The sequence below is a fragment of the Aeromonas aquatilis genome, from assembly GCF_054052405.1.
Genome location: NZ_JBSTYP010000011.1, coordinates 57672 through 103015, shown reverse-complemented (window position 1 = coordinate 103015; position 45344 = coordinate 57672). Strand labels below are relative to the sequence as shown.

Annotated in this window: 46 protein-coding genes, 5 tRNA genes, 2 other RNA genes and 1 pseudogene (1 of these 54 only partly in view); 24 read left to right on the top strand and 30 right to left on the bottom strand. The window is 56.2% G+C overall.

What is annotated here, in order from left to right; genetic code table 11:
* Window positions 1–892: 892 nt before the first annotated feature.
* Window positions 893–1171 (bottom strand): YcgL domain-containing protein, encoded by a 279-nt coding sequence (locus ACW5W8_RS06170; RefSeq protein WP_498626930.1) that lies wholly within the window; start codon window positions 1169–1171, stop codon window positions 893–895.
* 107 nt (window positions 1172–1278) lie between these two features.
* Between ACW5W8_RS06170 and minC the strand changes: the two genes are divergently transcribed.
* From minC to mtgA, 5 genes are all read left to right on the top strand, one after another.
* On the top strand, window positions 1279–1998 hold the full coding sequence (gene minC, locus ACW5W8_RS06165; protein WP_498626929.1) for a septum site-determining protein MinC: 720 nt from the start codon (window positions 1279–1281) through the stop codon (window positions 1996–1998).
* Between the two features lie 18 nt (window positions 1999–2016).
* A complete protein-coding gene (gene minD / locus ACW5W8_RS06160; RefSeq protein WP_005336847.1) occupies window positions 2017–2829 on the top strand; it encodes a septum site-determining protein MinD in 813 nt (270 codons plus the stop codon).
* A gap of 2 nt (window positions 2830–2831) precedes the next feature.
* Window positions 2832–3098, top strand: coding sequence for a cell division topological specificity factor MinE (gene minE / locus ACW5W8_RS06155; RefSeq protein WP_005336848.1), 267 nt, complete (start codon window positions 2832–2834; stop codon window positions 3096–3098).
* 197 nt (window positions 3099–3295) lie between these two features.
* Window positions 3296–3622 (top strand): HI1450 family dsDNA-mimic protein, encoded by a 327-nt coding sequence (locus ACW5W8_RS06150; RefSeq protein WP_005352317.1) that lies wholly within the window; start codon window positions 3296–3298, stop codon window positions 3620–3622.
* Entirely contained in the window at window positions 3607–4398 is a 792-nt protein-coding gene (mtgA, locus tag ACW5W8_RS06145) for a monofunctional biosynthetic peptidoglycan transglycosylase (RefSeq protein WP_162517549.1), read from the top strand. Before ACW5W8_RS06150 ends, mtgA begins: the two co-directional genes overlap by 16 nt.
* A 3-nt stretch (window positions 4399–4401) precedes the next feature.
* On the opposite strand, the gene ACW5W8_RS06140 is transcribed toward mtgA, so the two are convergent.
* On the bottom strand, window positions 4402–4530 hold the full coding sequence (locus tag ACW5W8_RS06140; RefSeq protein WP_019445852.1) for a hypothetical protein: 129 nt from the start codon (window positions 4528–4530) through the stop codon (window positions 4402–4404).
* Window positions 4531–4677: 147 nt separating this feature from the next.
* Between ACW5W8_RS06140 and ACW5W8_RS06135 the strand changes: the two genes are divergently transcribed.
* Window positions 4678–5001: an HI1450 family dsDNA-mimic protein gene (locus ACW5W8_RS06135; protein ID WP_498626928.1), complete on the top strand. Its 324-nt coding sequence runs from the start codon at window positions 4678–4680 to the stop codon at window positions 4999–5001.
* A gap of 55 nt (window positions 5002–5056) precedes the next feature.
* Here ACW5W8_RS06135 and ACW5W8_RS06130 read toward each other — a convergent pair whose 3' ends face one another.
* Both ACW5W8_RS06130 and ACW5W8_RS06125 read right to left on the bottom strand, forming a co-directional pair.
* Complete coding sequence (locus ACW5W8_RS06130) at window positions 5057–5368, bottom strand: DUF1289 domain-containing protein (protein WP_498626927.1); 312 nt, start codon at window positions 5366–5368, stop codon at window positions 5057–5059.
* Entirely contained in the window at window positions 5369–6232 is an 864-nt protein-coding gene (locus tag ACW5W8_RS06125) for a CvfB family protein (RefSeq protein ID WP_498626926.1), read from the bottom strand. It lies immediately after the preceding gene.
* 231 nt (window positions 6233–6463) lie between these two features.
* Here ACW5W8_RS06125 and ACW5W8_RS06120 point away from each other — a divergent pair, with 231 nt between their 5' ends.
* The 4 genes and pseudogenes from ACW5W8_RS06120 (at window position 6464) to ACW5W8_RS06105 (ending at window position 8848) form a co-directional block, all read left to right on the top strand.
* On the top strand, window positions 6464–7678 hold the full coding sequence (locus ACW5W8_RS06120; RefSeq protein WP_498626925.1) for a UPF0149 family protein: 1215 nt from the start codon (window positions 6464–6466) through the stop codon (window positions 7676–7678).
* A gap of 170 nt (window positions 7679–7848) precedes the next feature.
* A complete protein-coding gene (locus ACW5W8_RS06115; RefSeq protein ID WP_005336856.1) occupies window positions 7849–8313 on the top strand; it encodes a MarR family winged helix-turn-helix transcriptional regulator in 465 nt (154 codons plus the stop codon).
* Between the two features lie 2 nt (window positions 8314–8315).
* Window positions 8316–8505: pseudogene (locus tag ACW5W8_RS06110) on the top strand (DUF4250 domain-containing protein).
* Between the two features lie 163 nt (window positions 8506–8668).
* Window positions 8669–8848, top strand: a complete 180-nt coding sequence (locus tag ACW5W8_RS06105) for a hypothetical protein (RefSeq protein WP_005336860.1) — start codon at window positions 8669–8671, stop codon at window positions 8846–8848.
* Window positions 8849–9062: 214 nt separating this feature from the next.
* Here ACW5W8_RS06105 and ACW5W8_RS06100 read toward each other — a convergent pair whose 3' ends face one another.
* Complete coding sequence (locus ACW5W8_RS06100) at window positions 9063–9650, bottom strand: FMN-dependent NADH-azoreductase (protein WP_498626923.1); 588 nt, start codon at window positions 9648–9650, stop codon at window positions 9063–9065.
* A 274-nt stretch (window positions 9651–9924) separates the two neighbouring features.
* On the opposite strand from ACW5W8_RS06100, the gene ACW5W8_RS06095 reads away from it, so the two are divergent.
* The 4 genes from ACW5W8_RS06095 (at window position 9925) to ACW5W8_RS06080 (ending at window position 13422) form a co-directional block, all read left to right on the top strand.
* Window positions 9925–10767 (top strand): DMT family transporter, encoded by an 843-nt coding sequence (locus ACW5W8_RS06095; RefSeq protein WP_498626936.1) that lies wholly within the window; start codon window positions 9925–9927, stop codon window positions 10765–10767.
* Window positions 10768–10852: 85 nt separating this feature from the next.
* A complete protein-coding gene (purT, locus tag ACW5W8_RS06090) occupies window positions 10853–12031 on the top strand; it encodes a formate-dependent phosphoribosylglycinamide formyltransferase (protein ID WP_498626922.1) in 1179 nt (392 codons plus the stop codon).
* Window positions 12032–12157: 126 nt separating this feature from the next.
* The gene (gene hxpB, locus ACW5W8_RS06085; RefSeq protein ID WP_108614015.1) at window positions 12158–12817 is read left to right on the top strand and encodes a hexitol phosphatase HxpB; all 660 of its coding nucleotides are present in this window, start codon (window positions 12158–12160) and stop codon (window positions 12815–12817) included.
* Between the two features lie 401 nt (window positions 12818–13218).
* Window positions 13219–13422 (top strand): CPXCG motif-containing cysteine-rich protein, encoded by a 204-nt coding sequence (locus ACW5W8_RS06080; RefSeq protein ID WP_498626921.1) that lies wholly within the window; start codon window positions 13219–13221, stop codon window positions 13420–13422.
* A gap of 140 nt (window positions 13423–13562) precedes the next feature.
* Here the strand turns inward: ACW5W8_RS06080 and ACW5W8_RS06075 are convergent, their stop codons facing one another.
* Window positions 13563–14180: a riboflavin synthase subunit alpha gene (locus ACW5W8_RS06075; protein ID WP_498626920.1), complete on the bottom strand. Its 618-nt coding sequence runs from the start codon at window positions 14178–14180 to the stop codon at window positions 13563–13565.
* 132 nt (window positions 14181–14312) lie between these two features.
* On the opposite strand from ACW5W8_RS06075, the gene ACW5W8_RS06070 reads away from it, so the two are divergent.
* The 7 genes from ACW5W8_RS06070 (at window position 14313) to ACW5W8_RS06040 (ending at window position 16698) form a co-directional block, all read left to right on the top strand.
* Window positions 14313–14519 (top strand): YaeP family protein, encoded by a 207-nt coding sequence (locus ACW5W8_RS06070; protein ID WP_498626918.1) that lies wholly within the window; start codon window positions 14313–14315, stop codon window positions 14517–14519.
* 149 nt (window positions 14520–14668) lie between these two features.
* On the top strand, window positions 14669–16048 hold the full coding sequence (locus tag ACW5W8_RS06065; protein ID WP_498626917.1) for an MATE family efflux transporter: 1380 nt from the start codon (window positions 14669–14671) through the stop codon (window positions 16046–16048).
* Between the two features lie 159 nt (window positions 16049–16207).
* Window positions 16208–16284 (top strand) — tRNA-Val (locus ACW5W8_RS06060).
* A gap of 13 nt (window positions 16285–16297) precedes the next feature.
* A tRNA-Val gene (locus ACW5W8_RS06055) sits at window positions 16298–16374 on the top strand.
* 18 nt (window positions 16375–16392) lie between these two features.
* A tRNA-Val gene (locus ACW5W8_RS06050) sits at window positions 16393–16469 on the top strand.
* Between the two features lie 34 nt (window positions 16470–16503).
* Window positions 16504–16580: transfer RNA gene (locus tag ACW5W8_RS06045), tRNA-Val, on the top strand.
* Between the two features lie 41 nt (window positions 16581–16621).
* A tRNA-Val gene (locus ACW5W8_RS06040) sits at window positions 16622–16698 on the top strand.
* A gap of 135 nt (window positions 16699–16833) precedes the next feature.
* Here the strand turns inward: ACW5W8_RS06040 and ACW5W8_RS06035 are convergent.
* The 4 genes from ACW5W8_RS06035 to ffs (ACW5W8_RS06020) all read right to left on the bottom strand — a co-directional run bounded on the left by ACW5W8_RS06035 (window position 16834) and on the right by ffs (ACW5W8_RS06020) (window position 19625).
* Entirely contained in the window at window positions 16834–18669 is a 1836-nt protein-coding gene (locus tag ACW5W8_RS06035; protein WP_498626916.1) for a sigma 54-interacting transcriptional regulator, read from the bottom strand.
* Between the two features lie 254 nt (window positions 18670–18923).
* On the bottom strand, window positions 18924–19193 hold the full coding sequence (locus ACW5W8_RS06030) for a hypothetical protein (protein ID WP_498626914.1): 270 nt from the start codon (window positions 19191–19193) through the stop codon (window positions 18924–18926).
* Window positions 19190–19447: a hypothetical protein gene (locus ACW5W8_RS06025; protein ID WP_498626913.1), complete on the bottom strand. Its 258-nt coding sequence runs from the start codon at window positions 19445–19447 to the stop codon at window positions 19190–19192. Before ACW5W8_RS06025 ends, ACW5W8_RS06030 begins: the two co-directional genes overlap by 4 nt.
* A gap of 84 nt (window positions 19448–19531) precedes the next feature.
* An RNA gene (ffs, locus tag ACW5W8_RS06020) (signal recognition particle sRNA small type) lies at window positions 19532–19625 on the bottom strand.
* A 269-nt stretch (window positions 19626–19894) separates the two neighbouring features.
* On the opposite strand from ffs (ACW5W8_RS06020), the gene ACW5W8_RS06015 reads away from it, so the two are divergent.
* Entirely contained in the window at window positions 19895–20077 is a 183-nt protein-coding gene (locus tag ACW5W8_RS06015) for a hypothetical protein (protein WP_021230269.1), read from the top strand.
* A 278-nt stretch (window positions 20078–20355) separates the two neighbouring features.
* On the opposite strand, the gene ACW5W8_RS06010 is transcribed toward ACW5W8_RS06015, so the two are convergent.
* The 6 genes from ACW5W8_RS06010 to radC all read right to left on the bottom strand — a co-directional run bounded on the left by ACW5W8_RS06010 (window position 20356) and on the right by radC (window position 23504).
* A complete protein-coding gene (locus ACW5W8_RS06010; protein ID WP_068979289.1) occupies window positions 20356–21162 on the bottom strand; it encodes a hypothetical protein in 807 nt (268 codons plus the stop codon).
* A gap of 26 nt (window positions 21163–21188) precedes the next feature.
* On the bottom strand, window positions 21189–21740 hold the full coding sequence (locus ACW5W8_RS06005) for a recombinase family protein (RefSeq protein WP_498626912.1): 552 nt from the start codon (window positions 21738–21740) through the stop codon (window positions 21189–21191).
* Between the two features lie 651 nt (window positions 21741–22391).
* Window positions 22392–22529 carry a hypothetical protein gene (locus ACW5W8_RS06000; protein ID WP_201968995.1) on the bottom strand — a complete coding sequence of 46 codons (138 nt, stop codon included), beginning with the start codon at window positions 22527–22529 and terminating at the stop codon, window positions 22392–22394.
* Window positions 22526–22666 carry a hypothetical protein gene (locus ACW5W8_RS05995; protein WP_164470740.1) on the bottom strand — a complete coding sequence of 47 codons (141 nt, stop codon included), beginning with the start codon at window positions 22664–22666 and terminating at the stop codon, window positions 22526–22528. Before ACW5W8_RS05995 ends, ACW5W8_RS06000 begins: the two co-directional genes overlap by 4 nt.
* 5 nt (window positions 22667–22671) lie before the next feature.
* Window positions 22672–23040, bottom strand: coding sequence for a DUF2787 family protein (locus ACW5W8_RS05990; RefSeq protein ID WP_408828724.1), 369 nt, complete (start codon window positions 23038–23040; stop codon window positions 22672–22674).
* Complete coding sequence (gene radC, locus ACW5W8_RS05985; RefSeq protein WP_044800094.1) at window positions 23037–23504, bottom strand: RadC family protein; 468 nt, start codon at window positions 23502–23504, stop codon at window positions 23037–23039. The genes ACW5W8_RS05990 and radC overlap by 4 nt, the downstream gene beginning before the upstream one ends.
* Before the next feature lie 272 nt (window positions 23505–23776).
* Between radC and ACW5W8_RS05980 the strand changes: the two genes are divergently transcribed.
* A complete protein-coding gene (locus ACW5W8_RS05980) occupies window positions 23777–24118 on the top strand; it encodes a hypothetical protein (RefSeq protein WP_144406140.1) in 342 nt (113 codons plus the stop codon).
* 256 nt (window positions 24119–24374) lie between these two features.
* On the opposite strand, the gene ACW5W8_RS05975 is transcribed toward ACW5W8_RS05980, so the two are convergent.
* The 4 genes from ACW5W8_RS05975 to ACW5W8_RS05960 are packed head-to-tail and all read right to left on the bottom strand — an operon-like array spanning window position 24375 to window position 32192.
* Window positions 24375–27548 carry a type I restriction endonuclease subunit R gene (locus ACW5W8_RS05975; RefSeq protein WP_498626911.1) on the bottom strand — a complete coding sequence of 1058 codons (3174 nt, stop codon included), beginning with the start codon at window positions 27546–27548 and terminating at the stop codon, window positions 24375–24377.
* Window positions 27549–27565: 17 nt separating this feature from the next.
* Window positions 27566–28828 (bottom strand): PDDEXK-like family protein, encoded by a 1263-nt coding sequence (locus ACW5W8_RS05970; RefSeq protein WP_498626910.1) that lies wholly within the window; start codon window positions 28826–28828, stop codon window positions 27566–27568.
* Window positions 28825–30219 (bottom strand): restriction endonuclease subunit S, encoded by a 1395-nt coding sequence (locus tag ACW5W8_RS05965; RefSeq protein WP_498626909.1) that lies wholly within the window; start codon window positions 30217–30219, stop codon window positions 28825–28827. Before ACW5W8_RS05965 ends, ACW5W8_RS05970 begins: the two co-directional genes overlap by 4 nt.
* Complete coding sequence (locus tag ACW5W8_RS05960; protein ID WP_498626908.1) at window positions 30216–32192, bottom strand: type I restriction-modification system subunit M; 1977 nt, start codon at window positions 32190–32192, stop codon at window positions 30216–30218. Before ACW5W8_RS05960 ends, ACW5W8_RS05965 begins: the two co-directional genes overlap by 4 nt.
* 815 nt (window positions 32193–33007) lie before the next feature.
* Between ACW5W8_RS05960 and ACW5W8_RS05955 the strand changes: the two genes are divergently transcribed.
* Complete coding sequence (locus ACW5W8_RS05955) at window positions 33008–35623, top strand: phage/plasmid primase, P4 family (protein ID WP_182969091.1); 2616 nt, start codon at window positions 33008–33010, stop codon at window positions 35621–35623.
* Window positions 35624–35782: 159 nt separating this feature from the next.
* Here ACW5W8_RS05955 and ACW5W8_RS05950 read toward each other — a convergent pair whose 3' ends face one another.
* From ACW5W8_RS05950 to ACW5W8_RS05905, 10 genes are all read right to left on the bottom strand, one after another.
* The gene (locus ACW5W8_RS05950; protein WP_429075332.1) at window positions 35783–36625 is read right to left on the bottom strand and encodes an OST-HTH/LOTUS domain-containing protein; all 843 of its coding nucleotides are present in this window, start codon (window positions 36623–36625) and stop codon (window positions 35783–35785) included.
* Between the two features lie 88 nt (window positions 36626–36713).
* Window positions 36714–37832 carry a tyrosine-type recombinase/integrase gene (locus ACW5W8_RS05945; protein WP_498626906.1) on the bottom strand — a complete coding sequence of 373 codons (1119 nt, stop codon included), beginning with the start codon at window positions 37830–37832 and terminating at the stop codon, window positions 36714–36716.
* A gap of 84 nt (window positions 37833–37916) precedes the next feature.
* Window positions 37917–38013, bottom strand: an RNA gene (ffs, locus tag ACW5W8_RS05940) — signal recognition particle sRNA small type.
* 102 nt (window positions 38014–38115) lie between these two features.
* Window positions 38116–38904, bottom strand: coding sequence for a sulfite exporter TauE/SafE family protein (locus ACW5W8_RS05935; protein ID WP_498626905.1), 789 nt, complete (start codon window positions 38902–38904; stop codon window positions 38116–38118).
* Between the two features lie 105 nt (window positions 38905–39009).
* Window positions 39010–40446 carry an arginine-ornithine antiporter gene (gene arcD, locus ACW5W8_RS05930; RefSeq protein ID WP_498626904.1) on the bottom strand — a complete coding sequence of 479 codons (1437 nt, stop codon included), beginning with the start codon at window positions 40444–40446 and terminating at the stop codon, window positions 39010–39012.
* Window positions 40447–40804: 358 nt separating this feature from the next.
* A complete protein-coding gene (locus ACW5W8_RS05925) occupies window positions 40805–41584 on the bottom strand; it encodes an SDR family NAD(P)-dependent oxidoreductase (RefSeq protein ID WP_498626903.1) in 780 nt (259 codons plus the stop codon).
* Window positions 41585–41636: 52 nt separating this feature from the next.
* On the bottom strand, window positions 41637–42557 hold the full coding sequence (gene mmsB, locus ACW5W8_RS05920; RefSeq protein WP_498626901.1) for a 3-hydroxyisobutyrate dehydrogenase: 921 nt from the start codon (window positions 42555–42557) through the stop codon (window positions 41637–41639).
* Window positions 42558–42607: 50 nt separating this feature from the next.
* On the bottom strand, window positions 42608–43720 hold the full coding sequence (locus ACW5W8_RS05915; RefSeq protein ID WP_498626900.1) for an enoyl-CoA hydratase/isomerase family protein: 1113 nt from the start codon (window positions 43718–43720) through the stop codon (window positions 42608–42610).
* Between the two features lie 18 nt (window positions 43721–43738).
* The gene (locus ACW5W8_RS05910; RefSeq protein WP_498626899.1) at window positions 43739–44521 is read right to left on the bottom strand and encodes an enoyl-CoA hydratase; all 783 of its coding nucleotides are present in this window, start codon (window positions 44519–44521) and stop codon (window positions 43739–43741) included.
* Window positions 44522–44661: 140 nt separating this feature from the next.
* A protein-coding gene (locus ACW5W8_RS05905) for an acyl-CoA dehydrogenase family protein (RefSeq protein WP_498626898.1) crosses the window boundary here: on the bottom strand, window positions 44662–45344 show its 3' portion. Its footprint extends 475 nt past the window's final position; 683 of the gene's 1158 nt are visible here — the last part of the coding sequence; the start codon falls outside the window, past its right edge; it ends in the stop codon at window positions 44662–44664.

Here is a 45344-nt window from a genome sequence, read left to right as displayed (position 1 = left end):
GTTGAAAGGCTGGGGTATCCATGATGGTAGACCTCAAGGTGATGGCCTACTTCAAGCTTAGCCTTTCAACACGTAATTGGGACATAGCCTTTTTTATTGCCCGAATGGAATGCTGGGCACTTATACCGGCATACCGACCATTTCACTGTAGGGCGTCGCGGATATACACCAGCTACGCCACTGCGATGCTCATTGCCTTGTCTAAATGCCTCTCTAATTACATACCTTGATTAACTCTTCTCAATGCATTGAAAGGGACATTACACCCCTACATGCAACCTTTTACCCGCTATCTTGCCCCGTCACGGCTTCACAACTAATCGATATCGAGATGGTCCCTCAGCTCAATATCTCCCCCTTTGGTCATACACTTGTTTGGCAAGACGCGGTTACCGCTCACCCTTGCGAAGTACATGCTGATAGCCATCTGTGTGGCACTTTCGAGATCAGGGCAAACAATCAAGTACACAAACAGGGGATTAGCTCATCATTTCGGCCACAGATCATCGCGTAAGCTGAGTTCAGCACAGCTATCACCGCCCTCTCTACATCCCATTTGATGGACAACTCATCGCGCAGTGGAAGCCAAAAAAGCGCCCAAAGAAGAGGCTGATAATAATCGATGAATGAGCCAATAGCCGTTGAAATGGCGGATATGAGCATGCGCCGCTCGCTATTTTTGTGAGCGCCAGCAAAGGTTGAGGATATGGTGTTGGGAGCAGATTGACTTTCTATTTAAACAGCGAAAAGTGAATATCACCAAAGGGAGTGTTTAATTTGGCCAGATCCTGTCACGGGATTATCACACACTACCTCACCAGGGCCGGAATGCGTCATGCAGAGTCACAAAGAATTAGCCCCGTTCTGTAGAGCACACAACGGGGCTGGATATTCAGGATGTTTTTTTCAGGCTGACCTTGTGCTGCTCCAGCAAATTCTCGGGGGGCGGCGGCACCTGCAGGTAGAACCCCTGGTTGGTCAACGCGGCCATCACCTTGCCGACATCAGCCAGCCCCAAGGGCTTGGCCGGGTCCAGCTTGGTCATCAGCACCAGCTCGGGACGCCCGAATGCGCTCAGCAGTGGCGCGGGAACACGGGAGAAATCCTCTCTTTTTTCAACAAAAAGGTAGGTCTCGGCTTTTTTGCGACTTTTATAGACTGCACACAACATGGAAATTGATATAATCCGACGAGTTTATTGCCTCTGATGGGGGCAAACTATAACATCAGGAATTGAATAACAATAACGGATTAGCATCTCTGCCTCGGGGAAGATTCATGGTTGAGCGCGATAACGAATTGAAAGGGACCACCTTCACTATTTCTGTGTTGCATATCAGCGATGGCGAGCCTGAGCGGGTACGTCAGTTGTTGGCCGAAAAAGTGGCCCAGGCACCCTACTTTTTTAATTGTGCGCCGCTGGTGATCAATGTTTCCCGACTGGAACATATTCCCGATTTCGAACAGCTCAAGGAGCTGGTGGAGTCCGAAGAGTTTGTGCTGGTCGGCATCACGGGGGCGCGCAGTGAAGAGATGAAGACAGCCGCCAAGGCGGTGGGACTGGCCGTGATGGTCTCGGGCAAGAGTCGCAAGAGCGAACCGGAACCCGAGCCTGCCCCCGCGCCAGCCGCCCCTGAGGTGGTTCCCGAGCCCGAACCCGCCCCCTTGATCCCGAGCAAGGTACATGTGGGACCGGTTCGTTCCGGCCAGCAGATTTATGCCGCCGGCACCTCGCTGGTGGTGCTGGGGTCCGTCAGTCCGGGAGCCGAAGTGCTCGCCGACGACAGCATTCATATTTATGGCACCCTGCGTGGCAGAGCCATTGCCGGTGCCCGGGGCAACACCCTGGCCCGGATCTATTGCCAGCAATTACAGGCCGAGCTGCTCTCCATCGCGGGCACATTCCAGCTGAGCGATGCATTGCCAGCAGGCCTGATCCAGCAACCGGTACACGTCCGGCTGGACAACGAACAACTCCGAATAGACCGTATCAAATAGAGTTACAAGGAAGCGAGAATGGCGCGAATCATAGTCGTTACATCGGGTAAAGGTGGCGTTGGCAAGACCACAACCAGTGCGGCCCTGAGCACCGGCTTAGCCCAGCGTGGTCACAAGACAGTGGTCATTGACTTTGACATCGGTCTGAGAAACCTGGATCTCATCATGGGCTGCGAGCGGCGCGTGGTGTATGACTTCGTCAACGTCATCAACGGGGAAGCAAACCTCAATCAGGCGCTGATCAAGGACAAACGCTCGGAAAATCTGTTTATCCTGCCCGCCTCCCAGACCCGGGACAAAGATGCCCTCACCCGTGAGGGGGTCGAGAAGATCCTGGATCAACTGGCGGAGATGAAGTTCGATTACATCGTCTGCGACTCCCCGGCAGGGATCGAGGCGGGCGCCCTGATGGCGCTCTATTTTGCCGACGAGGCGATCGTCACCACCAACCCGGAAGTCTCTTCCGTGCGTGACTCCGACCGCATCCTTGGCATCCTGGCCTCCAAGTCCCGTCGCGCCGAGCGTGGCGAAGACCCCATCAAGGAACACCTGCTGCTGACCCGCTACTGCCCGACCCGCGTCAACCGCGGCGACATGCTGAGCGTGCAGGATGTGCAGGAGATCCTGGCCATCCCGTTGCTCGGGGTGATCCCGGAATCCCAGGCGGTGCTGCGCGCCTCCAACTCCGGCGAACCGGTTATTCTGGACAAGGAGTCCGATGCCGGTCAGGCCTACGAAGATGCGGTGTCCCGCCTGCTGGGCGATGCCAAGGAATTTCGTTTTCTGGAAGAAGAGAAGAAGGGCTTCTTTAGCCGACTGTTCGGGAGTTAAACATGTCATTATTGGATTATTTTCGTTCCAACAAGAAACAGAACACCGCACAACTGGCCAAAGAGCGGTTGCAGATCATTGTTGCTCACGAGCGTTCATCCAGAGGGGGGCCGGATTACCTGCCCCAGCTCAAACAGGACATCCTCGATGTGATCCGCAAATACGTCAACATTGATCCGGAGAAGATAACCGTCCAACTGGATCAGAAGAGTGATGAGCTGTCGGTACTGGAGCTCAACATCACCTTCGCCGATGACAAGAAGGGATGAGCTGACGCCCTATGCGTGACCCCTTCCCCCAATGAAGACCGGATCCTGTCACTGGATCCGGTTTTTTATTGGCACAAAAACAGGTCACAGCGGCTCGCCTCATCTCGCCAAGGGGTCTGCCGACCGCTAGAATAGCGCCGCCCCGCAGGCAGTGATCTGCGTCGGCACCTTTTACTCTTTTCTGGAACAGACCGCTTATGTCTATGAATGACGAAATGCACAGCGTCGAGGAACTGCTCGATACCGCCCTCGAACTCTTTATGGAGCTGGCCTCTGACAACCTGCCAGAGCAGGAGATCGCCCGTTTCAATCAGGAGTTCAACGACCGCGGCCTGCTGGCCGAAACCGACCCGGCCGATGACTGGGAAGCGGACGTGGGATTTGCGGTGAGCGACACCGATTATGCCGAGATCTGGGTTGGCCTTGGCAATGAAGAACAAGAGTATGAGCACCTGTTTGCCCGCATGCTGCTCTCCCGCCGTGTTGACGAGAAGTTCTGCCACATCGAATGGCTGCCCCAATAATTCCGGATCCCGATGATCCCAGCCACTATCAGTGGGAGTCTGGCCCTGACGCCGTGGCCCCCGTGCGCGCATCTGCATCGTTTGGGCGCCGGGTGTTGAGGTGGGCAGGCAAGATCGCGCTGGCCGGGCTGCTCTGCTCGGTCGGCTCGGTCGCCTTGCTGCGTTTTATTGATCCGCCGATGTGGAGCTGGCGTATCGAGCGGGCCCTCTTTCCGCCCGCCAAGATCACCCAGGTGCGCCATCAATGGGTAGATCTGGAGTCCATCTCCAAAGAGCTGCAACTGGCGGTGATCGCCGCCGAGGATCAACGCTTTGCCGATCACAACGGCTTTGACATGGATGCCATCAACGCCGCGCTCAAGCACAACCAGCACAGCGAACGGGTGCGCGGCGCCAGCACCCTCAGCCAGCAGACCGCCAAGAACCTCTTTATGTGGAGTGATCGCAGCTTCCTGCGCAAGGGGCTGGAGGCCTGGTTTACCCTGCTGATGGAGCTGGGTTGGGACAAGGCCCGCATTCTCGAGGTCTATCTCAATATCGTGGAATTTGGCCCCGGCATCTATGGCGCCGAAGCCGCGGCCCGCACCTACTTTGGCAAACCGGCCAGCCGCTTGACCCGCTACGAGTCATCCCTGCTGGCCGCCGCCCTGCCCAATCCGTGGCGCTATCGGGTCAAGCCCCCGTCACCCTATGTGCAGAAGCGATCTGTCTGGATCCGCCGCCAGATGGGGCAACTGGGGCAGATCACCCTCAATCGGGTGCATCAGGCCGACTGATCCTCAGGGCTCATCGGGTTTCTCCGGTGGGCCCAGATGGCCGCCCACCGTTTCGCGATGGAGCGGCAGATAGTGCCACCACCAGGCCTCGCGCCGCCGCTTGATCTGTTGCCGCCGTCCCCGCTGCTTCATCCCCTCACTCCCAGCCAGATGATCCGCGCCTTAACCATACTCCCCCAACGGCAACTTGGACAGGCCAGCCACGCCCGGCGTACTGGTCTGGCCGCCACAGCCAATAATTGTTACAGTAGCGAACCTCGATGTATCTGGAGTGATTTCATGGAACAGCGTACCCCGGATCAGCTGGTCGAATGGGCCTATGATCAGTTTCTTGAGCAGGCCGCCGATATGCTGGCCCCCGAACAAATAGTCGACATCACCCTGGAGTTTGAGCAGCGTGGCGCCGTGGAGGCAACCCTGCCCAATGCCGACTGGTCGACCGAGCTGGGTGAGCCGGTCGATATGGAACGCTGGGTCGAAGTGTGGATCGGTTTGCTGGATCATCAGGATGAGTTTGAGGTGATCTTCGCCACCTTCCTGCTGCCCCGTCTGCTGACCGAAGATCAAGTGCATGTGCGCTGGCATCGCCAGCAGCAGGCATAAAAAAGGCGCCATCGGCGCCTTTCTTGTTTCTATTTTCACTTAATTCAGTTTTCTGCTAATCCTGCGCCGCGATGGCCTTGGCCAGACAGCGGCGGCACCAGCAAGCGCTGGCCTCCTGCATCGGCAGTACCGGCAACTGGCTGCACCAGCACTGCGCAATGGTCTGACCGGCAGAAACGGCGCAATAGGCCGGTTCGCCACAACCTGGACAGCGGTGGGTGCTTTTCGAGCCATTCAGCTCGGCCATCACCGCCAGCTGGGCCTTGCTATCCATCGCCGACCAGTGGCCGATCTCGGTCAGGGTGCGGCCACAACCAAGGCAGAGGCCATCCTTTGCCTTGCAAAGCCCAATGCAGGGACTCGGCACTTACTCCTGCTCCCCGCTCTGGGCTGCAGCGCCCCCCTCGGTCAGGGTAATGGCGTTATCTTCGATGGCAATCTTGCCCTGCTTGTAGAGGCCGCCGATCGCCTTCTTGAAGGTGCCCTTGCTCATGCTGAACAGCTTGTAGATAAGCTCGGGTTCGCTCTTGTCACCCACTGCCAGACTGCCTCCCTGCTTTTTCATCCGGCTCAGAATGCGCTCACCGGCGTCATCGACCCGCGCCAGACCCGGCTTTTGCAGGGTCAGATCCAGCTTGCCATCTTCGCGCACCTGCTTGACCCAAGCGGTTTGCTGCCGACCAGTCATCACCCGACCAAACACTTCGTTCTTGAACAGCATGCCGGGATACTGGCCGTTGACGATCACCTTGATGCCAAGGGGAGAGTGTTCACCCGGCAGGGCGGTCACTTCGTCACCGACCTTGAAATTGCTGCCGGCCGGGGTCAGGAAACGCTCGATGCGGCTGGTGCCGACCATGCGCCCTTCGTTATCCAGTTGCAGACGCACCAGATAGACGTGGCCCACCTGCATCGGCTTGTTCTGTTCGCGGCTGGGCACGAACAGATCCTTTTTCATTCCCCAGTCGAGGAAGGCACCAATCTTGTTGGCATTGACCACTTTCAGACCGGCAAATTCGTCCACCATGGCAAATGGCTTGTCGGTGGTGATCACCGGTTCGCAATCGGCATCCAGATAGAGGAAGACCTGCACGCTATCCCCCTCTTTCACCCCTTCCGGCAGTTGACGCTTGGGCAGCAGCAGTTCACCGTACTCATCGGCCGCAAGCCAGGCGCCACGGTCTTCGAGTTCAACAACGGTGAGGGTGTTCATCTTGCCAATCTGTATCATGGTGCTCTCTTTTTTCATTACCCGGATGGGCCAACTGAACATGGCCCCTATGGGCGCGCATGTTACCTCAAGAGCGGTGATCCGGCCTAGTCCCCAAGCCACCACGAGCCTCCCTTTCGCCCCTATCTTATCCGCCAATGGTGATTAAATCGCCAAACAGGCGGCCATTTGCTGCAAATAACCCCACTTTTAGGTAGACTTCGCGGCTGTTCAAATCCAGAGGAACTGTCGATGAACCCATCCACTCGTACCCGCCATCTTAATCAATGGATCCAGAGCCACAGCGATCAGGACATGACCTATCCGGCCCTGCACGGTTTTCTCTGTGCTCGTCTGGTAGGGCCGGAAAGCCCTGACTGGCAACGCCCGCTGGCTGGTTTGCTGGAACAGGATACCGAGTTGGATGAAAAAAGCGCAGAAGCCCTCAACCACCTGATCGCCGAGCTGGAATCCCAGACCGACGACGCCCAGCTGGCCCTGCCGAGTCAATGCCGCCTGCCCAGCGATAACCCCGAGCAGGTGTTCGAACAGAGCCACCCCCTCGGTCAATGGTGTTATGGCTTCAGCATGGGTTTTGCCACCTGGCCCAAGCCGAAGGATTTGAACGACCCGACCACCCAGTACCGCTTCAGTCTGGCCGCAGAGCTGAGCCTGTTTCGCGACAAGCAGATGGCCCAGATGCTCTATAGCGCCGCCGCCAGCGAGCTTCCCTTTGTCGAGTTCTGCAAACGCCAGCGCCAGAACATGAAAACCGCCCTCAACCAGTTGCTCAACCTCGACCAGTATCAGGCCGCCCCCAGCGCTGATGTGGCCCTCAATGGCGAGCAGGCCCAACAGTGGCAGACCTGGTTCGAGCTGGCCGACAGCTGCCGCGATCATCAGGCCCGCCTCGGCTGGTTCGAGAAGATCATCGCCGATGCCACTCCGTTCTTTGATGAAGCCTTCTGGCAGCAAATCGCCGGTCACGGCTGGAGTGCCCCCGAACTGCGCCCCCTGCTGGCCGCCAGAGCCGGCCGCGCCGACTGCCTGCTGCGCCTTGGCAAGCTGGGCGAGGCCAAAGCGGAGTATCTGGCGCTGCTGACAATCTGCATGGCCGATGAGCTGGGTTGCCGCTACAACCTATCCACTCTCTATGCACTGCAAGGGGATTGGCAGGCGCTGGCCGCCCTGCTGGTGCGCTTCGACGAAGCCTCCAGCTGGTTGCTCTACAACAAGGCGCTGATGGTCTTTGCCACCGAGGGTGCCGAGGCAGCCAAGCCCCATCTGCTGGTCGCCATCGAGGCCAACCCGCACATTCCGGCCTGCCTGCTGGGTCAGCGCAAGCTGCCCAAACAGGAGCCGCAAAGCTGGCAAGCAGGCAGCCGCGACGAGGCCGCGCTCTACGCTATCCACACTCGCGAGGCCTGGCTCAAGCAGAACGCCCTCATCTGGTTGCGTAAAGGCTGAACAGCGTTGGCTTAAAATCCCGTCGGTCAGACCCGGTTTTTCCTTGAGGGCGTGCGCCACCGCACATTTCATCATAACCGGGTCAGACAAATCAGCTTGAGTTTCGTATCATCAATGTCAAAGTATCAAAAGAAACTGCATCTGATGCAGCCGTCACAGCAGGGTGTAATATGTCAAAAATCATAGCGTTACTCGCTCACTACCCGCCCTATCAGTTGGTACATGCCGCCGAGATGCTACGGGATACCTTCGAACAGTTTTATGAACAGCGTTACCAGCTGACCGTGCCGCAATGGCGCCTGATGATGGTGCTCGGCCCCAACTACCCCATCAGCCAGAAAGAGCTGGTCGAGGCGAGCGGCATGGACAAGGTGCGCATCTCCCGCGAGATCCGCCGTCTGGTCGAAAAAGGGATCATCTTTACCGAGAGCAGCGAGCAGGATAAACGCATCAGCCTGGTCTCCCTCACCAATGCCGGGCTCGCCCTCTTCCTGCAGCTCAAGAGTGAAGCGGGCAGCTGGCAACATACCCTGACCGACTATCTACCGAGCGAATCCCGCGAGGCGATCCGCCAGCATCTGCACAGCGTCAGCGCCGCCATCGAGCAGCTGCAATCACTGGATCGGGAGAAATAATCATGGATTTGAAAAAGTTCGCCACCATGGACATCAACATGCTGCTGAGCGTCGTCAATATGCAGCTGCGTGATCGCTATGACGATCTGGATGATCTCTGCAAGGCGCAGGAGATCGATCAGGCGGCACTGGAAGCGCGGCTCGCCAGCGAGCGATTTTCACTACCAGCCAGCGCAGAAACAGTTCAGATAAAGAGAGCTAGCGGGATCGGGATCACAGCGCCAGTGATGGCGCTGGCTCTGCGGTAAAAACCTGATATGGTCTGAAGAGCCCCAACAGGGTGATGCATGGATACATCACCCTGTCACAAGAGGGCATTAAAATCGTTTCAGGTGAGCAAACCAAGGATGGCCCCATGATATTGATGACCCGACAGAGCCTGTTGATCACGCTCTGCACCCTGTTGATGATCAGCCTCTTCACGCCCCACTTGCCGCAAAGTACCGAACAGTGGCTGACCACCCTCTTGCTTGGCCTGCTGGTCGCGGTGGCATTGCTGCTGGTGCGCGGTTGTCGCCGTTTTATGATGGAGTAGCGATTCCGCCGGAACGTCTATACCGACCGCTTGCCGCGATACTCTCTGTAGCATTACGGTCTTGTCGCAATAATGTCTGTCGCAATCACACCAAGCAAAAAAACAAACGCAGCCTGATGGCTGCGTTCTTGTATCTGGCGGGGCAACCCCTTGAAGAGATAACCCCTGACGGGATAGAGAGCCCTTATAGAAAGAGCCCTTATAGAAAGAGCCCTTAGATAGCCAGAGCCTCAAGTTGCGCTTTGGCCGCTTCCATCCCCTTGCTCTGGGCATCCGGGCCCATACCCATCCCCTCGGCGTAGATGAAATCCACCTCTTTGATACCGATGAAACCGAGCACGGTACGCATGTAGGGAGTGACCAGATCGGTGGCACTGCCAACGTGCATGCCGCCACGGGGGCTGATCACCAGCGCACGGGTATTTTCAACCATACCGACCGGACCGGTCTCGGTGTAGCGGAAGGTGACGCCAGCGCGAGCCACCAGATCGATCCAGTTTTTCAGCTGGGTCGGGATGTTGAAGTTGTACATGGGGGCCGCAATCACCACCAGATCGCTTGCTTTGAGCTCGGCGATCAGCTCGTCAGACTGAGCGATCACCGCCAGTTGACGCTTATTGAGGTTGTCACCACCGCGCAGGCCGGAAGCCAGCTCGCCATCCAGCACCGGCAAGTTGAGGGCCGCCAGATCACGCACGGTGACGACATCATCCTGATGGTCAGCCAGGAAGCCGTCGATCAGGGCGTTGGATTGGGAATATTGACCCAGGATGCTGGATTTGAGAACGAGGATATTGGCCATGGTGAAACTCCATTTGGTTGTCGGTTGAACAGCTGCGCTGTCGATGGAGGTCACTCTAAACACTGTGCTTATTTGCTGATAGCGAAAATAGATGCTCAACTTGTTCAAAATTTTTGATGCAAGGCCACTTCCTCGCCAGCCAGCCCCGTGGCCGAGCTTCAACCCTTGGCAGAACAAACGATTGCCGTTATGATCCGCCGCACTTTTTTCCAGCGACCCGGATCCCATGATACCCTCGCGCAGGCACTCTCCTCTGGCCGGTGCAGTCTGGATGATGGTGGCAGGACTCTGCTTCGCCGCCGTCAACAGTCTGAGCCAGTATGTCAGCTTCAAACTCGGCCTTGCCTCTACTCAGGTCGCCTTCCATCAATACCTGATCGCCCTGATCTGCCTGCTGCCCTGGCTGGTTCGTCATGGCCTGCGCCAATCCCTGATGACCAATCAGTTCCGGTTGCACCTGTTGCGGGTATTGCTGGCGGTTATCGGCATCCAGCTCTGGCTCTGGGCACTGGCGTACCCCGTCCCCATCTGGCAGGGGATCGCCCTGCTGATGACCTCGCCGCTGTTTGCCACCCTGGGCTCCGCCCTGCTGCTCAAGGAGCAGGTGAGCCGCACCCGCATTCTGGCCACCCTGGCGGGCTTTGCCGGCGCCATGGTGATCCTCGCCCCCTGGAATGATGAGTTCAACTGGGCCTCTCTGCTGCCGGTGGCGGCGGCGTTGTTCTGGGCAGGTTACTCCCTGATGGTGCGCTATCAGGCAGCCAACGAATCATCCCACACCATAGTGGTCTACCTGCTTATTTTCAGTACCCCGTTCAACGTCATGCTGGCACTGCCGGAGTGGCAATGGCCGAGCGAGAGCCAATGGCTGCTGGTAGCCGCCTCCGGTGTGCTGACGGCGCTGGCCCAGATGTCCATCGCTCGCGCTTACAGCGTGGCGGAGGCCTCCTTCGTGCAGCCTTTCGATTTTGCCAAGCTGCCGATGAACGTGCTGGCGGGCTGGTTGGTATTTGGCTGGGCCCCCCCCGGTCGTCTGTGGCTTGGCGCCGCCATCATCATTGGCGCCATTACGTTGCTGACCCATCTGGAGCAGCGCGCTCACAAACCCGTTTCCTGAGGTACGCCATGCGTGCCTCTTTTTTTGCCCGCTATTCGTGCGATAGCGATCATCAACAATGACCAACGACATCAGGAGAGATCGTATGTTTGGAACCGCAACCCGCCCCGGCGCCACCCGCGCCCTGCTGCTGGGCTCCGGCGAACTCGGCAAGGAAGTGGCCATCGAGTTGCAGCGCTTCGGCATCGAAGTGATCGCCGCCGACCGCTATGCCAATGCCCCCGCCATGCAGGTGGCCCATGCAGCCCGGGTGCTGGATATGCTCGATGGTGCCGCCCTGCGCAAGCTGGTCGCCGAGATCAAACCCGATCTCATCATCCCCGAGATCGAGGCTATCGCCACCGATACGCTGGCTGCCCTTGAGCAGGAGGGGATCAAGGTGGTGCCCAACGCCCGCGCCACCCAGCTCACCATGAATCGGGAAGGGATCCGCCGTCTCGCCGCCGAGACCCTGGGCCTCCCAACCTCCCCCTACCGCTTTGCCCAAAGCAAAGAGGAGTTTGTCGCCGCCGTCGAGACCATCGGCCTGCCCTGCGTGGTGAAGCCGGTGATGAGCTCATCCGGCAAGGGACAGAGCGTGCTGCGCGATCTCGCCAAGCTCGATGAGAGCTGGACTTACGCCCAGGAGGGGGGTCGCGCCGGTCGTGGCAAGGTGATCGTCGAGGGATTCGTTCCCTTCGAGTACGAGATCACCCTGCTCACGGTGCGCGCCGTCGATGGCATTCACTTCTGCGAGCCTATCGGTCACCGGCAGGAAGATGGCGACTACCGCGAATCCTGGCAGCCGCAGGTGATGAGCGAACTGGCGCTGGCCCGCTCCAAAGCCGTGGCGGCCAAGGTGGTTGAGGCCCTTGGTGGTTACGGCCTGTTCGGGGTAGAGCTCTTTATCAGGGGCGACGAGGTGTGGTTTAGCGAAGTCTCCCCCCGCCCCCACGATACCGGCATGGTGACCCTAATCTCGCAGGATCTCTCCGAGTTCGCCCTGCATGTGCGCGCCATTCTGGGGCTGCCGGTCGGCACCATCACCCAGTACGGGCCGAGCGCCTCTGCCGTGCTACTGCGTGAAGGGCACAGCCAGAATATCCGCTATCAGGGGATTGGTGAGGCATTGGCACTGGTGCCGGGCGCCCAGCTGCGGCTATTTGGCAAGCCAGAGATCGCCGGTCGCCGCCGTCTTGGCGTGGCGCTGGCCCGCGCAGCGGATTGCCCTGATGCGGTGGAAAAGGCCAAAGCCGTGGCCGCCAAGGTCGAAGTACTGTTCTAAGGGCTTTTTTGCCACAGCAAAACAAACGTTTGCCGATGTGATCGGGCGCAAGGGGCATGGCAATGCCCCTTTTGCATTTCCACGTCAGGCTTATAATCCCCTCTTCAAATTTGTCAGGAGTACAAGATGTTAGCTGCCGTGATCTTCGATATGGATGGTGTTCTGATTGACTCGGAACCCTTTTGGCAACGGGCCCAGATCGCCGTTTTCTCCGAACTGGGTCACCCCCACACCGTCGAGGATTGTGAATCAACCATCGGCGTGCGCATCGATCAGCTGGTCGCCCACTGGTATCGCCTGCGCCCGTGGAGCGGTCCGACTCAGGAAGAGGTTGTGCAGCGCATTCTGGATCAGGTCAACGCCCTGATCCTCTCCGAAGGTCAGGCCAAAGCCGGTGTGCTGGAAGCGCTCGACCTTATCGAGGCCCGTGGGCTGAAAGTGGGTCTGGCCACCTCCTCACCCTTTGCGATGGTAGAAGCAGTGCTCGGCAAACTCGGCATTCGCGATCGCTTTATGGCGGTTCACTCCGCTGAAATCGAGCGTTTCGGCAAACCGCACCCGGATGTCTATATCCACGCAGCCGAAAAGCTGGGGGTGGAACCGGTACACTGTCTGGCCATCGAAGACAGCTTTACCGGCCTGCTGGCAGCCAAGGCGGCCTCCATGACTGCGCTGATCGTGCCGGATCCCGCTTTAGTGGGTGATCCACGCTTGGCCATCGCCAACTACCAGCTAAGCTCGCTGGCCGAGCTGAATGCCGACATGTTGGCCAGCTGGGTCAAGTAAACGACAAGCAGACGCTGATCGTTCCCATGTACCCGGCATTGGTAGGTGACCCATGCCTGGCCATCGCCAACTACCAGCTAAGCTCGCTGGCCGAACTCAATAGCGAGATGCTGGCCAGCTGGGTCAAGTAACGATCCCAGCGCCTCGTTGCGCACGCGTTCTCATACTCGCAGGGGGCAGCTGGCCCCCTGTTATTGCCAAACATCCGTTGGCAATCCCCTCTTTTCACCAATCATGCGCAACCAGATACCCCCTCTCGCACACTTCACGCACAATCAGTCGCCACCGGTCATCTCTCTGGCTTGATCTCTGTCATAAACGTGCGTTTGCTCGCGGTTAACCCCCTTCAGCCCGACTAGAATCAGGGTAGATAGGCGGCCCCAGGGCCCGAGGAGGTTATCATGATCGAGTACACCAACAAGCGCATCGTCTGCCCCCACTGCGGCCACCACACCATGGTCGAGCTGGATGCCAGCCAGGGTGATCAAGAGTTCTACGAAGATTGCATGGCCTGTTGCAATCCGATCCATCTGCGGCTTCACCGCGACGAAGCTCGCGACTGTTTGCAGTTGTTTGTGGATGCAGACGACGAGCAACTGTTTTGATTGTGAGTCACAAAAGGCCGAGCAGCTGTTTTGATTGCGAGTCACAGAAAATCGAGTAGAGATTCTCACCACATGAATAACAAGGGCCTGCACACTGCAGGCCCTTGCTTATGAGGCGAGTGAAACCGAGCCGTTTCCTTTCAGTGACCCCCGCGTGCCGCCAGCACCCGCTCCACGGTATCGACGATGGCCTGAGTCTGGGGATCGATCTCGATATTGGTCTGCCAGCCAGCCTTGACCCAACCCAGGTTGGTGCGGGCCAGGGTCTCGGGGATCAGGTGGACGCAGAACTCCCGCTCGCGCACCTCGCCGATGGTCAGGCTGATGCCATCGATGCCGATATACCCCTTGGTCAGCACATATTTCATCAGCTCGGGAGCGAGGCGATACCACACCTGACGGTTGTTGGGGGTGTCGATCACCGAGGTCACTTCCGCCATCCCGATAATGTGGCCGGACATGGCGTGACCGCCGATCTCGTCGCCAAAGCGAGCGGCCCGCTCCACGTTGACCTTGTCCCCCACCTGCAGCTTGCCGAGGTTGGTGAGGCGCAGGGTCTCCTGCATCAGATCGAAGCTGACCAGCTCACCCTCGACCCGGGTAACGGTCAAGCAGCAGCCGTTGTGGGCGACCGAGGCGCCGAGGGCCAGCCCTTCCCCCCACGCCAAGCTTGGCATGCGGATCACATGGGTACGGAAGTTGGGTTGCTCTTCGATGGCCACCAGTTCGGCGGTCCCCTGCACTATGCCAGTGAACATCTCTCGTCTCCTGCTACGGCAAAAAGGGCAGGTTAACCTCGGGCAGAGGGTGAGACAAGGGTACAGGCTGACAAGCTTGCGTCCGATCGCTATAGTGACGCCGTTCACATCCGGGTAAACAAGGAAAAAGAAATGCAGGTATATCAATGTTGTGAAGCGATCCGTATCGCCTATAACCAGATTGGCTCCGGCGAACAGGGCTATGTGCCAAACGCCATTGCCGCCACTATTCGCGCCCTCAACGCACTCGCCGCCGATGAGCGAGTACCCGCCGAACTGCGCGAACAGGCTGCCTATGCCGCTGCCAACCTGCTGATCAGCGATCACGAAGACGCCTGATCCTGCCCCTTGGGGTGGCAACTATTTCGTCCTGGCTGAATTTCAGGCTAGAATGCCTCCCCCACCCTTTGCACTTTCGTCCGAAAGTGCAAAGGCTCTTCCCGATTTCCGCTCTTTTTTACTCTTATCTGATCCACTCGGAGGTGTCAGTGCAACGTTATTGGTCCGAGGCGAAGCAGCTCGTCCGTCTAGCCAGCCCCATTCTGGTCGCCCAGGTGGCCCAGGTCGCCATGAACTTCGTCGATACCGTGATGGCGGGACAGGTGAGTGCGGTCGATCTGGCCGCCGTATCGGTGGCCTCCAGCTTCTGGCTACCGGTGATCCTGCTGGTGCAGGGGATCATCATGGCGCTCACCCCCATCGTCTCCCAGCTCAATGGCGCCCGTAAACGGGAGGCAATCCGTCCGGCCGTTCATCAGGGCTTCTGGCTGGCACTGATCGTCACCCCGCTGGCGATGATCGCCCTCTATTACTGCCCGCTGGCACTGCAGTTCATGGATGTGGAGCCGGTGATGGCGGCCAAGACCACCGGCTACCTGCACGCCATCCTGTGGGGCCTGCCCGCCTTCGTGATGTTCCAGGTGCTGCGCAACTTCAGCGAGGGACTCTCCCACACCATGCCGACCATGGTGATCGGCTTTGTCGGGCTGGCGGTCAATATTCCCGCCAACTACATCTTCATCCACGGCCACTTCGGCATGCCCAAGCTCGGTGGGGTCGGCTGTGGCGTGGCTACCGCCATCGTGCTGTGGGCCATGCTGCTGGCGATGATCCTCTACGTGAAGCTCTCCCGTCACTTCACCGAGATCCGGCTCTTCTCCCAGCTGACTCGCCCCAACGGCAGCCGGATCTGGCGCTTGTTCCGCCTGGGCTTCCCCATCGCCATGGCCATCTTCTGCGAGGTGACCCTGTTTACCGTGGTGGCCCTGATGCTGGCCCCCTTCGGTGCCGAGACGGTGGCGAGTCACCAGATTGCGCTGAACTTCTCCAGCCTGGTCTTTATGCTGCCCCTCTCCATCGGGGTGGGTGTCACCATCCGGGTCGGCCACAGCATAGGTGAAGGGCAACCCCATCACGCCCGGGTCGCAGCCCGCACCGGCCTGCTGCTGGGAATGGGCATTGCCGCCCTCACCGCAGCCCTGACGGTACTGCTGCGCGAGCAGATCGCCTCCATCTATACCGATGATCTGCAGGTGATCACCTTGGCAGCCATCTTGCTGTTCTTCGCCGCCATCTATCAGATCTCTGATTCGGTACAGGTGGTCGCGGCCGCCGCACTGCGTGGTTACAAAGATACCCAGGCTATCTTCTACGTCACCATCGTCGCCTATTGGGGACTGGGGCTGCCCACCGGCATGATCCTGGGTCTGACCGACTGGCTGGTGCCGCGGATGGGGCCGCAAGGCTTCTGGATCGGCTTTATCGTCGGCCTCACCAGTGCGGCCCTGATGCTGGGGGCGAGATTGCGCTACATCTACGGCCGTTTTGCCACGCCGGAGGCCTGCACCACCCTGTCGCGGGTCCAGTAACAGGGCTTGGTAAGCAACAACTCGCCTGCAAAATCAACAGGCTGCGCAAGAACTGGGCAAACAGTCTCCTTTGTGCAGATGGCCTGTTGACAGCCTTGGGGGGCATGGGTAGTATGCCGACCACACCAGCAGTGCTGGTGTGCTGAAGTAATAGAAAGTGGGTTTATAGCTCAGTTGGTTAGAGCACTACCTTGACATGGTAGGGGTCGTTGGTTCGAATCCAATTAAACCCACCACTTTTTCTGTGATGCGTCCTTAGCTCAGCTGGTTAGAGCACCACCTTGACATGGTGGGGGTCGGTGGTTCGAATCCACTAGGACGCACCATTACAGAATACTGATTATGCGTCCTTAGCTCAGCTGGTTAGAGCATCACCTTGACATGGTGGGGGTCGGTGGTTCGAATCCACTAGGACGCACCATTCGGTTTTAAAGCTTGTCAGATTTTGCAGATGTGGGTTTATAGCTCAGTTGGTTAGAGCACTACCTTGACATGGTAGGGGTCGTTGGTTCGAATCCAATTAAACCCACCACTTTCCTGCATAAAGAAGTCAAAAGTCGCATTGCACCCCCTGCGTCCTTAGCTCAGCTGGTTAGAGCATCACCTTGACATGGTGGGGGTCGGTGGTTCGAATCCACTAGGACGCACCAAATTAAAAAAGCCCGCTCATCGAGCGGGCTTTTTGCATTCTGTCCAGCCACTCCCCTGCCCCGCCAATCCGTTCAGCACAAAAAAGCCCGTGTCATCCGATAAACGACACGGGCCTGATAGACGCCGCCAGATCCTCAGCTCTGCACGGCAATCTCGTACTTCTTTATCTTGCGATAGAGGGTGGCAATCCCTATCCCCAGCGCCTGTGCGGCCAGTTTCTTGTTGCCAAGCCGCTGCAGGGTCTCTTCAATCATCTGTTTTTCCATGCTCTCAAGGCCGCTCTCACCCGGGACGGATTCAGACAGCTTCTCCGGCATGGCCGCGAGCGGTGCGGCGGCAGGGACATTGAACGCCGTATCCAGATTGGTCACCGGGATCGACTGGGCGGTAACGCGATGAGGCTCCTGATTGCGGATGATGTTGGGGGGCAGCAGGCTGGCGTCAATCACCTCGCCCGCCTGGCTTACGTTGACCAGATATTCGATGAGGTTGCTGAGCTCACGCACGTTGCCCGGCCAGCGATACCCCTTGAGCAGCGCCATCACCTCGGGCGCAAGACCGGGATAGACGATGCCGATACGGCTGGTGTGCAGGTTGAGGAAGTAGTGGGTCAGCAGCTCCACGTCCCCTTCCCGCTCCCGCAGCGGCGGCAGGTTGAGGGGAATGACGTTGATACGGTAGTAGAGATCCTCGCGAAACTTCCCTTCGGCGATGTATTGATCGAGATGCTGGTGGGTGGCGGCGATGATGCGAATATCCACCGGTACCGGTCGGCTGGCCCCGATGGGGGTCACCTCCCGCAGCTCCAGCACCCGCAGCAGCTTGGCCTGCATGGTGAGTGGCATGTCGCCAATCTCGTCAAGAAACAGGGTACCCTGATGGGCCGCCTGGATCAGGCCCTGTTTGCCACCGCTGGAGGCACCGGTAAAGGAGCCCTTCACATAACCAAACAGCTCGCTCTCCAGCAGTTGCTCGGGTATGGCGGCACAGTTGATGGCAATAAAAGGCTTATCCTGACGCAGGCTCAGGCGATGGACGGCGCGGGCCACCACCTCTTTACCGGTGCCGCTCTCGCCACAGATCAGCACGCTGGAGGGACTCTGGGCGATGCGGTGAAGCAACCGCTTGAGGGTGCGCATCGGCTTGCTCTCGCCGATAAGCTGATCGATCCGCACGTCCAGATCCGGCTCCTGAACCTGACCGGAGTGGGACTGGTGAAAGGCCATCAGAAAGAGCTGCTGGCCCTGCACATGATGTAGCTGGCCAATGATCAGCTCCTGACGTCCTTCGAAGGTGATGATGTGCTGGAGATGACCGCTGAGCCCCTGTTGGGAGAAGGTGAGCGGACGGATCCCCACTTCGCGCCCCTGCAGCTGTTCCTGCTGGCAACCCAGATGATGGAGTGCCGCCTCGTTGGCGTAGAGCAGTTGACTCTTGTCATCGAGCAGTAGGCAACCCTGATCCATGTTGGTCATCAGATTGAGGAACACCTTGTTGACCCCGTCCGACAACCCGCGCGAATCGAGCAACTTGGCCACAAAGATGGTGGAGATGTGGCGCACATAGTCGCACACATCCTGCAGATTGTTGTTGAGGCGCGCCTGCTGCTCGTCGCTGAAGGCCACCAGACTGATCACCCCGATACAGCGCTCGTCCACCATGATGGGCACCCCGAGGAAGGCGCGCTCACGGCAGCTCTCCTTGCAGGTACAACCGTCACACACCGGATCATCGCTGGTGTGGGTAACGATCTTCTCCCGCTGATTATCAATCACATAGCGCAGCAGGCGGGAATCCCCCTCTAGCTGACGTCCGAAGAACTTGCCATAAGGCCCGGTGCCAGCCACCCGGACCATATCTGCATCCACAATCTCGACCTCAAGCTGCAGCACACTCGCCAGCATCTTGGCAAAGCGCAAGATGGTCGGCTGGATCTGCATCAACAGACATTGGTTGCTCACGGATCTCATCCATTATTCCTTTGTGTTCTTGTTATCCTCCCCCTAAAGGGAGTCATGCTGGCCAGATACTAAGGGATATCAGGAGGAACTACTTCGGGGGGGATCACGAAAAGGGAAAATGAACGGCATTCTCAGAACCTTCTGAGGCGCAGATATAAACCAATTAAAACAGAGATATAGAAGATGGACTCCAGCTTAGCTGAGTCTGTAAATCCAATTGTGTAATCCACTTCGAGAGTTCACCTCCTTGGTTCGCTGTAGCTTCAATTCAGCGAAGTGGTTCTGACCCCATCCTGATGGTTAACCAGCCAGTTAAACAGCAGGGAGAGCTTCTGGAGATACTTGTTGATGGTGGTCGGACTCTTGCCGGAGTTCAGCAGGCCCTCCTTGAACTTGACCACATCAGCCTTGCTGTAGCCTGCCGCTGGCTTGTCGCCGATTACCTCGATAAAGGAACCGAGATAGTTTTTCTGGTTCTTTCGCTCTTTGGGTACCCAGGAAAGGGCCTTCCCTTTCTGATACCGGTCACTCAAGACCGACAGGAGCGGAGCAGCGATTTGGCCGCCGGAGTCATCGGCTGGGATACTGATTGCTCATGTGGGGCAGCAGGCAACTGAATGGGCTTGGGTCTGGAACGCACACAGGCAAGCAGTTTCGCAACAGCTGCACGGGCCGTCAGCTTGTTTCGGGTACGCAGGGATTGTTTGATCTCTTTACGACGACCACAGGGGAGCGTGGTGACTTTCCGGTAATACCAGATGCCGTGGGGACTGAGCCAGAGATTCATCGATGAGCTCCTTGTCGTCCACACAAAGTGGATGACCAAGGACTTTAGGAAGGTAACTTATTGAATTGCAGAAACAAGTGGTGGCCCTACCAGCCACATCCCGGCACTCGAGTCCCCCACCTTGGCTGCTACCTTCCGGTCCTGACCAGGTCGACGGGTTATCAATGCGAGCCCAAATAAATCAGGCACTTGGGGATGGAACTGATTGCCATCACAGTGTTCTGAAACCTCAACAAGCGAGAATCCGCCGCAAGTACGGTCATCCACATCAAGTGGACATGCTTAAATTGGTAACAAACAGGCCAATCCTACCCGCCCTCCCCCGTACACTGCAAGCACCTCATTACAGACCCCATCCCCTCCCTCGACAGCTCAACAATCAACCCAATATTGAGCAAAATGAAATCTAATGGTAACTTTGGGTCTCACTTAAACCCGAGGTGACATATGGCTACGAACACAGGCAAAGGCTATCGACAAGGTTCCGTCAACGACCGTACCCAAGTTCAGAACCCGGTTAACGGGAACTGGACGAAACGCGATACGGATAGCGGCAAGTTTATCGAGCAGAAACAAGGTGGGGAGCCCTTCAAAGGGGTAGCCAAAGAAACCGACAACCGCCGTAAGTGAGTTCATCGATGACCGACCAGTGCTCTTGTGGCCAGCCCCTCAATCATTCTGTTGTGTTCCATCAAAATGGGCAGAAACTCAAAAGCTGCCCGAACTGTTCAGAACAGGCTGGCGTTCATGTGTTCTATCGAGCAGGAGAGTTCGGATTCAGGCGGATGGCTGGTGTAACCAGGATACAATCATGGTGCCGTGGTTGCCGAGCCAAGCACCGCTACCGGCTTGATGCCTTGCATACCTGCTAAAGAAAAGGAGCTCTGATGTGAGCTCCTTCAAGTCTACTAGGCCAGAATCGCCACTGCCGGAAACAGCAGAAGCAAATGGAACAATAACAAGATCTGGGTAGGATATCCCTGAACCTTACCAATCTCCTCTTTCATCTCCTCTGCAAGGTTATCGCTGTTGCGGTAACTTGGGATCAAGAAGAGTAGAGCCAAGCCAACGTAGACCATCACTTGGCCTGCCAATATCCATGAATCGTAACCCATTGAAGACAACTGCTCTGCCGTCTTGGCCGTAACATCAAAGCCCCGTCCATAGACCTCAGCATTAATTCTCGAATGTTCGGCAAAGCGAGCGAACCATGCCGACCGTTCGATACTGAGATACCAGCCAAGAATCACTCCCGCCGCAGTAATCGTAACGATAGCAACGCCAATCATGCGGCTCAATGGGTCTGTGAGTGCGGCTGCCTGGAGGCGTTTCTCATAGCCAATAAAGACCAGAATGGCCCAGTGCAATGTCCCAACTACAACCGTGCCCATGATGATCCAGAGCCCCGCATCGTGGTTAATAACAAGGTCCATTCGAGGCAATAGAAACTGCCAGGCGAGCACGAGAAGTGCCGTCAGCCACAATCCCCACAGGTGAGCCCTCAGCATGCCCGAGAGATAGGCGTTATAACTGCAGATCCCTCCCCGCAGATAGGGGTTGTTATTGACCTCGGTTGAATTGGATGGAAGTTCTAATCGCACAGAGTGCTTTAGCCAATCGCGATAACGGGCCCACTTGCCCGCGACCTGTGTCGATGCAGTTTCCCTCTGCTCGAAGAACCGGCCAGAATCTTGTTTCGTCTTCTCTTGTTCCATGTCGTTATCCTTGTTGTCAAAACCACTCATTCGCCAGACAGCCCACGCAAGATCCGCTGCACACTGGAGAGACTGATCCCCGTTCGACGTGCGATTTCAGCCTTGGCGAGCCCTCTTGCTGCGAGCGCCTGCACCTCATCCCCCTTCGCCATGGCTGTCGGCTTGCGGCCCTTGTAGACCCCACGCTGTTTTGCCATAGCAATCCCTTCCGCCTGACGCTCCAACATCAGTTCCCGCTCAAACGTGGCGATGGCACCGATCATGGTCAGCATCAGTTTTCCGGTCGGTGTCGAGGTATCGATACCCAGATTCAAAATCCTCAGAGCAACCCGCTTAGCGTGCAGGTACTCCGAGATCTCCAACAGGTGGCGAGTGTTGCGAGCCAAGCGATCCAGCTTGGTCACCATCACTACGTCTCCCTCACGAACAAAATCCAGCATCAACGAGAGCTGCGGGCGGTCATCCTTGGCCCCGCTCACTTTTTCCTGGAATATCTTGCTGCACTCGGCCAGTGCCTGAAGCTGGGCATCCAGGCTCTGCCCCACCGTGCTGACACGTGCATATCCCACCAGTGCCATGGTCTCCTCCTGGTCAATAGGGCAAGGTACACTGACGCGACCGGTCAGAAGGTCGAAAGGAACCCATATGACCGGCAAAAAGTGGCATTTTCGCTCGCGTCACACGGGCTTGGTCTATTGACCTGTGCCAGTGATACAAATGAAAACGGGCCGCTCCGTGATGGAGGGCCCGCAGGGGTTTTTAGGTGCCCATAAAGGGCCAGAGATATCTGTTTACTACATATGTTAGAGCTACTCGCCAAGGAGCCTAATGACAAAGGGACTCGTTTTTATCTGAATGGTACATATGTACTATGCAGGTAGCGTCACCCCATCCTAACGAATAAACGGACTCGTTATGACCTGAGTGGTACATATGTACCATGCAGGTAGTCTCGCACCATCATGACGAATTAACAGACTCGTTATGACCTGAATGGTACATATGTACCATGCAGGTAGCCTCGCCCCATCCTGACGAATTAACGGACTCGTTATGATCTGAATGGTACATATGTACCATGCAGGTAGCCTCGCCCCACCCTGACGAATTAACGGACTCGTTATGATCTGAATGGTACATATGTACCATGCAGGTAACGCCACCCCATTCTGTCAGCATGACGGACTCATAATTATCTGAATAGTACATATGTAGGTTGCAGGTTCGACTTAATGATGTGTTGTACTACCAGGCATCCGCAATACCTTAGCCAATTCAGCCTTCTTGACCTTACGTTGCTGGTGAATAAACAGAGTGCCACTGGTCAATACTGCCAGGGCCAAGGAACTCAGGATCATCTTCTTCATTGGTATTCATCTCCATTCATGTTGTAGAAGTGTGGTGGCATATAGCGAGCCATCATCGCGTTGACGATGACCGATGCAAATGCCGTCAATGCCGCTTTCAAGGCATCGAGCAGCAGGGCTTTCGTGAAGTCGTTCATAACAGTCACTCTTGGGAAATATCCAAGTGGTAAACCTCCATCCGGTAATAGGTGAGAAAGTTCCTCTCCCAGAGCCGGTAGAGGTCCATGGTTGTGGCCAACGGCCGTTCTCCACACCAGGGGTCGTAGAACACCCCAGCGGCGAAGTCGAAATCCAGCGACTTAGTCAGCTCATCGGTGACATAGCAGAACTCCGTCACATAGAGGAGCCCCCAACTCCCAGCCCGTTTCTCCAGACGAATTTCGACCGGACGGTATCCACCAGTGTCGGCGGAATAATCGGGACTTCGGAAGTTGAGGGTCAGGACAGTGGCATCGGGGTAGCTGCCGATGATCTTGTCGAACAGAGCCTGTAGCTGTTTGGATGGGGTCATAGCAGCCCCCTATCGGCAAACGAGACGATGTCGTGCTGTCCCACCACAAAGTGGTCGAGCACTCGCACGTCAACCATCTCGAGCAACTCCTTGAGACGAGCTGTGACAGCCTTGTCGGCATCCGAGGGATCGACCATACCAGAGGGATGGTTATGGGCCAGAATGACCGCTGCGGAGTTTTTGTTGAGAGCCGCCTTGACCACCTCACGGGGGTGAACGGTGCCAGCATTGATAGTGCCGAAGAACAGCTCTTGGTAATCGAGTAGCCGATGCTGATTGTCGAGCAGCATGACGGCGAACACTTCCCGCTCGTATTCACCCATCTTGAGCCGAAGGAAGTCTGCTGCCGCTTTGGGCTGAGTGAAGGCATGGCCCAGATGCCGCTGTCGGCTCTCCAGAATGGCCAAAGCTTGATTGATGATGTGATCGCCCTGTCCGGGGTGATCATCATAGTGGTGTGTCATAACAGTAACCTCGCGTCGTTTGGATACACGAGTTACTTATGCCAAGAACACTCCGCATTATTGATAAATTAAATACTGGACATTCAGGTATAAGCCCAGTGATGACTCACCCAGCACCCTCTTGTCAATATACCTCAAGCAATGTTATTAATTACTTGGGTTGATAATTCCAGGTAAAACAGGGATCTGTTTAATCCACATGGTGTTTGGCAACACATTCGACTTACGGCAATCGATATAAGCCAAACGAAACCAACCATGAGGAAACACCTATGCGTTATCAACACGAAGCACACAGCAGCTATTTGTTAATGAGTCGCACACTGGCGCAAAGTTTGCCCGGCCAACACAAGCTGAATATTCTTTTTTCAGATTGTGACCATGCTGGCACACAAGCATTGTGGATTGTGCCTTGTGATGAAAATCCGATTCAGGGCCGTCTATTCGGTGAATTAAACGTAACACCGCAGCAGATTGCCAAAATCCATGAAATCATGGACTTTTATGGTGTTGATGGCGGTGTTGCCCAGAATACGATGGCTACCGATATGGCTCCATTACCGGTATTGAGATGCGTTGCAGATACTATCTATCATTGCGTCAGATCGCGCTAAATTACTTGAGCTGCTTGCTATAACCCCAAGGGGTCCTTCGGGACCCCTTGTTCATTCAACAGTTAAGATTACCCAACCGATTGCAACACCAAGCGAGGTAATTAATCTGCCGATTTCTATGCATTAATACGATCTTCTCTATGCTACCGATGATAAGAAAAGTTCATAGATATGCCTCAAAATCGGCAGTTGACCATAATCACCTCTTCCCCCTCCTGTTATTAGGCTGGGGAACAATGGTGCCAATTAACCCCACTTAATTCTGATGGCTCAATCCCCCCTGCAAGCCTTTGAGCAAGATATCCAGTAGTAGGCTCTGGATACGGTTGGCCGCCTCGGGTCGAGAGAGGTAGTCCAGCGACATGCCGTTCTGGATATCCATCCGCTCGATCACGGCCGCATCAACCGCCTTGGGATAGTCACCCAGCATGATGGCGTCGCGGGGGTTATTTCGCACCTGATCCATCAAGGGCTGGTTTTCCGCAATCTTGCTGGCCATCCCCTGCAGCCAATCCAGCTTGTCCCCATCCGTCACCTCTGTACCGAACAGATCGTTCAATTGCTCTAGGATGTGAGAGAGGAAGTCTTTCTTCTCCTCTTTTGCTTTAGCACTGCCAAGCGCCGAAATGCCCTGCAAGCCATTGCCGCTTGCATCAGCTTTGAGCTTGAGATCCTGAGTTCGCTTGGCCTTGAGGTTGTAATGGCTCAGCAACACCTGGGAGAGGTCAATCTCATCCTCCTCCAGCACCTCCTGACGCAGCATCGGCAGCAGGTGGCGGGCGAACACGCAGAGCCGCTCCAATGATTCGTCATCAAAGGCGGTGATCTGGGAGACAAACTCATAGAACCGCACATAGCTGTTGAGATCTTTCTTGAAGAGATCCAGCTCGCCCCTGGCTTCGGTCGCTTCTTTGACCCGCCGTTCGGCATTTACCTTGTCAGTCGCAGACCCGCCTTCACGCTCGATGCGTTTAAGCATCTGGCGACACTCCCGCACAGCTTCACTCGCCAGCTTGTAACGTTTGGTGAACCGTTCGACTGCCGGTTTGATATAACCGGGCAAGGCTTCGGTCCCACGCTTGGGATCGAAATAGGCATCACTAAACGCCTCCACCTCGCTCCAGGTAAAGATCCCCGTTGCTTTCAGCTTGTGGAACAGGTCATAGACCAGATTGGGGTCGGATACGGTATCGAGGGTGGCGGTCTCAAAATATTTTTGGAACTCTTCCAGCACATCCTGCGGATCATTCACAAAATCGAGCACAAAGGTGCTCTCCTTGCCGGGATAGGTGCGGTTGAGGCGAGAAAGGGTCTGGATGCAATCCACTCCTGTCAGCTTCTTGTCCACATACATGGCACACAGCTTGGGCTGATCGAAACCGGTCTGAAACTTGTTGGCCACCAGCATCACCTGATAGTCCTGGGTATCGAATGCCTTACGCATGTCCCGCCCATTAAGCTCGGGGTTCATGTTCCGCTCGTTAAAGCTCTGCCCTTCCTCTTCGATGTCGCCAGAGAACGCCACCATGGCACGAATAGCACCATAGCCTTGCTCTGTTACATACTTGTCGAACGCCAGCTTGTAGCGAACCGCCTCCAGCCGACTCGACGTCACAACCATCGCCTTGGCCTGCCCTCCAAGGAGATTGGCCACGTTGGTGCGGAAATGCTCAACGATGATCGCCACTTTCTGGCCGATATTGTGCGGGTGTAGCCGCACCCACTTGGATAGCCTGATGCGAGCCTTCTTGGCATCCACTTCCTTATCAGCCTCCTCTGCCTTCATGGCGAGTTTGTAAGCAAGCGAATAGTTTGTGTAGTTCTTCAGCACATCGAGGATAAAACCCTCCTCGATCGCCTGACGCATGGAGTAAACATGAAATGGCTTGGGCTTGTTATCCGGGCCAAGCGGCATCGCCGGGTTCGCTGGGCGGCCAAACAGTTCCAGCGTTTTACCCTTCGGGGTTGCCGTAAAAGCGAAGTAGCTGATGTTCTGGCTGCCACCGCGAGCGGCCAGCGTCATGTTCATCACATCTTCGCCGCTGAGTTCCTCTTCCCCATCCAGCTGCTCGGCCATCAAGACTTCACGCAACTGACGAGCCGTGCTGCCGGTCTGGCTTGAATGCGCCTCATCGGCAACCACCGCAAAGCGAGAGCCTTTCAGTGTGGTCGATTCCTGAATGGCCTTGAGTACGTGCGGGAAGGTTTGAATGGTGACGATGATAATGGGCGTGCCACTGGCCAGTGCCTCAGTCAGCTGTGCCGACTTGGAGCCATCTCCCTCTTCCCGGTTGATGCGACTCACCACCCCATCAGCATGGTCAAACTGGGCGATAGTCTCTTGCAACTGGCTGTCGAGCACCGTTCTATCGGTAATCACAATCACCGAATTGAACAACTTCTCCCCTTTATCCAGGTAGAGCGAGGCCAGCTGATGGGTCAGCCAGGCAATGGAGTTGGATTTGCCAGACCCCGCCGAATGCTGGATCAGGTACTTCTGACCAGCCCCCTCCTGTCCCACGGTGGCCAACAAATTCTGAACCACTTTCCACTGGTGATAGCGAGGGAAGATCATCGTCTCTTTCTTGTTCTGCCGCCCCAGCTCATCCTCTTCCACCTTGACCTCAAGGTGCAGATAGCGGCTCAGTATCCGCAAGAAGTTATCCGGTTGCAGGATCTCTTGCCACAGATAACCGGTAGCAATGCCCTCCTCACCATTCACTGGCAAGGACTGATCATTGCCCGCCCCACCCTCACGGGTGCCCTGATTGAATGGCAGGAAGAAAGTCGAGTCGCCCGCCAACTTGGTGGTCATGGCCACCTCGAACTGATTCACTGCAAAGTGCACCAGCGCCCCGCGGCGAAAACTCAGCAGTGGCTCATCACGCCCGTTGGTCTTGGGCAAGCGATCTTCCCGATACTGCTTTTTGGCATTCTCCAGCGACTGCTTGAAGCAAGATTTGAGCTCCAGTGTCGCCACCGGGATGCCATTCAAAAAGAGGGTCAGATCGATACGGCCATCATAGCCATGGGGGCTATAGACCAACTCGGGCACAACCCGCAGCCGGTTGGCCTGATAACGAGCCAGCAACTCGGGATTCAAGTCATGATCCGGCTTGAAGCTGGCCACCTTGAGCCGATGGCCGCGATCTTCAATCTGATTACGCAGCAACCACAGGGTTCCCCCTTCACTGCGTTTCAGCTGGCGCACCGCACCATCCAGCAGATGGCGTTCCGGCTGTTCGCCATAGAACTTGCTGAACTTCTGCCACCCCTCCGGCTGGCTCTCTTGCACAAAGGCGATCAAGTCTTCCGGATAGAGTGCTCGCTCTTTGTCGTAGTGAGACGACTCGCCCACCAGCCAACCCGAGGCGGCCAGCTGCGCGATGATATGGTCTTGAAATGCCTTTTCCCGTGCTTTGTTATCCATTGTTATCGCCATCCTCGCTACAAGGTCTCAATCGCCTTGTTCATGGTATCTTTCAGAAGGGGCCAGTCGTGTGACCAGAAGTGCTGTAGCTTCTTGTCGATCTGTTTTTTGCACGCTTCTTCGTCAGGCTCATCGACAGTGTGTTTTTTATCGAGCAGACGCAGTGAGTAGACTTGGCTCCATTGCGGGCTTTGCCGCAGTTTTCGCGTCGACAAAGCGGCGACCTTACTCTGTTCAACACAGCCAAACAGATGGTCACGCAACGCAGTATCACTGCTTGGGCCAATCAGCAGTTTCAGCTCCAGCTTGTCGGTATTGCTCTGGATTTCAAACAGCACAACGCGGCCACTTTTGGTCCAGTTTGAAGAACGCATCCCCTTCCCGTCATCCCACGGCAAATGGGTGTAGCGAACCATGGTTCTTGTCTCACTATCGAGCCCCCAACCGTGTTGCTCTGCGACAAGAGCGATAACATCTTTCGCCCAATCCCGACGCTCGGTTCGGCCATCACCATCAGCAGGTCTGTGCTCAAAAATAAGATCAAGGGCTTTCTGGTGCTTCTTGTAAATGCGGCGGCAGAGCTCCGCAATCTCGGTATCTTCCATAAAATATCGCTTGAATAGGGTGATGTAGTGCTCGATGCCGATACGGGCTGATGGCGGGATCTGGTGGCCATAATCAGTGACCAGTTCGCTCAGGCATTCAATCACCTGGGCATAGCTCAGGTTTAACCAGCCATCGCGACTGGCCTCGCTGCCGTCGAGGGTCAAAAAGACAAAGACCTTGCGATGCTCGGGGTAGCGGCGGTTTACGGCCTGCTCATACCGTTCCAGTTGATTGCCGTGCTCACCGGCATCAATCTTGTTCTCGATAACAAAGACCTGACGGTTTTGCTCGCTCACCAGCAGCAGATCGATACGGTCTTGCTCACGAAATACCTGCAGGTCGTCGTAATCACAGAGATCGATATCGAGCAGGGAGACTTCGCCACTACGTCGATCCGGCAAGTCATAGAGCAACCTTGAAAGCAGCGACTCAAAGAAGCGAGAGCCCAAACCATGGGGCTCACGGGGATTGAAGAGGGTGCCGAGAAAATGGGAGTGACGGATCTCCTGACGCACCATCCCCATCGCTTCAAACAGGTTGAACTCGGAGACCATGCCCCCCAGCTTATCGAGCTCCTTGCTATCGAAAATCAACTCGGTCAGCCAGCGGTACTGTTCGTTATTGCTGGCTGGAGCAATGGCATCAGTCGCCTCAGTTTGCGACAGTGAGCTCATGAAGCGGCCTCTTCTGCTGGCGGTGTCCAGCCACGCAGATCGATCTTGCCGGTCACGGCGGCAGAGATCAGGGCCGTGCGGCGTTCTTGTAGAACAGAGATCATTGATTCTGATTTCTGAATTAACAAATCGAACGTCTTACTCCTCTCTCCAACATACTCAACAATTTTCAACTGTTCGTTTAATGGTGGTTCGGGTAGTGGATAAGATTTGATATCACTACAAGTTATTGCAGCTTTTGTACTTCCCCACCCTTCTGACTCAAATCGGATTCGCTGATATTGTGATTCCAACCATATACGTAAATACATGGGGGATAATTTTTTGCTAGTCACAGTTATAAATGCCAGATGCTGACTTAAGGTCGTATCTATGCTCGTCATTGCAACAGAACCACGGGTCTTACCTTCCCCTGTAATGGCCATGACAATGCTGCCTGCAGGCACTTTTGGTAAGCTACATTCTTTCAGCGCCGTTACCGTGACAAACTGTTCAGCTGAAATGATGTAACCATCATTGACCTTTCCACTATTAAGCCACGGATACGTTCCTTCCGACCAGTAATCCATATTATCTCGACTTGGAGTACAACCATTCCCTACTTGGCAACACCAGCCTACTCGATTGGATAACCAATGGTCTGGGATCTGGCCAAGCCACTCGATGCCGGAGTCCTTCATGGGGGCGTTGGGGTTGAGGCCCTTGGTGACGGCGTGGGAGATCACCGCTTGCCGCTTCTCTTTGAGCAGTTCGATCAGCTGCAGCTGCTGGGCAATCAGCCGATCAATCCGTGCAGTTTCGTAGTCGAGGAAGGCTGCTATATTATGTTGCTCGTCTTCAATAGGAAGCAACAACGGGCTAGCTTCAACCTTTTCTGCTGTATAGTGAGCAATTGTGGCTTTGTTGCAGAGAATTTCTATATAACCAGATTGCTTTAAAAAAATCACCCAGTAATAGAAAAATCTGGGGCTATGCTTTTTTAATGCTCTAGCCCTGTTGACCGCATTCTGGATATAACATTCTGGCAACTCCTCATTCCAAATTGCAGCGCGACCTACATCTCCCCCCTCACTAATCAATACATCGTTTCTTTTTAACCGAAGCGATTTTATTTCAGAAGGAGAAAACCACATTTTTTCAACAGTAGATACATTAATGCCTTCAGGTTGAATATTAATCGCTTTCAGATAGGGTTTAAGTTCATAACTACTATCCTTCGGCTCTTTTGTTAACATTTTCCCTAGTGTTATATCGAATCCATATTTCACTTTAGTCGACAGCCAGTATTTAGGGATTGAGTGTAGCCACTCAACCTCTGAATCCTTATATTCAGGATACGGTTTATATTTACCCATCAACTTTTGCTGAGCTGTAGCAACTACTCCGCTCATGAATGCACCTCCGCCAGCAGTTGCATAATATCCTTGGCCACCGCATCGAGATCTGCATCGATAGCCGCCAGATCGCGGGGCGGCTGGTACTGATAGAAGTGGCGGTTAAAGGGGATCTCGTAGCCAACGATGCCTACCTGCCCGTCCAGCAGATCGGTTTTGCTGGTGTCGATCCAGGCATCTGGCACATGGGGCAGCACCTCACGCTTGAGGTAGTCATAGATATCCTCCCCCAACGGCACATTCTCGTTATCCCGTAGATCCGGGTTGGCTTCCAGCTCGCCCTTGGCTTTACACACTTCAGCGGCGTCATCCTGCTCAGCCAGATGGCTTACCAGCAGCTTAAAGGCTGGGGCAGGCAGCTTTACCTCTCCCAGCAGTTTGGTCAGCTGCTTTTTGAATTTGTCGCGAGAAAGCAACTTGGCTTCAGAGAACTGACCCAAGGCGGTCAGAATGGCAGACTGCAAAGTGCCATCGAGCTTGGCCCATCCCTTGTCGGCAGTGAGGCTGGCAAGACGATCGGCATCCTGCGGATAGAACGCCAGTTTCAGCGGCCGTTCAATGGTCAGACGGCGATAGCCAAAGGCAGTGGTGGGGAAGATCTTGGCGATCGGGCTCTCTTCGTAGCGGCTATAGAGGCTGACAATCTCGCTTAACGCCTCATCGCTCAGCTGCTTGCGCTTGGAGCCCAGCGATTTACGCATAGGACTGTGCATATCACTGGCATTAATCAGCAGCACCTTGCCCTTACGCTCGGCCGGTTTATGGTTGGAGAGTACCCAGATATAGGTGGCGATGCCGGTGTTGTAGAACATATCGGTGGGCAGGGCCACCAGCGCATCCAGCAGGTCGTGCTCGAGGATATAACGGCGGATCTCGCTCTCGCCACTGCCCGCCCCACCGGTAAAGAGCGGTGAGCCGTTGAGGATAATTCCGATCTTGGAGCCCACACACTCGGCCGAGGGTTGCTGCATCTTGGCGATAAGGTGCATCAGGAACAGTAAGGAGCCGTCAGATACCCGTGGCAAGCCTGGGCCAAAGCGGCCGTTAAAGCCCAGCTTGGTCGATTCATCCCGCACCTGTTTTTCGACCTTTTTCCAGTCCACCCCGAATGGCGGGTTAGAGAGGCAGTAATCGAAGGTCTTGAAGGGCAGCTGATCATCGGAGAGGGTATTGCCCAGCTTGATGTTGCTGATCTCCTGCCCCTTGATCAGCATGTCGGCCTTGCAGATGGCGTAGGACTCGGGGTTGAGCTCCTGACCGAAGGTGGCCAGCCGTGCGGCGGGGTTCAGTTCGTGCAGATACTCCATGCCGCAAGAGAGAAAGCCACCGGTCCCCGCGGTGGGGTCATAGATAGAACGCACAATGCCCGGCTTGCCGAGAGCCTCATCATCACCGGCAAACACCAAGGAGGTGGTGAGCCGCACGATATCGCGAGGGGTAAAGTGCTCACCGGCTGTCTCGTTGGAGCTTTCCGCAAAGCGGCGGATCAGCTCTTCAAACACCAGACCCATGTGGTAGTTGTCCACCGCTTCCGGGGAGAGATCCACGTTGGCAAAGGAGCGAACCACCTTGTAGAGCAGGTCGGCATCTTCCAGCAGGTTGATGCTGGCATCGAAGTTGAAGTGCTCGAAGATCTCACGAGCATCCTTGGAGAAAGCCCGCACGTAGGCATCTAGGTTATCACCCACATGGGTTTCACCCAGCTTGGCCAGTTCCAGCGGAGAGCTGTTGTAGAAGGCGTGGCCGCTGGCATTGAGCAGCAGCTTCTCTTTGGCCAGCTCCGGCATGGCTTTGGTGGTATCTACCATGGCCAGCACCTGGGCCTTGCTTGGTGCAAGCACACACTCAAGACGACGCAGTACGGTAAAGGGCAGGATGATGCGGCCATACTGGGACTGTTTGAAATCACCGCGAAGCAGGTCGGCAACCGACCAGATCAGGCTAGCCAGGGAAGAGATATTGGTGGTCATTGGGATTCTCAAAACATGGGGAACTGCCGAGGCATATTCAGGACCAAACGGAAATGCGGGCAGTTTACCACAGGGGACTGGCTATGGGCGTGATCCCAACCGTTATCCTCAACCCTTTCTTCCCCACTTTGGTCACCAAACCGAATACCCTGCCGTATTTTCATACTGACACGCCGATTTTGTGCTGACCTACATCCCCATTAACAAAGCGAAATCAGCCTTAAAAGACATACCCTCTGCCGATTTTTGGGCTGATTAAGAGAACCTTTCATTTAGTTAACCACATGAAAAAGTTAAGAAATATGCTTAAAAACTGGCACATAAACCTGAGGGCTTACATCCCGTTTTGGCACGGGGAGAGTGTCGAATACATGGATAAAGCAGAAGGGACTCATAGGTGTAAGTTGAGGGGCTTCTACGGCTAAACCCTTACCCTAACTAGAACGCTGCATCTCGTTTTTGTATATGCAGCTTTTTTGAAGCCGAGCGAAGAAGGCTAGGATTATCAAATCTGACCTCAAATTGCAAACCCTCCGTTTCGGAGGTTTGATCTCAAAAACAGTATAAAGGCAGCAAAAGCAATGCTTTCACTCTTGTTGTGTATCCATCCCTGAGTATATTTCGACCTTGTGTTGGGTAATTTACGTCCCCGTGGCCATGAAGCCAGCTCCCATGATGGATTCCTGGTGGCCACTACCTCAGCATCTGGCAACCCTTTGTTCGAACGTAGACGGACCGCCGATCAGCCTTTGAGATGGCAGATCTAGCCAGTCAAACAATGAGTTATTAATTGATTGTCAAACTGGAGAGAAATCATGTCTCAACATACAAATTGCGATCTCGAGTTCGCTTTGGCCGAAGCTGGCTACCCGCTCAACTTCGAACTTGCCGATATCAAGGCTAAATTCTCTATTCTTGATGTCACTTCAGCCCTTACAGGGCAAGACGTAGAACAACTTGGTGAGATCTATCGACTGGATGATCGCAGTTGCCCACTGTGCGGACATAACGATTGTTTCACCTTATATCCTGAAACAAATAGCTTTCACTGTTTTAGCTGTGAAGAGAATGGTGATGTCCTCGACCTCATCGTCAAATACAAGCAAGCCCCAAATGTCTACGATGCTGCTCGCCTGCTGCTACTGGGAGAACTGGAGGCTAGTCCCACTACACCCAAGGTCGTACCTTTGGAACAACCGGTCTACACAGCTCCACCAGCTCGCCTGCAGGAGCTATTCAATCTGGCTGCCCGCCACTATCAAACTCGTCTGGACATTGAGGAGCTGGTGGAACTCCGTGGCCATTCTGAGGAGGTGCTAGTAGGGCTGGACATCGGTTTCTCCGGTGGCCTGAACAAAGCGTTGCGGGATGCTGGCTTTTCCCAAGAAGAAAGGCTGGCATCCGGTCTGGTCAAGCCCCGCAAGAATGCCCCTGACCAACTTCATGACTTCTTTCCGAGCGGTGTCTATGTGTTCCCGCACTTCGACCGCAACGGACAAGTCAGTCGCTTCACCTTCAAGGACCCAAACAAGCAGCACCAGTTCCAACTGCCGAGCCGAAACTGGCTTAACGGGGTTCAGTTCTACGGGGAAGAGAGTCTAAATGCCCCCGGCCCTGTCGCCCTGGTCGAGGGAGAGAATGACCGGCTGTCGCTGGTGGATGCCGGTTGGCCAGGTCCCGCACTAGCAACCATCGGGACACTGTCACAGGCCCAGTTGGAATGGCTTGGACGTGAACTGGCCGACCGAGATGTCATGACCTTCTTCGACACTGACGAAGCTGGCGACAAGTACCGCACCAAGGTGGCTCGGCTCGGCCTCAAACTGACTCAGGTCAAACTGCCAGATAGTGTGAAGGACATCGACGAGTATCTGCACGGCGACAATCCACTCCCTCTGCAGGAGCTGGTAGCAGCATTTACTCTGAGAGAACCTGTAGTTGAAGCCACGGGTACACAAGATGATGATCTGCAACCAGAATCCGTCACTATTGTCCCCCGTCAGTCCATCTTGGCAGTCGAGTTCCACGACAGCCGAAACGCTGAACGGCTTGTTGAACTATGCGGCCATGACCTCAAGTATGTGCCCGAGTTTGGCAGTTTCCTCTGTTTCAATGGGACCTACTGGGAACTAGACAACCAAACCCCTTTGCTCATGGCCAAACAAGTAGGAGAAGAACTCCACCAGATTGCAAAGCAGCTACTCGATACAGCCAAAGAGAAGGATGACGAGAAGGCTATGGAATGGGGCAAGATGGTTCGCAGCTATGGCACCCGTTGCCTCAGTCGGGCGAGCATCCAGAACATGCTGGAGTTAGCCAAACCGATGCTGCAGATAAAACTCGCCGAGCTCAACGCCAACCCCATGCTACTTGGTGTCGGTAACGGGGTTATCGATCTGAACTCTGGATGTTTCCTTGCTGCTCGCCGAGCCCATTTGCTGACCAGTGCCAGCCCTGCTGTCTATATCTCGGGGGCTACTTGTCCACGCTGGGAGCAATTCATCAGTGAAATCACCTGTGGAGATACCGAACTGGCCACCTTCCTGCAACGCTGTGTGGGCTACTGGATAACGGGCCGCACCGACGAGCAATTGTTGTTCTTCCTCTATGGTAATGGCTGTAATGGTAAGAGCACCTTCATGTCGGTCATTCAGCAACTGCTCGGGGACTATAGTCGGCAAATCAACAGTAACGTCTTGCTATTTAACCGCAATGCCAGCACCGGCCCGAACCCATCGTTGACCAAGCTGGTGGACGCCCGACTGGTAGTAGCTAATGAGCTACCAGAGGGCTCTCGCATGGATGAGAACCTAGTGAAAGCCATGACGGGTGACGACATCATTGTCGCTCGGGCCCCTTATGCCAAGAGCGAGATGGAGTTCCGTCCCCGCTTCTCACTTGTCATGGTGGGGAACCACAAGCCTGTGATCCGGGATACCAGTCCCGGCATGTGGCGACGGATGATGATGATCCCCTTCAATGCAGCATTTACGGGAGAGCAATTAGACCCGTACTTGATGCAGAAGCTTCAGGATGAACTGCCAGGTATCTTGAACTGGGCCATCCAAGGCACCCAGATGTGGCTGGCACAAGGGCTGAAACGGTCGATGCCAGCAAGCATCAAGGCCGATGTCGAGAGCTACCGTGCCGAATCCGATCTGGTGGGAAGCTTTTTGGAAGAGTGCACTCAGCCAAGCAGTGACTACAAGTGCACAATGGACGAGATCTACGCTTCTTTTAGCCGCTGGGCTCAGCAGAACGGAGAGTGGACCATGAGTAAAATCATCCTCAAGAAAAAACTTGTGGATAAGGGGTTCGAAGCAACACGCTACCGTAACAAGGCTGCAATTATTGGGATTGTGTTACGGGATGATGCATTTGATGCTTATCCAAGTGCATCCCCCACGCTCCGCCTTGCATCAAATCAATAATATTTTCGGGGCCTGCGGGCCCCTTTTCGTTGTCGGTTATGGCCCACATCACTACCCCATACTGAGGCGGTACTCCGTGATCCTTCACCGTCATAACGTAAGCTATGGAAATCTGTATCGATGGGATGATTGTTGCTAAACCATCATTGCTGTATCAATTTAGGTTCGGCGTGTGCGATACCAAGTCACTCCACCTGTGGGAGATAGCCGCTTGTCTACTTCGAAGAGCTGGGAACAATGAATGACCTCCCGCCAACTACTACATCCGTACAGCTTTGGAGATAAGTCTGGCCACCGTTGACCAATGCTATAAATGGCTTCGTTTAACTGTACCCAGCCGTTCTTGGCTAAGGAATGCTCTGCAAATTTCAGCTGTTGGATAATGGTGGTATTTTCCCAATTCTCGACAAGTTCACCCGGGATGATGCCGTACAAATAGAGACTCTCTCCGACAGGTGAGTTAATAAATTCAAGCAGTCTCTTCTTACTTTCTTCAAAAGCGATCAGGAGGGATTGTAGCGTATCCCTATTGCTCTTGATGGTGCTTGCTGCAGTAGACAGATAACTGATTGCCTCTTGGCAACTGGCCTCCGAGTTCAACGTAAAGCGTGACAGGAAATGATGCACCAGCTCATTTCGCAACTCGACCAATTGTTTGAGCTTTTCGCTCATCCATTCCCCGTCTTCCAGACCAACGCTGATGCTGATGTACGCTCGGTTGTGTAGGGCATCATCAATTTCTTGCTCATCGCCCAGCGTAATTCTCTGGCTCCACTGACCAACCAAATGCCCCAGCGTCTTTCCAACTAAAAACTGGCGATAGCGTTCAATGTTGCCAACCAGCTCATCCGAAAATCCGCTCACCTTCATAGTGGGCAGGGCTGCTTTGAGCATCAATTCAAACTGCTGTAGCTGGAGGAGACATCGCCCGTACTCCAACGCAATTTGCTCTTTCAAGTCATTCAAATCAGATTGTGCCGTGTCAGGCCTATTGTGTTCCAACGGAGCTCTTCCTTGTGCTCATTAGCATCCAGCTAATAGTGGCTATTTGAGTTGAAGTACCTATTAGATGTTCACCAATGTAACGCGTTCATAGTGCAGCTTCGATAGCGGCTTGTAACTTCTCAACTGCTACCCCACCACCATATCGGTCATAACTGATCGCTCCGTTGGTATGACCCAAGATCGCGGCAGCAAATTGAAGAGGAATACCTTTATCTTTCAGAATTGTCGCTACCGTATGTCTCAAACTGTGGAAATCTTTAGGCACCGGCCGGTTGCGGCTGAACCACTGCCCCCAAAGGTGGCTGTAGCCGTCTTGGCGATGGGGCAGTTCGACGAAGAGCCTTCCCCCCACCCTCTCTTGCACAAATGCTAGGAAGCCAGTCTCCAGCACCGCCGAATGGATCGGAATGAGCCGTTTGCTGTTGTCTGTCTTGAGCTTCTGGTCTGGTCTACCTGCCTGCACTTTGATACACCAGATGTTATCCACCAGCACAACATCATCGGCATAGAGCTGGCAGATCTCGTTGGCTCGTGCCCCCGTGTAGAGCCCCAACAGGGCTATCCAGCGGCGATAGGGCTCCTGCCTTTTCGCCCATTGGACGAACCTCTGCCTCTCCTCCATCGTGTAACCACTTCTGGCCTTGGTCTCTTTGACCCGCTGCAACTTGAGCCCAGCGAAATGGTTGACGATCCCCTCCTGATGGTTAGCCAGCCAGCTAAACAACAGGGAGAGCTTCTGGAGGTACTTGTTGATGGTGGCCGGACTCTTACCCGAGTTCAGTAGCCCATCCTTGAACATGACCACGTCAGCCTTGCTGTAGCCGGTCACAGGGCGATCCCCCAGTGCCTCGATAAAGGAGCCGAGATAGTTTTTCTGGTTCTTTCGCTCTTTGGGAGCCCAGGATAGGGCCTTCTCCTTCTGATAGCGGTCACTCAGGACTGACAGGAGCGGAGCAAGCGGTTTAACCGCCCGAGCTACCGGCTTGGTGCTCGATTGATTTGGTGGGGTCTCTGATGCCTCAGCAGGCTCAACGCCAGATTTCGGTCTGGAACGCACGCAGGCAAGCAGCTGGGTCACCTTGTGACGTGCACAAAGTTTGTCTCGGGTATGCAGGGATTTTTTGATCTCTTTACGACGACCACAGGGGAGCGTGGTGACTTTCCGGTAATACCAGATGCCGTGGGGACTGAGCCAGAGATTCATCGATGAGCTCCTCGTCGTCCACACAAAGTGGATGACCAAGGGCTTTAGGAAGCTAACTTATTGAATTGCAGAAACAAGTGGTGGCCCTACCAGCCACATCCCGGCACTCGAGTCCCCCGCCTTGGCTGCTACCTTCCGGTCCTGACCAGGTCGACGGGTTATCAATGCGAGAGGACCAATAGGACCACCGGCGAGGAGAATAGGCAAACTGACCTCTCAATGCAATGGCTTTCTGCCGTTCAATAGCTCGTTCGCCTTATTTTTCAACAATCTGCCGAATGAATCAGCTAAACAGCATAAATTTGGCGCCCACCAGCAGCATCAACAGGGCAAATGCCTGCTTGAGGCGTTTTGGTGACAGGCAGTGTGCCAGTTTGGCACCAATGCGGGCAAACTGGGTGCTGGTCAGCACAATGCCCAGCAGGGCGGGCAAATAGATGTAGCCAACACTCCACTCGGGCAGATCTGCATGATCCCACCCTGCATAGAGGTAGCTCAGGCTACCCGCCAGCGCGATGGGCATGCTGCAGGCTGCAGAGGCAGCGACCGCATTGCGCATTGGCACCGAGTTCCAGCTCAGGTAAGGGACGGTCAGCGAGCCACCGCCAATACCAAACAGCGCTGACATCCAGCCAATGATGGTACCGGCGATGCCTGTGCCGAGCGCCCCCGGCATATGGCGCTCCGCTTTGGGCTTGAGGTTGAGCCCCATCTGCAATGCCATGCTCCAGGCGAAACAGCCGATGATGATATTGAGGGTGCTGGCACTGAGCAGATTGGCGGTCATGCCACCGAGCCAGCCGCCGATCAGCATGCCGGCGCCAAGACGGCGGATCATTACCCAGTCGACGGCGCCCGCTTCCTGATGTGCTCTAAGCGAGCTGAATCCTGTAAAGATCATGGTGGGCAACGAGGTGCCGAGGGCCAGATGGGTAATTATTTCAGGGTCGATACCCTGAGCGCGAAAGGTCATGACCAGCACGGGGACAATGATAAGACCGCCGCCGATCCCGAACAGTCCCGCCAGCATACCGGCAAAGGCGCCCAGCAGGAGGTAACCCATAAACAGCATAAAAATTCCTGTTTTGAACGATAAACGGCCAACTCGGCCGGACGACACTGGATATCAGCATGAAAAAAAAGAGATGGCCCGAGGGCCATCTCTTTATTGTGCCGGTTAGCTTAAGGGAATGGTACCGTCCATCACCTTGTAGAAGGCCAGCACGGCGCAGCCGAGCAGAGCCGCCGTCATCCCCTGCTCCAGCCGGTTAAGGCCGCGCAGACCGTGATGCTGACGCGCCTTCCAGTAGATGAAAATGCCCGGGCTGTAGAGTAGCGCCACCAGCAGCAGATACTCGACCCCTGCAGCGTAGACCAGCCAGCAACCGTAAACGGTCGCCACCAGAGCCAACAGTAGGTCACGCTTGCGCTGATGAGGTTGACCCTGATAGGTCTCCCCTTTCAATGCCAGCTTCAGGCCATAGGCACCGGAGAAAACGTAGGGCACCAGCGCCGCCGAGGTGGCGATGTTGACCAGCGCCAGATAGGTGCTGCTCTGGAAGTAGATGATGATCAGGAAGATCTGCACCAGACAGGTGGAGCACCAGAGCGACACTTGCGGCGAGCCATTCTTGTTCTCCTTGGCAAACCAACCCGGGAAGACGCCGGTCTTGCCTGCGATGTAGGGCACTTCCGCGGCCAGCACTGTCCAGCTGAGCAGAGCCCCCATCACAGACACCACCAGACCGATGTTGATAAGCCAGGCGCCCCAGGGGCCGACCACGGCCTCGAGGATCATGGCGGTCGAAGGGTTCTTGAGCGCCGCCAGTTGCGGCTGGCTCATGACACCCAGCGAGAACAAGGTCACCATCACGTAGAGCGTCAGGGCGCCGAGCAGCGCCAGCACGGTGGCACGGCCGACATCCTTGCGATGACGGGCACGGGCAGAGACCACCACGGCCCCTTCAATACCGATAAAGACCCAGAGAGTCACCTTCATGGTGGACTTGACCTGATCCATCACGGAGCCCAGCTCCATGTTGTTCTGGCCCCAGATATCCAGAGTGAAGGTATCCATGTTGAAGGCCAGCAGGATCGCGACACAGAAGACGATGAGCGGCACCATCTTGGCGATGGTGGTGACGATATTCACCAGCGCAGCGACCTGCACCCCGCGCAGCACCAGCGCATGCACCGACCAGATCAGGATGGAGGCCAGCGTGATGGCGACCGGCGTATTGCCGTCACCGAAGATGACGTTGTCCGGCGTATCGAAGAAGTAGCTCAGGGCGCTGAACACTACGATGGCGTAAGAGACGTTGGCCAGCAGTTGGCAGAGCCAGTAACCCCAGGCGGCGTTGAAACCGATGAAATCGCCGAAACCGGCCTTGGCATAGCTGAAGATACCGCCATCGAGATCGGGGCGGCGCATGGAGAGGTTCTGATAGACCAGCGCGAGACAGATCATGCCAAGACCGGTGATGGCCCAACCCAGGGCGACCGCCCCGGCACTGGCATGCGCAGCAATGTTTTGTGGCAGACTGAAGACCCCGGCGCCGACCATAGAGCCGATCACCAGCGAAATGAGGGCGCCCAGCCCTAGTTTCTTGTCCATTTCAATCCTGTTTATTTAGGCGGCGGCAGAGCGTCCGTATTCATACTGCGCGCAATATGGGAGGGGCTGGGAATCCTGACCCCGTGAAAAAGGCGGCAACTATATTGCATGACTATTCCGACCGCAATCCCTCGTCCCGTCAATCATGCACCGCCTTGACCGCGCGCAATTTTACAGCACTGACCCATATGGCCTGTGAGCTGGCTCAAATTAACCAAGACCCATTGATATTTCTCATTTTTCTGCCAACACAACCTGACTCGCATGGTTCCTATGCATCGCCATTCAGGCGCTCTCTGTATAAATAATCTGCATAAAAAAGCCCTGGTGGAAACACCGGGGCCCATTATGTAAATCCCTATAAACGCAAACCGCCATCCAGTTCAATCATCCGCCCCGACAGATAATCGTTGGCAAAAATAAAGCTCACCGTCTCGGCCAGCTGTTGCGCCTCGCCAAGGGTGCCGACCGGAATGGCCTGCTGCATCCGCGCCATCGCCTCCGGCTTCATCGCCGCCGTCATGTCGGTGGCAAACACCCCGGGGGCAATCCCCATCACCCGAATGCCATGGCGCGCCAACTCCCGCGCCCAGGTCACCACCAGCGAGGCGACCCCCGCCTTGCTGGCGGCATAGTTGCTCTGGCCAATATTGCCGGCGCGGGCGATGGAGGAGATGTTGATGATGACGCCCCCCTGCCCCCCTTGCGCCATCAGCGCCGCCCCTTCACGACCGCAGAGGAAGGTACCAGTGAGGTTCACATCGATGACGCTCTGCCACTGGGCCAGCGTCATCTTCTCCACCAGCTCACCCTCTTTCACCTTGATCAGCATGCCATCGCGCAAAATGCCGGCGCAGTTGATAAGACCGTGCAGCACGCCAAAACGCCCCTTGATGGCAGCAAACACGGCCTCGACCTCGGCTTCGCTCGCCACATTGCAGACAAACAGCTCGCACTGGCTATCTTGATCGCACTGACCATTCTGGCTGCAAACCATGATTGCGGTCGCCTCCAGATCGGCGCGATTGATGTCGAGCAGCGCCAGCGCCGCCCCCTGTGCGCCCAGAGCCAGCGCAATGGCCCGTCCCAAGCCACGTCCAGCGCCGGTAATAACGATGACCTTATCTTTGATATCCATCAATGCTCCTTGTAGCTGGTCGAAGGGAGATGCCTTGAAGAGAGGTGGCCCGTCAGACGGGACCCTGTTTATCCAGATAGAGTTCGACGATGCTGGAGAAATCGCGACTCCCCTGCCCCTGAGCGGCATGCAGGTTGAACAGGTTGCGGGCCAGCGCCCCCATGGGCACAGCGCTGTGGCCATGCTCGGCCAGCGCCATGGCGAGCCCCAAATCTTTCACCATCAGCCGGGTCATAAAGCCCCCCTGATAGTTGCGGGCGGCAGGGACATTCTCCATCACCCCGGGCCAGGGGTTGTAGCGCTCAAGACTCCAGTTGTTGCCGGAGCTCTTGCCCATGATGGTGGAGAGCACGGCGGGATCCAGCCCCTCCTTGACCCCGAGGGCCAACGCCTCGGCCGTGCCCGCCATATGGATCGCGAGCAGCATGTTATTGCACATCTTGGCGATCTGCCCCGCCCCCAGCGCCCCGGCGTGAAACAGATTCTGCCCCATGCAGGCCAGTACGGGCTTGGCCGCATCAAAATCGGCTGGCTCACCGCCGACGATAAAGGTGAGCGTCCCGGCTGCCGCACCGGCGACACCGCCCGAGACGGGGGCGTCGATAAAGCGCAAGCCGCGTGTGCGGGCCGCCTCCCCAACCTGACGGGCAGAGTCGACATCTATGGTGGAGCAGTCGATCACCAGCACACCGGCAGGCAATGCCGCCAGCAGATCCTGCCCGCCCCGCTCACCATCACTCTCGCCCAACCAGAGGCTGCGCACATGCTCACCGGCAGGCAGCATGCTGATCACAACCTCGCAGCCGGTCACCGCTTCGCGGGCATCCCCCGCGACGATGCAGCCAGCAGCAATGGCTCGCTCAACGTTTTGCGCAACCAGATCAAACACCCGCACTGTATGCCCGGCCTTGGCCAGATTGGCTGCCATGGGTCCCCCCATGTTGCCGAGCCCGATAAATCCTATCCTTGTCATCCCGCTTGCTCCTTGCGTTACTGATGGCGCGTGCGCAGGTTGCCAACCTGCTATTCCTTGCAGGCCAATGGATTGCGCCCCTGCGGCCAGCGATAGAACTCATCCAGCCACTCCCCTTCCAAAGGCACTGGCTGCCAGCGGGGATCTTTATCCTTGTCGATCAGCAATGCTCGCACCCCTTCCACAAAATCCCCCTTCAGCACGCAGTTGACCGAGAGGGTCAGCTCCTCGGCAAATACCTCGGCCAGGGATTGGCGGCGAGCCTGCCAATATTGGCGCCAGAGGATGGCACGGCTGATGGGACTGCCGGGGCGACAGATCTGTTGCGCCTGCCGGAGTACCGTCTCCTGTTCATCGAACTGAGCTTCGAACAACCGCGCCAATACCCCTTGCAGCGTGCGTCCAGCCAGCAGAGCATCGACCCTCCGTTGATGGGGCAACAGCACTGGCGCAGGCAACCGAGCCACTACCTCAACATGTAACCCTCTGAACAGCAGATCGATCTGCTCACGGGGATCACTACTGCCAGTCCAGTCGAGTACGGCGAGGTGTGACAGCAGCGCACTGCGCTCGCCACTGGCGATGGCGTGATCCGCCAGCCCAAGACCGATGGCATCACTCCCGTTGAAGCGGGCGCCAGTCAAACCAAGCCAGAGCCCGAGTCGCCCCGGCATCCGGCTTAAAAACCAGCTTGCCCCCACGTCGGGGTAGAGGCCGATGGTCACCTCCGGCATGGCGAACAGGCTTCTTTCGGTGACAACCCGAAAATCGGCTCCGGCAAACAGGCCAATGCCGCCCCCCATGCAGATACCGTCCGCCACGCAGATCAGGGGCTTGCTGTAACCGTGGATATGGTGGTCGAGCCGGTACTCCTGCTCGAAAAAGTCGCGGGCATATTCGAACAGTTCCGATCCGCTCGCCTCCTGCTTGCGGTAATAGAAGGAGCGGATATCGCCGCCGGCACAAAATGCCTTCTCACCCGCCCCCTGCAGCAGCACACAGACGATGGCGGGATCCTGCTCCCAACGGGTCAGCGTCTGTTGCAGGATCTGGATCATCGGCAGGCTCAATGCGTTGAGAGACGCAGGGCTGTCGAGGGTCAACACCCCGATCTGATGGCCATCTTCGGTGGGATGGCAGCTAATCTTGACCGGCTCACTCATAAACGGCTCCGTATGGATTTATTTTGTTGGGCCATATTGCCAGCGTGGTGAGCGTTTCTCCAGAAAGGCAGCCACCCCTTCACGCTGGTTGGCATCGGTAAAGAGATCGAGAAACAGCGCCTGCTCAAGGGGCAGGGCCGCATCGCGCGGGCCACTGCGGCCCTGATTGATCAGGGTTTTGCAGGCGCGCAGGGCGCTCGGGCTCTGGCGCTCCACCAGATGGGCCATCTGGTGCGCCGCCTCCCACGCCTGACCGGTTTTCACCACCTCCTCCACCAGCCCCATTTCGTAGGCCACCGAGGCACTCACCTTCTCACCGCAGAGGATCATCCGCTTGGCCCAGCCCGGCCCCACCAGCTCGGTCAGGCGCTGGGTGCCTCCCGCACAGGGAAGCAAACCGACCGATGCCTCCGGCAGTCCCAGCAGCGCCTGCTGCTCGGCGATGCGGATATCACAGGCCAGCGCTACTTCCAGCCCGCCCCCCATGGCATAGCCATTGATGGCGGCGATGCTGACCCCGTGAAAACGGGTCAGCGCCTCGAAGGCCTTGCCAAAGACATCGACCACCTGACGAGCCCGCTCGACATCCCCCTCGACAAACATATTGAGGTCGGCACCGGCGCAGAAAAATTTGTCGCCCGCGCCGCGGATCACCAGCGCCACCACATCGGGACGGCTATCGAGCTCCACTATCATCTGCAAAAAGGCCTGCAGGCTGGCGAGGGTCCAGGTGTTGGCAGGGGGATGGTCGAGGGTGATATAAGCCACGTGGCCATGATATTCAAGTCTGATCCTTGTCATAACATTGTCCTTGTCGATGAAGCTGCCGCCATGATGACAGGCTTGAATGACACCAACCTGTGGCTGGCTCACAAAGCCGAAACCGGCATGGCATGGTGCAAATCGGGTGGCAGGCAACACACCCTTGATGCGACCACCGGTTAGCCCAGCGACAAACCGGGATCGGCCAGCAGGCGGCGCGCGATGATGAGTCGCATCACCTCGTTGGTGCCCTCCAGAATGCGGTGTACCCGGGTATCGCGCAGATAGCGCTCGAGCGGATACTCGCGGATATAACCATAGCCGCCAAAGAGTTGCAGAGCCTCATCACAGACTCGATAACCCACATCGGTAGCATAACGTTTGGCCATGGCGCACCAGGCACTCTTGTCGGGTGCCCCGCGATCCAGCTTGTCGGCGGCCTGACGCACCAGCAGGCGGGCGGCAGCCAGCTCGGTCGCCATATCTGCCAGGCGAAACTGCACGCTCTGGAATTCGCTGATCGGGCGACCAAATTGCTGGCGCTGCTGCACATAGGCCAGCGCATCGTCCAGCGCCTGCTGGGCGGTGCCCACCGAACAGGTGGCGATATTGATGCGCCCTCCATCGAGGGCCTGCATGGCGAATTTAAACCCTTCCCCCTCTGCACCCAGCCGGTAGCGGGCGGGAATGCGCACCCCGTTGAACGCCACTTCCCGGGTCGGCTGACTGTTCCAGCCCAGCTTCTCTTCGGGCTTGCCATAGACGATGCCCGCGCTGTCGGCCGGCACCATAAAGGCGGAGATCCCACTCGCCCCCTCCCCACCGGTGCGCGTCATCACCACCAGCACGTCGGTGCTGCCCG

Coding starts and splice junctions, on each gene's coding strand:
- ACW5W8_RS06170 (WP_498626930.1), bottom strand. CDS start 1,171: ATGTTGTGTGCAGTCTATAAAAGTCGCAAAAAAGCCGAGACCTACCTT.
- minC (WP_498626929.1), top strand. CDS start 1,279: ATGGTTGAGCGCGATAACGAATTGAAAGGGACCACCTTCACTATTTCT.
- minD (WP_005336847.1), top strand. CDS start 2,017: ATGGCGCGAATCATAGTCGTTACATCGGGTAAAGGTGGCGTTGGCAAG.
- minE (WP_005336848.1), top strand. CDS start 2,832: ATGTCATTATTGGATTATTTTCGTTCCAACAAGAAACAGAACACCGCA.
- ACW5W8_RS06150 (WP_005352317.1), top strand. CDS start 3,296: ATGTCTATGAATGACGAAATGCACAGCGTCGAGGAACTGCTCGATACC.
- mtgA (WP_162517549.1), top strand. CDS start 3,607: ATGGCTGCCCCAATAATTCCGGATCCCGATGATCCCAGCCACTATCAG.
- ACW5W8_RS06140 (WP_019445852.1), bottom strand. CDS start 4,530: ATGAAGCAGCGGGGACGGCGGCAACAGATCAAGCGGCGGCGCGAGGCC.
- ACW5W8_RS06135 (WP_498626928.1), top strand. CDS start 4,678: ATGGAACAGCGTACCCCGGATCAGCTGGTCGAATGGGCCTATGATCAG.
- ACW5W8_RS06125 (WP_498626926.1), bottom strand. CDS start 6,232: ATGATACAGATTGGCAAGATGAACACCCTCACCGTTGTTGAACTCGAA.
- ACW5W8_RS06120 (WP_498626925.1), top strand. CDS start 6,464: ATGAACCCATCCACTCGTACCCGCCATCTTAATCAATGGATCCAGAGC.
- ACW5W8_RS06115 (WP_005336856.1), top strand. CDS start 7,849: ATGTCAAAAATCATAGCGTTACTCGCTCACTACCCGCCCTATCAGTTG.
- ACW5W8_RS06105 (WP_005336860.1), top strand. CDS start 8,669: ATGATATTGATGACCCGACAGAGCCTGTTGATCACGCTCTGCACCCTG.
- ACW5W8_RS06100 (WP_498626923.1), bottom strand. CDS start 9,650: ATGGCCAATATCCTCGTTCTCAAATCCAGCATCCTGGGTCAATATTCC.
- ACW5W8_RS06095 (WP_498626936.1), top strand. CDS start 9,925: ATGGTGGCAGGACTCTGCTTCGCCGCCGTCAACAGTCTGAGCCAGTAT.
- purT (WP_498626922.1), top strand. CDS start 10,853: ATGTTTGGAACCGCAACCCGCCCCGGCGCCACCCGCGCCCTGCTGCTG.
- hxpB (WP_108614015.1), top strand. CDS start 12,158: ATGTTAGCTGCCGTGATCTTCGATATGGATGGTGTTCTGATTGACTCG.
- ACW5W8_RS06080 (WP_498626921.1), top strand. CDS start 13,219: ATGATCGAGTACACCAACAAGCGCATCGTCTGCCCCCACTGCGGCCAC.
- ACW5W8_RS06075 (WP_498626920.1), bottom strand. CDS start 14,180: ATGTTCACTGGCATAGTGCAGGGGACCGCCGAACTGGTGGCCATCGAA.
- ACW5W8_RS06070 (WP_498626918.1), top strand. CDS start 14,313: ATGCAGGTATATCAATGTTGTGAAGCGATCCGTATCGCCTATAACCAG.
- ACW5W8_RS06035 (WP_498626916.1), bottom strand. CDS start 18,669: ATGAGATCCGTGAGCAACCAATGTCTGTTGATGCAGATCCAGCCGACC.
- ACW5W8_RS06025 (WP_498626913.1), bottom strand. CDS start 19,447: ATGAATCTCTGGCTCAGTCCCCACGGCATCTGGTATTACCGGAAAGTC.
- ACW5W8_RS06015 (WP_021230269.1), top strand. CDS start 19,895: ATGGCTACGAACACAGGCAAAGGCTATCGACAAGGTTCCGTCAACGAC.
- ACW5W8_RS06010 (WP_068979289.1), bottom strand. CDS start 21,162: ATGGAACAAGAGAAGACGAAACAAGATTCTGGCCGGTTCTTCGAGCAG.
- ACW5W8_RS06005 (WP_498626912.1), bottom strand. CDS start 21,740: ATGGCACTGGTGGGATATGCACGTGTCAGCACGGTGGGGCAGAGCCTG.
- ACW5W8_RS06000 (WP_201968995.1), bottom strand. CDS start 22,529: ATGAAGAAGATGATCCTGAGTTCCTTGGCCCTGGCAGTATTGACCAGT.
- ACW5W8_RS05995 (WP_164470740.1), bottom strand. CDS start 22,666: ATGAACGACTTCACGAAAGCCCTGCTGCTCGATGCCTTGAAAGCGGCA.
- ACW5W8_RS05990 (WP_408828724.1), bottom strand. CDS start 23,040: ATGACCCCATCCAAACAGCTACAGGCTCTGTTCGACAAGATCATCGGC.
- radC (WP_044800094.1), bottom strand. CDS start 23,504: ATGACACACCACTATGATGATCACCCCGGACAGGGCGATCACATCATC.
- ACW5W8_RS05980 (WP_144406140.1), top strand. CDS start 23,777: ATGCGTTATCAACACGAAGCACACAGCAGCTATTTGTTAATGAGTCGC.
- ACW5W8_RS05975 (WP_498626911.1), bottom strand. CDS start 27,548: ATGGATAACAAAGCACGGGAAAAGGCATTTCAAGACCATATCATCGCG.
- ACW5W8_RS05970 (WP_498626910.1), bottom strand. CDS start 28,828: ATGAGCTCACTGTCGCAAACTGAGGCGACTGATGCCATTGCTCCAGCC.
- ACW5W8_RS05965 (WP_498626909.1), bottom strand. CDS start 30,219: ATGAGCGGAGTAGTTGCTACAGCTCAGCAAAAGTTGATGGGTAAATAT.
- ACW5W8_RS05960 (WP_498626908.1), bottom strand. CDS start 32,192: ATGACCACCAATATCTCTTCCCTGGCTAGCCTGATCTGGTCGGTTGCC.
- ACW5W8_RS05955 (WP_182969091.1), top strand. CDS start 33,008: ATGTCTCAACATACAAATTGCGATCTCGAGTTCGCTTTGGCCGAAGCT.
- ACW5W8_RS05945 (WP_498626906.1), bottom strand. CDS start 37,832: ATGAATCTCTGGCTCAGTCCCCACGGCATCTGGTATTACCGGAAAGTC.
- ACW5W8_RS05935 (WP_498626905.1), bottom strand. CDS start 38,904: ATGCTGTTTATGGGTTACCTCCTGCTGGGCGCCTTTGCCGGTATGCTG.
- arcD (WP_498626904.1), bottom strand. CDS start 40,446: ATGGACAAGAAACTAGGGCTGGGCGCCCTCATTTCGCTGGTGATCGGC.
- ACW5W8_RS05925 (WP_498626903.1), bottom strand. CDS start 41,584: ATGGATATCAAAGATAAGGTCATCGTTATTACCGGCGCTGGACGTGGC.
- mmsB (WP_498626901.1), bottom strand. CDS start 42,557: ATGACAAGGATAGGATTTATCGGGCTCGGCAACATGGGGGGACCCATG.
- ACW5W8_RS05915 (WP_498626900.1), bottom strand. CDS start 43,720: ATGAGTGAGCCGGTCAAGATTAGCTGCCATCCCACCGAAGATGGCCAT.
- ACW5W8_RS05910 (WP_498626899.1), bottom strand. CDS start 44,521: ATGACAAGGATCAGACTTGAATATCATGGCCACGTGGCTTATATCACC.